Annotated in this window: 46 protein-coding genes (1 of these 46 cut by a window edge); 15 read left to right on the top strand and 31 right to left on the bottom strand. The window is 49.4% G+C overall.

Annotated features, from left to right (window positions below):
- Positions 1 to 347: 347 nt before the first annotated feature.
- Positions 348 to 1,574, bottom strand: a complete 1,227-nt coding sequence (pepT, locus tag M977_RS18900; protein ID WP_064517976.1) for a peptidase T — start codon at positions 1,572 to 1,574, stop codon at positions 348 to 350.
- A gap of 291 nt (positions 1,575 to 1,865) precedes the next feature.
- On the opposite strand from pepT, the gene potA reads away from it, so the two are divergent.
- From potA to M977_RS18875, 5 genes are all read left to right on the top strand, one after another.
- Positions 1,866 to 3,002, top strand: coding sequence for a spermidine/putrescine ABC transporter ATP-binding protein PotA (gene potA / locus M977_RS18895; RefSeq protein WP_064517999.1), 1,137 nt, complete (start codon positions 1,866 to 1,868; stop codon positions 3,000 to 3,002).
- Positions 2,986 to 3,843, top strand: a complete 858-nt coding sequence (gene potB / locus M977_RS18890) for a spermidine/putrescine ABC transporter permease PotB (protein ID WP_064517974.1) — start codon at positions 2,986 to 2,988, stop codon at positions 3,841 to 3,843. Before potA ends, potB begins: the two co-directional genes overlap by 17 nt.
- Positions 3,840 to 4,625: a spermidine/putrescine ABC transporter permease PotC gene (potC, locus tag M977_RS18885; RefSeq protein ID WP_064517972.1), complete on the top strand. Its 786-nt coding sequence runs from the start codon at positions 3,840 to 3,842 to the stop codon at positions 4,623 to 4,625. The genes potB and potC overlap by 4 nt, the downstream gene beginning before the upstream one ends.
- Positions 4,622 to 5,668: a spermidine/putrescine ABC transporter substrate-binding protein PotD gene (gene potD, locus M977_RS18880; RefSeq protein ID WP_064517970.1), complete on the top strand. Its 1,047-nt coding sequence runs from the start codon at positions 4,622 to 4,624 to the stop codon at positions 5,666 to 5,668. Before potC ends, potD begins: the two co-directional genes overlap by 4 nt.
- Before the next feature lie 150 nt (positions 5,669 to 5,818).
- Entirely contained in the window at positions 5,819 to 6,331 is a 513-nt protein-coding gene (locus tag M977_RS18875; protein ID WP_064517969.1) for a methyltransferase, read from the top strand.
- Between the two features lie 45 nt (positions 6,332 to 6,376).
- Here M977_RS18875 and cobB read toward each other — a convergent pair whose 3' ends face one another.
- The 5 genes from cobB to lolC all read right to left on the bottom strand — a co-directional run bounded on the left by cobB (position 6,377) and on the right by lolC (position 11,345).
- Complete coding sequence (cobB, locus tag M977_RS18870) at positions 6,377 to 7,198, bottom strand: Sir2 family NAD+-dependent deacetylase (protein WP_064517967.1); 822 nt, start codon at positions 7,196 to 7,198, stop codon at positions 6,377 to 6,379.
- Positions 7,199 to 7,201: 3 nt separating this feature from the next.
- Positions 7,202 to 8,113: an N-acetylglucosamine kinase gene (nagK, locus tag M977_RS18865; RefSeq protein WP_064517965.1), complete on the bottom strand. Its 912-nt coding sequence runs from the start codon at positions 8,111 to 8,113 to the stop codon at positions 7,202 to 7,204.
- Positions 8,114 to 8,204: 91 nt separating this feature from the next.
- The gene (lolE, locus tag M977_RS18860) at positions 8,205 to 9,449 is read right to left on the bottom strand and encodes a lipoprotein-releasing ABC transporter permease subunit LolE (protein WP_064517963.1); all 1,245 of its coding nucleotides are present in this window, start codon (positions 9,447 to 9,449) and stop codon (positions 8,205 to 8,207) included.
- Positions 9,449 to 10,153 (bottom strand): lipoprotein-releasing ABC transporter ATP-binding protein LolD, encoded by a 705-nt coding sequence (lolD, locus tag M977_RS18855; protein WP_064517961.1) that lies wholly within the window; start codon positions 10,151 to 10,153, stop codon positions 9,449 to 9,451. Before lolD ends, lolE begins: the two co-directional genes overlap by 1 nt.
- The gene (gene lolC, locus M977_RS18850; protein ID WP_064517959.1) at positions 10,146 to 11,345 is read right to left on the bottom strand and encodes a lipoprotein-releasing ABC transporter permease subunit LolC; all 1,200 of its coding nucleotides are present in this window, start codon (positions 11,343 to 11,345) and stop codon (positions 10,146 to 10,148) included. Before lolC ends, lolD begins: the two co-directional genes overlap by 8 nt.
- Positions 11,346 to 11,645: 300 nt before the next feature.
- On the opposite strand from lolC, the gene M977_RS18845 reads away from it, so the two are divergent.
- The 3 genes from M977_RS18845 to ldtC all read left to right on the top strand — a co-directional run bounded on the left by M977_RS18845 (position 11,646) and on the right by ldtC (position 17,466).
- A complete protein-coding gene (locus tag M977_RS18845; RefSeq protein WP_064517957.1) occupies positions 11,646 to 12,719 on the top strand; it encodes an acyltransferase family protein in 1,074 nt (357 codons plus the stop codon).
- 151 nt (positions 12,720 to 12,870) lie between these two features.
- On the top strand, positions 12,871 to 16,317 hold the full coding sequence (gene mfd, locus M977_RS18840; RefSeq protein ID WP_064517997.1) for a transcription-repair coupling factor: 3,447 nt from the start codon (positions 12,871 to 12,873) through the stop codon (positions 16,315 to 16,317).
- 207 nt (positions 16,318 to 16,524) lie between these two features.
- A complete protein-coding gene (gene ldtC / locus M977_RS18835; RefSeq protein WP_064517955.1) occupies positions 16,525 to 17,466 on the top strand; it encodes a L,D-transpeptidase LdtC in 942 nt (313 codons plus the stop codon).
- A 106-nt stretch (positions 17,467 to 17,572) separates the two neighbouring features.
- Here the strand turns inward: ldtC and bhsA are convergent, their stop codons facing one another.
- Entirely contained in the window at positions 17,573 to 17,830 is a 258-nt protein-coding gene (gene bhsA / locus M977_RS18830) for a multiple stress resistance protein BhsA (protein ID WP_064517952.1), read from the bottom strand.
- A 247-nt stretch (positions 17,831 to 18,077) separates the two neighbouring features.
- Between bhsA and M977_RS18825 the strand changes: the two genes are divergently transcribed.
- Positions 18,078 to 18,710: a TetR/AcrR family transcriptional regulator gene (locus M977_RS18825; protein WP_064517950.1), complete on the top strand. Its 633-nt coding sequence runs from the start codon at positions 18,078 to 18,080 to the stop codon at positions 18,708 to 18,710.
- Positions 18,711 to 18,739: 29 nt separating this feature from the next.
- Here M977_RS18825 and M977_RS18820 read toward each other — a convergent pair whose 3' ends face one another.
- Positions 18,740 to 19,633 carry a siderophore-interacting protein gene (locus M977_RS18820; RefSeq protein ID WP_064517948.1) on the bottom strand — a complete coding sequence of 298 codons (894 nt, stop codon included), beginning with the start codon at positions 19,631 to 19,633 and terminating at the stop codon, positions 18,740 to 18,742.
- Positions 19,634 to 19,826: 193 nt separating this feature from the next.
- Here M977_RS18820 and M977_RS18815 point away from each other — a divergent pair, with 193 nt between their 5' ends.
- The 4 genes from M977_RS18815 to M977_RS18800 all read left to right on the top strand — a co-directional run bounded on the left by M977_RS18815 (position 19,827) and on the right by M977_RS18800 (position 25,154).
- Positions 19,827 to 22,016: a TonB-dependent siderophore receptor gene (locus M977_RS18815; protein ID WP_064517995.1), complete on the top strand. Its 2,190-nt coding sequence runs from the start codon at positions 19,827 to 19,829 to the stop codon at positions 22,014 to 22,016.
- Between the two features lie 140 nt (positions 22,017 to 22,156).
- A complete protein-coding gene (locus M977_RS18810; RefSeq protein WP_064517946.1) occupies positions 22,157 to 23,185 on the top strand; it encodes a Gfo/Idh/MocA family oxidoreductase in 1,029 nt (342 codons plus the stop codon).
- A 133-nt stretch (positions 23,186 to 23,318) separates the two neighbouring features.
- On the top strand, positions 23,319 to 23,921 hold the full coding sequence (locus M977_RS18805; RefSeq protein WP_064517944.1) for a TetR/AcrR family transcriptional regulator: 603 nt from the start codon (positions 23,319 to 23,321) through the stop codon (positions 23,919 to 23,921).
- Positions 23,922 to 23,999: 78 nt separating this feature from the next.
- The gene (locus tag M977_RS18800) at positions 24,000 to 25,154 is read left to right on the top strand and encodes an MFS transporter (RefSeq protein WP_064517942.1); all 1,155 of its coding nucleotides are present in this window, start codon (positions 24,000 to 24,002) and stop codon (positions 25,152 to 25,154) included.
- A gap of 69 nt (positions 25,155 to 25,223) precedes the next feature.
- Here M977_RS18800 and M977_RS18795 read toward each other — a convergent pair whose 3' ends face one another.
- The 8 genes from M977_RS18795 to hinT form a co-directional block, all read right to left on the bottom strand.
- Positions 25,224 to 25,760 carry a glycine zipper 2TM domain-containing protein gene (locus M977_RS18795; RefSeq protein WP_064517940.1) on the bottom strand — a complete coding sequence of 179 codons (537 nt, stop codon included), beginning with the start codon at positions 25,758 to 25,760 and terminating at the stop codon, positions 25,224 to 25,226.
- Positions 25,761 to 25,974: 214 nt separating this feature from the next.
- Complete coding sequence (locus M977_RS18790) at positions 25,975 to 27,279, bottom strand: NAD(P)/FAD-dependent oxidoreductase (protein WP_064517938.1); 1,305 nt, start codon at positions 27,277 to 27,279, stop codon at positions 25,975 to 25,977.
- A 225-nt stretch (positions 27,280 to 27,504) separates the two neighbouring features.
- The gene (ycfP, locus tag M977_RS18785) at positions 27,505 to 28,047 is read right to left on the bottom strand and encodes an alpha/beta hydrolase YcfP (protein ID WP_064517936.1); all 543 of its coding nucleotides are present in this window, start codon (positions 28,045 to 28,047) and stop codon (positions 27,505 to 27,507) included.
- Positions 28,048 to 28,089: 42 nt separating this feature from the next.
- Positions 28,090 to 29,115: a beta-N-acetylhexosaminidase gene (gene nagZ / locus M977_RS18780; protein ID WP_064517934.1), complete on the bottom strand. Its 1,026-nt coding sequence runs from the start codon at positions 29,113 to 29,115 to the stop codon at positions 28,090 to 28,092.
- A 21-nt stretch (positions 29,116 to 29,136) separates the two neighbouring features.
- Positions 29,137 to 29,961 (bottom strand): thiamine kinase, encoded by an 825-nt coding sequence (gene thiK, locus M977_RS18775; RefSeq protein ID WP_074392065.1) that lies wholly within the window; start codon positions 29,959 to 29,961, stop codon positions 29,137 to 29,139.
- Positions 29,939 to 30,535: a penicillin-binding protein activator LpoB gene (lpoB, locus tag M977_RS18770; protein ID WP_245163518.1), complete on the bottom strand. Its 597-nt coding sequence runs from the start codon at positions 30,533 to 30,535 to the stop codon at positions 29,939 to 29,941. The genes thiK and lpoB overlap by 23 nt, the downstream gene beginning before the upstream one ends.
- A 55-nt stretch (positions 30,536 to 30,590) precedes the next feature.
- Positions 30,591 to 30,965 carry a YcfL family putative periplasmic lipoprotein gene (locus tag M977_RS18765; RefSeq protein WP_064517930.1) on the bottom strand — a complete coding sequence of 125 codons (375 nt, stop codon included), beginning with the start codon at positions 30,963 to 30,965 and terminating at the stop codon, positions 30,591 to 30,593.
- Between the two features lie 4 nt (positions 30,966 to 30,969).
- Positions 30,970 to 31,326 carry a purine nucleoside phosphoramidase gene (hinT, locus tag M977_RS18760; protein ID WP_064517928.1) on the bottom strand — a complete coding sequence of 119 codons (357 nt, stop codon included), beginning with the start codon at positions 31,324 to 31,326 and terminating at the stop codon, positions 30,970 to 30,972.
- Between the two features lie 366 nt (positions 31,327 to 31,692).
- Here hinT and fhuE point away from each other — a divergent pair, with 366 nt between their 5' ends.
- Positions 31,693 to 33,882 (top strand): ferric-rhodotorulic acid/ferric-coprogen receptor FhuE, encoded by a 2,190-nt coding sequence (gene fhuE / locus M977_RS18755; protein ID WP_064517926.1) that lies wholly within the window; start codon positions 31,693 to 31,695, stop codon positions 33,880 to 33,882.
- A gap of 238 nt (positions 33,883 to 34,120) precedes the next feature.
- On the opposite strand, the gene ptsG is transcribed toward fhuE, so the two are convergent.
- From ptsG to yceD, 14 genes are all read right to left on the bottom strand, one after another.
- A complete protein-coding gene (ptsG, locus tag M977_RS18750) occupies positions 34,121 to 35,554 on the bottom strand; it encodes a PTS glucose transporter subunit IIBC (RefSeq protein WP_064517924.1) in 1,434 nt (477 codons plus the stop codon).
- 300 nt (positions 35,555 to 35,854) lie between these two features.
- Positions 35,855 to 36,649, bottom strand: coding sequence for a metal-dependent hydrolase (locus M977_RS18745; protein WP_064517922.1), 795 nt, complete (start codon positions 36,647 to 36,649; stop codon positions 35,855 to 35,857).
- A gap of 11 nt (positions 36,650 to 36,660) precedes the next feature.
- Positions 36,661 to 37,668 carry a DNA polymerase III subunit delta' gene (gene holB, locus M977_RS18740; protein ID WP_064517920.1) on the bottom strand — a complete coding sequence of 336 codons (1,008 nt, stop codon included), beginning with the start codon at positions 37,666 to 37,668 and terminating at the stop codon, positions 36,661 to 36,663.
- Positions 37,668 to 38,306 carry a dTMP kinase gene (gene tmk / locus M977_RS18735; RefSeq protein WP_064517919.1) on the bottom strand — a complete coding sequence of 213 codons (639 nt, stop codon included), beginning with the start codon at positions 38,304 to 38,306 and terminating at the stop codon, positions 37,668 to 37,670. The genes holB and tmk overlap by 1 nt, the downstream gene beginning before the upstream one ends.
- Entirely contained in the window at positions 38,296 to 39,318 is a 1,023-nt protein-coding gene (yceG, locus tag M977_RS18730; protein WP_064517917.1) for a cell division protein YceG, read from the bottom strand. Before yceG ends, tmk begins: the two co-directional genes overlap by 11 nt.
- Before the next feature lie 10 nt (positions 39,319 to 39,328).
- On the bottom strand, positions 39,329 to 40,129 hold the full coding sequence (pabC, locus tag M977_RS18725) for an aminodeoxychorismate lyase (RefSeq protein ID WP_064517915.1): 801 nt from the start codon (positions 40,127 to 40,129) through the stop codon (positions 39,329 to 39,331).
- 112 nt (positions 40,130 to 40,241) lie between these two features.
- Positions 40,242 to 41,483: a beta-ketoacyl-ACP synthase II gene (fabF, locus tag M977_RS18720; RefSeq protein WP_064517913.1), complete on the bottom strand. Its 1,242-nt coding sequence runs from the start codon at positions 41,481 to 41,483 to the stop codon at positions 40,242 to 40,244.
- Positions 41,484 to 41,570: 87 nt separating this feature from the next.
- Positions 41,571 to 41,807, bottom strand: a complete 237-nt coding sequence (acpP, locus tag M977_RS18715) for an acyl carrier protein (protein WP_034456161.1) — start codon at positions 41,805 to 41,807, stop codon at positions 41,571 to 41,573.
- A 155-nt stretch (positions 41,808 to 41,962) separates the two neighbouring features.
- The gene (gene fabG, locus M977_RS18710; RefSeq protein ID WP_064517911.1) at positions 41,963 to 42,697 is read right to left on the bottom strand and encodes a 3-oxoacyl-ACP reductase FabG; all 735 of its coding nucleotides are present in this window, start codon (positions 42,695 to 42,697) and stop codon (positions 41,963 to 41,965) included.
- Between the two features lie 13 nt (positions 42,698 to 42,710).
- Entirely contained in the window at positions 42,711 to 43,640 is a 930-nt protein-coding gene (gene fabD / locus M977_RS18705) for an ACP S-malonyltransferase (protein ID WP_064517909.1), read from the bottom strand.
- A gap of 17 nt (positions 43,641 to 43,657) precedes the next feature.
- A complete protein-coding gene (locus tag M977_RS18700; protein ID WP_064517907.1) occupies positions 43,658 to 44,611 on the bottom strand; it encodes a beta-ketoacyl-ACP synthase III in 954 nt (317 codons plus the stop codon).
- A 5-nt stretch (positions 44,612 to 44,616) separates the two neighbouring features.
- Positions 44,617 to 45,651, bottom strand: coding sequence for a phosphate acyltransferase PlsX (plsX, locus tag M977_RS18695; RefSeq protein ID WP_134183454.1), 1,035 nt, complete (start codon positions 45,649 to 45,651; stop codon positions 44,617 to 44,619).
- Between the two features lie 11 nt (positions 45,652 to 45,662).
- Entirely contained in the window at positions 45,663 to 45,833 is a 171-nt protein-coding gene (gene rpmF, locus M977_RS18690) for a 50S ribosomal protein L32 (protein ID WP_034456167.1), read from the bottom strand.
- A gap of 16 nt (positions 45,834 to 45,849) precedes the next feature.
- Positions 45,850 to 46,371 carry a 23S rRNA accumulation protein YceD gene (gene yceD, locus M977_RS18685; protein WP_064517903.1) on the bottom strand — a complete coding sequence of 174 codons (522 nt, stop codon included), beginning with the start codon at positions 46,369 to 46,371 and terminating at the stop codon, positions 45,850 to 45,852.
- 140 nt (positions 46,372 to 46,511) lie between these two features.
- Between yceD and M977_RS18680 the strand changes: the two genes are divergently transcribed.
- Positions 46,512 to 47,096, top strand: coding sequence for a Maf family protein (locus M977_RS18680; protein WP_064517901.1), 585 nt, complete (start codon positions 46,512 to 46,514; stop codon positions 47,094 to 47,096).
- Positions 47,097 to 47,174: 78 nt separating this feature from the next.
- On the opposite strand, the gene rluC is transcribed toward M977_RS18680, so the two are convergent.
- Positions 47,175 to 48,018 carry the 3' portion of a 23S rRNA pseudouridine(955/2504/2580) synthase RluC gene (gene rluC, locus M977_RS18675; RefSeq protein WP_166671951.1) on the bottom strand. 110 nt of this gene lie beyond the right edge of the window, so only the last 844 of its 954 coding nucleotides appear in the window; the start codon falls outside the window, past its right edge; the stop codon is at positions 47,175 to 47,177.

The following is a 48,018-nucleotide window of genomic DNA, read 5'->3' as shown; positions in this document are numbered from 1 at the left end:
CCCCCCCCCCCCCTCCCATTGACTCTTTAGCTCTTTCCGAAGGCAACTGATAATTCTCGTTTTTGTTATCAGCAGGATGAGCAAATTCAGTAAACCACTACACATCCGATAACTGAGAGGCTGATTTGATTCTTTCGTCAGTGAAAGAGTAATGAATAAGAAATTTGTGCGGTTTACAGTGTCCACAAATCAGGTAGGAAAAGCCAATACCAGCGTGGTGTTATAGCTCTGCGCAAGTGGCACAGGTCCGCTCCTGGCACTAAACAGACTGTCATATTACTCATAAGCTAATAATAAAGGGGCTTCCGCCCCTTTATTATCGACTGCCCCACCAGCAATTGGTTATATCAACCCTGCTTCGCCGTCAGCTCCGCAATTCTCACAATCACCGCTACCGCTTTTTCCATTCCTTCCAGCGTCACAAACTCGTGTTTGCCGTGGTAGTTGTAGCCGCCAGTGAACAGGTTCGGGCATGGCAAACCTTTAAACGACAGTTGCGCGCCATCGGTGCCACCGCGAATCGGTTTCATGATGGGTTCGATGTCGCAGTCACGCATCGCCTGCTGCGCCACTTCAATAATGTAAGGATGCTCGGCCACTTTCTCGCGCATGTTGTAATAGCTGTCATCGATCACCAGCTCGATATAGCAATCCGGGTGCAGGCCTTTGCCGACTTTCTTGGCGATATCCATCATTTTGCGCTTACGAGCTTCAAATTGTTCGCGGTCAAAATCACGAATGATGTAGTGCATCTCCGCTTTATCGACCGAGCCTTTAATTCCGTGCAAATGATAGAAACCTTCGTAGCCTGCGGTACATTCCGGGCTTTCATCGGCAGGCACTTCAGCGTGAATACGCGCGGCAATCGAAAGTGCGTTGACCATCACCCCTTTAGCAGAACCCGGGTGAACATTGTTGCCAACAATTTTGATAGTGACCGATGCGGCATTGAAGTTTTCACACTCCAACTCGCCAACACCACCGCCATCTACGGTATAGGCCCAGCGCGCATCGAATGCTTCAACGTCAAAATGCTTAGCACCTTTGCCCACTTCTTCATCCGGCGTGAAAGCAATACGAATGTCACCGTGCGGGATCTTCTTCTCTTGCAGAACAGCCAGAGCCGTCATGATTTCAGCAATACCGGCTTTATCATCCGCGCCGAGCAGCGTTTTGCCATCGGTGGTAATCAGCGTTTGCCCAAGTAAATGGTGTAGTACGGGGAACATCACTGGAGACAGCACTTCATCGCCAATTCCGAGTGCGATGTCACCACCACGATAATTTTCGACAATCTGCGGGTTGACGTTCTTGCCCGAAAAATCAGGCGCGGTATCCACATGAGAGATAAAACCAATAGCCGGGACTTTTTTAGCGACGGTAGACGGAAGTGTTCCCATGACTGTGCCATGCTCAGCAATAGTCACATTCACTAAACCCATATCTTCCATTTGTTCTTTTAGCAATCGCAACAACTTCCACTGGCCTTCAGTGCTGGGAACTTGTTTTACGCCGGATTTGGACTGCGTATCCAAAGAGACATAATGTAAGAAACGTTCAAGTAATTTATCCATGTCGCGCTACCCTCAATTTTTGTGACTTCATTATCAGTAAGCCACAGATGCAAATATTGCGTTAGGTCACTTTTAGCCTGGTAGTGTTGAAAATAGTCACGAATGTAATGCAATGCGAGAGGATTTGGTGTTTGCTGCTTTAAACATCTTCATAATCAATCCCCAGGAAAGCATCAAGGATTGGCGATTTCAATGCTTTGCCGTAGAATGCCTGCCCTTACTTAAACGTGCAGAAACCGCAAGGTGGTTAATCACAAACCCCGCATCAGCCCGCAATTTGATGCGTCTTATATGGGACAGCGTAAAAAATTGAATAAACAGCAATGTTCGCTCTCTCCGCTGGTAGAACTGGTGGGAGTAAGAAAGAGCTTTGATGGCAAAACCGTTATTTCTGATTTATCTCTCACCATTAATGATGGTGAATTTCTGACACTCCTTGGCCCTTCCGGCTGTGGCAAAACCACTGTGCTGCGCTTAATTGCAGGGCTGGAAAGCGTTGATTCCGGGACTATCTGTCTTGAGGACCTGGACATTACGCGGGTTGCGGCTGAGCATCGCCACGTCAACACCGTCTTCCAGAGCTACGCTCTCTTCCCTCATATGACCGTTTTTGAAAACGTGGCATTCGGCTTAAGAATGCAGAAAACACCTGCCGCCGAAATACCTCCGCGCGTGAATGACGCGTTGAAAATGGTGCAGCTTGAGGAATTTGCGCAGCGTTTACCGCATCAGCTTTCTGGCGGCCAGCAACAGCGCGTGGCGATTGCGCGTGCGGTAGTCAACAAACCCCGTTTGTTGCTGCTTGATGAGTCACTTTCCGCGCTCGATTACAAATTACGCAAGCAGATGCAGAACGAATTAAAGGCGTTGCAGCGTAAACTCGGTATCACCTTTGTCTTCGTCACTCATGACCAGGAAGAAGCATTAACCATGTCCGACCGGATTGTGGTGATGCGCGATGGTCACATTGAGCAAGACGGCACGCCGCGTGAAATCTACGAAGAGCCGAAAAACCTGTTTGTGGCGAGTTTCATCGGTGAAATCAATATCTTCGATGCCATCGTCATTGAGCGCGTAGATGAACAGCGCGTGCTGGCGAACGTCGAAGGCCGCGAATGCCATATTTACGTAACGATGCCCGTCACCGCAGGCCAACGATTAAAAGTGCTGCTGCGCCCGGAAGATCTGCGTGTTGAAGAGATCAACGATACCCACGTTGCCGATGGCTTGATTGGCTATGTGCGTGAACGAAACTATAAAGGCATGACGCTGGAATCTAACGTTGAGTTGGAAAACGGCAAAATGGTGATGGTCAGCGAATTCTTCAATGAAGACGACCCTGATTTTGACCATACACTTGATCAAAAGATGGCTGTGAATTGGGTTGAAAGCTGGGAGGTAGTGCTGGCAGATGAAGAGCTCACGTAAGTTCCAGAATCTGGTGATCGCCACCATCGTCGGTTGGCTGCTGCTGTTTGTATTCTTGCCCAATCTGATGATCATCGGGACAAGTTTCCTGACGCGTGATGATGCTAATTTCGTCAGCATGGTTTTCACGCTGGATAACTACACCCGGCTTGCCGATCCGCTGTATGCGCAAGTGCTGCTTCACTCGCTAAATATGGCGGTGATAGCCACCCTCGCCTGCCTGGTGCTGGGCTATCCGTTTGCCTGGTTCCTTGCTCGCCTGCCAGAACGCGTGCGCCCGCTGCTGCTGTTTTTGCTGATTGTTCCCTTCTGGACTAACTCGCTGATTCGTATTTATGGGCTGAAGATTTTCCTCAGCACCAAAGGCTATATGAATGCATTCCTGCTGTGGCTCGGCGTGATTGATACCCCGATTCGAATCATGTACACCGAAAGCGCGGTCATCCTCGGCCTGGTTTATATCCTGCTGCCGTTTATGGTGATGCCGCTCTACTCCAGCATCGAAAAGCTCGACAAACCGCTACTGGAAGCGGCGCGTGATTTGGGTGCCAGCAAACTACAGACCTTTATCCGGATTATTATTCCGCTCACGATGCCGGGAATTATTGCCGGTTGCCTGCTGGTCATGCTGCCTGCAATGGGGCTGTTTTACGTTTCAGACCTGATGGGTGGCGCGAAAAACCTGCTGATTGGCAACGTCATTAAGAGCCAATTCCTGAATATTCGTGACTGGCCGTTTGGCGCGGCCACCAGCATTACACTGACACTTGTGATGGGTCTGATGCTGCTGATTTACTGGCGTGCCGCCAGATTGCTGAATAAAAAGGTGGAATTAGAATGATGGGTCGCCTGCTCCGTGGCGGCTTTATGACCGCCATTTACGCGTATCTGTACATTCCGATTATCATTTTGATCGTAAACTCATTTAACAGTTCGCGTTTCGGTATCAACTGGCAAGGCTTTACCGGCAAGTGGTATAGCCTGCTGCTGAACAATGACAGCCTGCTGCAAGCTGCTCAACACTCGCTGACTATGGCGGTGTTTTCTGCCACTGCGGCGACGTTAATTGGCTCGTTAACGGCGGTGGCGTTATACCGCTACCGTTTTCGCGGCAAGCCTTTCGTCAGCGGTATGCTGTTTGTAGTGATGATGTCGCCCGATATCGTGATGGCGATTTCACTGCTGGTGCTGTTTATGCTGCTGGGCGTTTCGCTCGGCTTCTGGTCGCTGTTGTTCTCGCACATCACCTTTTGCCTGCCGTTTGTGGTGGTGACCGTCTATTCCCGCTTGAAAGGGTTTGATGTACGCATGTTAGAAGCGGCGAAAGACTTAGGTGCCAGCGAGCTGACGATTCTGCGCAAGATCCTCTTGCCACTCGCGATGCCTGCCGTTGCCGCAGGCTGGTTACTCAGTTTTACGCTCTCGATGGACGATGTAGTGGTTTCGTCGTTCGTCACCGGGCCAAGTTATGAAATTTTACCGTTGAAGATTTACTCAATGGTGAAGGTCGGTGTTTCACCCGAGGTGAATGCACTTGCTACCATTCTGTTGGTACTCTCGCTGGTCCTGGTCGTTGCCAGTCAGCTTATTCTTCGTGATAAAACTCAGGGGACGTTAAAATGACTAAATGGCCACGCCACCTGCTCGCTGCGGGCGCTCTGGTACTGGGTATGGGCGCTGCACATGCCGACGATAGCAAGACGATCTACTTCTATAACTGGACCGAGTATGTGCCGCCAGGCCTGCTTGAGCAGTTCACTAAAGAAACCGGTATTAAGGTGATTTATTCGACTTACGAGTCGAATGAAACCATGTACGCCAAGCTGAAAACCTATAAAGAAGGTGCCTACGATTTAGTAGTACCATCGACCTACTTTGTCGCGAAAATGCGCAATGAAGGCATGATCCAGAAGATCGACAAAAGCAAACTGAGCAACTTCAAGAATCTCGATCCGGAGATGCTCAACAAGCCGTTTGACCCGAATAACGACTACTCCATCCCTTATATCTGGGGTGCGACGGCCATTGGCGTAAATAGTGATGCCATTGACCCGAAAACCATCACTAGTTGGGCCGATTTATGGAAACCAGAATATAAGCAAAGCCTGTTGATGACTGATGATGCACGTGAAGTGTTCCAGGTTGCGCTGCGTAAACTGGGGTATTCCGGCAATACCACCAATCCAAAAGAGATTGAGGCGGCTTACCACGAGCTGCAAAAACTGATGCCAAACGTGGCGGCATTTAACTCAGATAACCCAGCCAATCCGTTTATGGAAGGCGAAGTGAATCTCGGTATGGTGTGGAACGGTTCTGCGTATGTCGCACGCCAGGCAGGTACGCCACTGGAAATTGTCTGGCCAAAAGAAGGCGGGATTTTCTGGATGGATAACCTATCTATTCCGGCAAATGCTAAAAACGTCGACGGTGCGCTGAAACTGATTAACTTCCTGCTGCGCCCGGACGTGGCAAAACAGGTGGCTGAAACCATAGGCTACCCGACGCCAAATCTTGAAGCACGCAAACTGCTGCCGAAAGAAGTCTCTGGTGATAAGACGCTCTACCCGGATGAAGCGGTGCTGAAAAATGGTGAGTGGCAAAACGATGTTGGTGATGCCAGCACGATTTATGAGAATTACTATCAGAAGTTGAAGGCGGGACGTTAATTTTTATACCTGGCGGGGCCGTCGTCCCGCCTTTTAATTCATCCTTTCGTCTTATGGCATCGCTTCCCTCTCTTTCTAAGCTTGAATGAGCGCCTGACTATTGCCGTCATCTCACTACCCCCGCTCATTGCAGACTGAGTGAAAATCGTGATGAATACATTCTTTATACTGGCCCAACTACTCAACCTTGGTATTTTCACCGCGTTTATTCTCGCGAGGAAAGATAAGCCTGAGGCTAAACCACTGATTGATATCAGAGCGATACAACTCTTACGGCTGACTTATTTACTACCAATAATCGCCTTCGCCTGGAGCCTTTTCTTTGTGGAATACGTTACGCCGCTGGATTGGGTTTGTTTGCTGATAGCAATTGCAGGAACCGTTCTGGTGGTGAAAGGAAAAATCGATTTAGGGGCACATCATACTTGGGCGGGATACTACCTTCCGCAAGCACCGCGTATACACAGCGGGATCTTTTCGTGGATAGCTCACCCGATGTACGCTGGAATCATTATGGTGATCCTCTCTTGCAGCGCAGTGTATGTCACCCGATTGCCCTGGTTTATCAGTGCATTGGCATTACTTTGCTGCGCGTATATTTCGCTATTTTTGATAATAGTGGCTTTGCGGGAAGAGAAGTTATTTGTCGCGGCGAGAGCGTAATTTTTTGACATTAATAGGCGGGCAGTATCGGCTACCCGCTATTTGTTATAGACCTTTCAACAAGCGGTCGACATACTCCGGCACCACTTCACTGGCTAAGCCGTAGAATTTTTCCTCGAACTCACTGCCAACCTGGCTCGGTTCAAGGTTCAGCTCAACAGTATGCGCGCCTTGTAAACGGGCTTCGTGTACGAACCCGGCAGCTGGGTACACATGGCCCGAGGTGCCGATAGCAATAAAGTAATCAGCTGTAGCAATAGCCTGATAAATCTCATCCATACCCAGTGGCATTTCGCCAAACCACACCACATGTGGGCGCAGCGGTGCAGAAAGCTGGCAGCAATGGCAGCGGTCTTCGCGGGTAATATCCCCTTTCCACTCCAGCACTTGCCCACTGCGCGCACAGCGAACTTTCAGCAGTTCACCATGCATATGGATGATGTTTTTATTGCCAGCTCGTTCATGGAGGTTATCAATATTCTGCGTCACCAACAGGAAGTGATCACCCAGTTCTTCTTCCAGACGAGCCAGTGCCAGATGGGCAGCATTCGGTTTAATTTCCGACTGCTGAAGTTGCTGGCGGCGAGCGTTATAAAACGCCTGTACCAATTCAGGGTCGCGAGCGAAGCCTTCAGGCGTCGCAACATCTTCAACCCTATGCTCTTCCCACAAACCATCAGTGGCACGGAAAGTTCGAATGCCTGACTCAGCAGAAATTCCCGCGCCGGTCAGAACCACAACTCTGGGTTTTTCCATCGCTTCGGGTCCAGGTATATCTCTGAAAAAAGCACGCTGACGTAAACGCTGACGGAGCAGACGCTTAGTTTTGCGAAACCGGCTTAGCCGATGTTGACGACGCGATAGCATAATTTACTCCGTGAGATGGAGGAATGCCGCACCACGCATACCACCGGCATCACCATGTCGCGCAGGTTCAATACGCGGTACTTTTGCCACAGGCAGAAGATACTTAGGTAGACGCTCAGGCAGTTGCTGGTACATCTCAGTAAAGTTAGACAACCCACCGCCAATCACGACCAGATGCGCATCAATTGCCGTTAACAGGCTGCCAAGACAGCAGGCCAGCAGCTCAACGAAGCGATCGACATGGGCTACAGCCTTTTCATCACCTGCGCGATAGCGGGCAACAATTTCTTTAGAGTCCAGTGGTTCAGAGTAGAAGTGCTGATAAACCCACGCAAATCCACGGCCAGAAAGATAGTTTTCAATACAGCCATGTTGCCCGCAACCGCAGCGCGTGAGGGGAATATCACGGCCCAGCACATTCAGTGCATCAACTGGCAGGCGGGTATGACCAAACTCGCCGGTAATATAGTTGCGCCCGGTAATGGATTTACCGTTGACGATGATGCCACCACCAACACCCGTGCCGAGAATCAGGCCCATGACCACCGGGTAATCACGAAACTCATCGTCCCAGGCCTCAGAGAGCGCAAAACAGTTCGCATCGTTGTCCATGCGTACTTCACGCCCGAGCATCGCGCTCAGATCGGCCTGTACCGGTTTCCCGCTGGCTGCAGGGACATTCGCCGCGTATAACGTGCCATCATCTGTGACGGGCATTCCGGGGATACCAATACCCACCGAGCCTTGAATACCAAAACGGCTATCGGCTTCCTGTACCATGGAAGCGATAGCCGCTAAAAAGTTCTCATAACTGTCATGCGGGGTGGGAACACGTTTTTCCCATTGCAAACGACGCTCACTGTCGTAGACCCCAAGAGCCATCTTACTGCCACCAATGTCAAATCCGTAATACATCGTTTCTCCCTATATCCGTCATACTTCAAGCTCCAGGGGTGCAGCCTACCTGCAACTTGAAGTACTCAGGGTATATATTTTGGTGAAGAATTTATTGTCCGCTTAATACTCGCGCCGGATCGATATTACTGGCTCGGCGCGCCGGATACCAACTGGCAAGTAAACTCAGTAGCAATGCTGTGATCAGGACATAAAATACATCCAGCCAATGCAGTTCAGATGGCAAGAAATCAATGAAGTAGATATCGCCTGACAAGAACTGGTGACCGATTAATTTTTCAATCACGTGGATAATATTGGTCAATTGCCAGGAGGCCAGCACCCCAACAATCACACCACTTACACTACCCAGCAACCCCGCCAGCAGACCGTACCAGACGAAAATGGCGCGAATCAGACCATCTTTTGCCCCAAGGGTACGCAATACAGCAATGTCGCTGCTCTTGTCTTTAACCGCCATGACAAGCGTGGAAACGATGTTAAAACAGGCAACGCCGATAACCAGCACCATCGCCAGATACATGATGGCGCGAATCATTTGAATATCGCGATACATATAGCCGTAGGTGCCAATCCAGCTTTTGATATAGACGTAAGCGTTGGTAACTTCGCCGGCATCGCGCACAAGCTTATTGGCATTGAAGACGTCATTGACCTTGATAGCGATACCGGTAACGCTATCGCCCATATCCAGATAGCTCTGCGCATCAGCCATTGGCACCATTGCCAGGCTGTGGTCAAGCTGACCACTTAGAGCCAGGATTCCAGTGACATGCAGGCGAACACGTTTGGGTTGCAGAAGTTTAGTGCCACCATCACTGTTCGGAATCATGATGGAGACCCAGTCGCCCTGCTTCACCTTCAGCGCATCGGCAACACCTTTACCAATAATGATTTGCTGCTGACCCGCTTTAAAGTCCTTCCAGCCATTGTTCTGCACATATTCAGGCAACGCGCTCAGGTGAGTTTCCTGTTCTGGATCGACGCCTTTTACCACGATGGCGCGCAGGTTAGCACCGCTTTCCACCAGGCCAGTGAAGTTGATGTATGGTGCGGCAGCGATGATGCCTTTAACCTTCTCGACACGTTGCAACACACCTTTCCAGTCGTGGAATGGCTGATTAACCGGCTCGATTTCACCATGTGGCACAACCGCAAGCACGCGATTATTCAGCTCGCGCTCGAAACCGTTCATCGCACTCAAACCCACAATCAGGACCGCTACACCCAATGCGATACCTAACGTGGAAATAATTGAGATAAGAGACACCATGCCGCTGCGACGACGCCCGCGGCTAAAACGTAAACCAATCAGCAGTGACAGTGGCGAAGCCATTAATCGGCTCCCATCAAAGTCAGCTCATGAGTCAGCCGACCATCTTGCATTTCTAACTGGCGAGACATGCGTTTGGCCAGTTTGAGGTCGTGAGTCACCACCAAAAATGCGGTTCCCTGACGCACATTCAGCTCGCCAAGCAGTTCGAAAATGCTATCTGCATTACGTGCATCGAGGTTCCCGGTCGGTTCATCGGCCAACACAAGGCGCGGGTTATTTACCAGCGCACGAGCTATCGCCACACGCTGGCGTTCGCCACCGGACAACTCTGACGGACGGTGATTACTGCGGTGATCAAGCCCTACCGCTTTTAGCATATCCAGCGCACGTTGCTTTGTTTCATCGGTATTCTTTTTGCCGATGAGCAGTGGCATGGCGACGTTTTCCATCGCGGTAAAATCAGGCAGCAAATGGTGGAACTGATAAATAAACCCCAGCTCCCGGTTGCGCAGCTCGGCTTTCGCAGAAGAGGACATTGAGCTCATTGCTTTGCCGTTAAAAATGACATCGCCTGACGTTGGCGTATCCAGGCCACCCAATAGGTGCAGCAAGGTACTTTTACCAGAACCGGAGCTGCCGACAATCGCCATTAACTCGCCTGTGTTGATGCTGAAGCTGACATCATGCAACACGTCCGTTTGCACTTTGCCTTCCTGATAGCGTTTGCACAGTTTGTCACACTGCAACAGGACAGAATTACTCATAACGTAAAGCCTCAGCGGGAAGTGTCGCGGCGGCACGCCACGATGGATAAAGCGTGGATAACAAAGCGACAGCCATAGCAATAATCGCAATCACAATAACTTGTACAGGGTCGATAGCGACCGGCAGCGCAGCACCATCGAGCAACGCGCCAATAATCGGCATCAAGTTGTTCAACTGGCTGGCAAGTAGCGCGCCTAACAGCGCACCGAGCAGCGCACCAATAACTCCCGCACTCGCCCCCTGCACCATAAACACTGCCATGATTTGGCGACGCGTCAGCCCCTGAGTCTGGAGAATGGCAACTTCGCCTTGTTTCTCCATCACCAGCAAACCGAGCGAGGTAATGATGTTAAATGCAGCAACGGCCACAATCAGGCTCAGCAGCAGCCCCATCATATTTTTTTCCATGCGCACAGCCTGGAACAGCTCACCTTTACGCTCGCGCCAGTCTTTCCACTCGGTACCCGCAGGCAAGGTTTGTTGGCTCAGGACATCCACCTTGAGTGGTTCAGCCAGCCATAAGCGCCAGCCGGTAATATTACCTAACGGATAACGCATCAGGCGTGATGCATCTTGCTGGTTCACCAGCATTTGATAACCATCGACTTCGCTATTAGCCGCGAAGGTACCAATCACATTAAACAAACGCTGACTTGGCAAACGACCCATAGGCGTAAACTGACTGGCAGAAGGCACCATTACACGGATGCTATCGCCACGCTTAATGCCCAATTGCCCGGCAAGTTGTTCACCAAGAATAATGTTGTACTGCCCAGCGACCAGGTCTGTTTGCTTCACGTTGACCAGGAACGGCGAAAGCGGATCTTTTTCTTCCGGGTTAACCCCTAGCATGACACCCACTGCAACGCTGCGCGCACTCTGCAGTACTACGTCACCCGTAGTAATCGGTGCAATGCGCGTAACACCTTCGAGTTTTAGGTCTTTCGCAGGAAGTGTTTCGGGGTTAATAGAGCCGCTGGTTGAGGTGATTACAGCTTGTGGCATCAAGCCAAGAATGTTGTTTTGCAGCTCACGTTCAAAGCCGTTCATCACGGAAAGCACCGTGACCAGCGCCATTACGCCAAGCGTAATGCCAATAGTCGACAGCCAGGAGACGAAGCGACCGAAGCGGTCAGCTGCTCGCCCACGCATGTAGCGCAGGCCTATAAATAACGCGACAGGTTGATACATGTATTCCGTCTTGTGGCAGTTGCGGATGCAAAGTTGGCAAGAAGTATATAAGCGATACCGCATCAAGTAAATGAAACGTAACGTTTTTTTGATATTTCAGAACATGTGAAATACCAATTAAATCAAACTCATAACATCTTGTTTTCGCTGTAAAGCCGCATCAATTCGGTTATTAATTAATCATGCGGAATTTCTGAAATGTGCCTGATTCTTACAAAAACAGACAAATCAGGTAAAAAATTGCCCGGCGATCTTCCACCCTGAAAGCAAATACCGGCCAACAGAAGATTAAGCCCGCGCATGAAAAATAAACAACTGTGGATCAACCATATCAAGGGGCTATGTATCTGCCTTGTCGTTATCTATCACTCGGTGATCACCTTTTACCCGCATTTGACGCAACTTGAAGCTGGTCTGCCTGAATACATTGCGAAAAGCTGGATCTACCTGAATCTCTATCTGGCACCTTTTCGTATGCCAGTGTTCTTCTTTATTTCTGGCTTTTTAATCACCCGCTATATCGAGTCGGTGAAATGGCGTGACTGCGTGGATAAGCGCATCTGGAATATTTTCTATGTCCTGGTGCTGTGGGGTGTTTTGCAATGGTTGGGAATTTCGCTTATCAATCAGTGGCTAGCCCCCGACCTGGTACGTAACCCCACGTCTAATGCCGCGTACTCGGAAACCCTGTTGCAATTTGCCACCAGCATGGCAAAAGCCAGCACCAGTCTTTGGTATCTCTATGCGCTAATAATCTATTTCGCGATATTCAAAAGTCTGCGTCGCTATAAAGTTCCGGTAATCATCATGCTGCTTGGAGTAAACGTGGCAATCAGCTTTATGCCGTTGCCGTGGTGGGGCATGAACAGCGTGGTGCGCAATATGTGTTATTACGGTTTGGGCGCATGGTTTGGCCCACAATTGATGACGTGGATGAAAACGACCCATTTCCGCCAACATCCGCTGCTTTGTACTGCAGGCGCTCTGCTCTCCGTAGCGCTGTATCTGGTGAATGTCCCAGTAGTGATTTCCGTGGTGTCGATTTTTGTCATCATGAAGCTGTTTTACATTCTGGATAGTTGGCGCGAGAGCCGTTCCGATGCATTTCTGAATATCGTTGGTTCTAACACCATTGCCATTTACACCACCCACCGCATCATCATCGAAGCGTTGAGTTTGTTTATGATCGGGCAAATTAATGCAGACAGAATCTCCGATAACCTGCTGATCGCCGTTTTACTGGTTTATCCGTTTGTCAGCCTGGCAACGTGCACTCTAATAGGTTTGGGATTCAGGAAATTATCGCGTGCGCTATTGGGCGATATGCTTTTTACCCCTCCCACCAAAATGGTGTTCGCGACTGACATCCGCTAAACGTTCTTTCTCAGGAGGCGTTGCGATTGGGTTGCTAATACAAAACGATCGCGGATAATAAACAACATTGTTTTCGAGTGCTTATCAATACCCTGCAGCTTGATAGATGAAGGGTAAACACGGCGCAACCTGAGAGATGCTGACGTCCACCATGTCTGAAAATTATCGCTATTCCTTACCTGTTAAAGCTGGCGATCAGCGCCAGCTTGGAGAACTCACCGGTTCAGCTTGTGCGACCGAAGTTGCCGAGATCGTCGAGCGCCATAGTGGGCCGGTGGTGCTGATTGCTCCTGATATGCAGAATGCTCTACGCCTGCATGACGAAATTAGCCAGTTTACGGAAAGCCTGGTGGTGAATCTTGCTGACTGGGAAACGCTGCCGTACGACAGTTTTTCACCGCATCAGGAAATCATCTCTTCGCGTTTATCCACGCTGTATCAATTGCCAACCATGCAGCGCGGCGTACTGATATTGCCAGTCAACACTTTGATGCAACGCGTCTGCCCGCATAGTTATTTGCATGGCCACGCGCTGGTGATGAAAAAAGGTCAACGTTTATCGCGTGATAACCTGCGTAGCCAATTAGAACAGGCAGGTTATCGCAGCGTTGATCAAGTTATGGAACACGGTGAATTTGCTACCCGTGGCGCATTACTAGATTTGTACCCGATGGGCAGTGAGCAGCCTTATCGCATCGACTTTTTTGATGATGAAATCGACAGCCTGCGTGTGTTTGATGTCGATACTCAGCGCACACTTCAGGAAGTTGATGCCATCAACTTACTCCCCGCTCACGAATTCCCGACCGATAAAACGGCTATTGAATTGTTCCGTAGCCAGTGGCGCGACAAGTTTGACGTGAAGCGCGAACCTGAACATATCTATCAGCAAGTCAGTAAAGGCATGCTGCCGGCCGGGATTGAATACTGGCAGCCGTTATTCTTTAGCGAACCATTACCGCCGCTGTTCAGCTATTTCCCAAAAAATACCTTGCTGATAAACACCGGCGATATTGAAACCAGCGCCGAGCGCTTCTGGCAGGATACGTTCGCCCGCTTCGAAAACCGTGGTGTTGATCCAATGCGCCCTCTGCTGCCACCAGAAAGTCTGTGGCTGCGCGTGGATGAACTCTTCAGTGAGCTAAAAGCCTGGCCGCGAATCCAGTTAAAAACCGAATCTCTGGCCGACAAAGCCGCGTTTACCAATCTGGGTTATCGCGTATTACCCGACCTTTCGGTTCAGGCGCAACAGAAAGCACCGCTCGATAATTTGCGTAAATTCCTTGAGTCTTTCGCCGGCCCGGTAGTGTTTTCCGTAGAAAGTGAAGGCCGCCGCGAAGCGTTGGGCGAGCTATTGTCACGCATTAAAGTGGCGCCAAAACGCATCTATCGTCTTGATGACGCGGTAGATAAAGGCCGATACCTGATGTTGGGTTCGAGCGAACACGGCTTTATCGACACCCTGCGTAACCGGGCATTAATTTGCGAAAGCGACTTGTTGGGCGAGCGCGTTAGTCGTCGACGTCAGGACAGCCGTCGCACCATTAACCCAGATACCCTGATTCGTAACCTCGCAGAGCTGCGTACCGGGCAACCGGTCGTGCATCTTGAACATGGCGTTGGGCGTTATGCCGGTTTAACCACCCTGGAAGCGGGCGGCATCACCGCTGAATATTTGATGCTGACCTATCATGGCGATGCAAAACTGTACGTGCCGGTTTCGTCTCTCCATTTGATTAGCCGCTATGCGGGCGGTGCCGAAGAAAACGCGCCACTGCATAAACTCGGCAGCGATGCGTGGTCCCGTGCACGCCAGAAAGCGGCAGAAAAAGTGCGAGATGTTGCTGCTGAATTGCTGGATATTTACGCGCAACGCGCAGCCAAAGAGGGCTTTGCCTTTAAGCATGACCGCGAGCAGTATCAGTTGTTCTGCGACGCCTTCCCATTTGAAACTACGCCGGATCAGGCACAAGCCATTAACGCGGTATTAAGCGATATGTGCCGGCCGCTGGCGATGGACCGGCTGGTATGTGGTGACGTGGGCTTTGGTAAAACCGAAGTTGCGATGCGCGCCGCATTCCTTGCGGTTGAAAACCACAAACAAGTTGCGGTGCTGGTGCCAACCACCCTGCTTGCGCAGCAGCACCTGGATAACTTCCGCGACCGTTTCGCCAACTGGCCAGTGCGCATCGAAATGCTGTCACGTTTCCGTACGGCTAAAGAGCAGGCGCAAATTCTCGAAGAAGCACGAGAAGGGAAAGTCGATATTCTGATCGGTACGCATAAGCTATTACAGAATGACGTGAAGATGAAAGATCTCGGCCTGCTGATTGTCGACGAAGAACACCGCTTCGGCGTGCGTCATAAAGAGCGCATTAAAGCCATGCGTGCCGATGTCGATATCCTGACGCTAACTGCCACACCAATTCCACGTACGCTGAATATGGCAATGAGCGGAATGCGCGATTTGTCGATTATCGCAACGCCTCCGGCACGCCGAATGGCAGTTAAAACATTCGTTCGCGAGTACGACAGCCTGGTGGTTCGCGAAGCAATCTTGCGTGAAGTGCTGCGTGGTGGCCAGGTCTACTATCTCTATAACGATGTAGAAAACATTCAGAAAGCAGCCGATCGCCTCGCCGAGCTTGTACCGGAAGCGCGTATTACTATCGGCCATGGCCAAATGCGTGAGCGTGAGCTGGAACGAGTGATGAACGACTTCCACCACCAGCGTTTTAACGTGCTGGTGTGTACCACGATCATCGAAACGGGTATCGATATTCCGACTGCCAATACCATTATTATTGAACGTGCAGACCATTTCGGCCTTGCACAGTTACACCAGTTGCGTGGCCGCGTGGGGCGTTCGCATCACCAGGCTTATGCATGGCTTCTGACGCCACATCCGAAAGCAATGACCACCGATGCGCAGAAACGCCTGGAAGCTATTGCGTCGTTAGAAGACCTGGGTGCGGGCTTTGCGCTGGCGACTCACGATCTTGAAATTCGCGGTGCGGGTGAATTACTTGGTGAAGGCCAGAGTGGTTCGATGGAAACTATCGGTTTCTCGCTGTACATGGAGATGCTGGAAAACGCCGTCGATGCGCTCAAAGAGGGCCGCGAGCCGTCGCTTGAAGATTTGACCAGTAGCCAAACCGAAGTTGAACTGCGTATGCCCGCGTTGTTACCAGATGATTTCATCCCGGACGTCAACACCCGCCTGTCGTTCTATAAACGCATTGCCAGTGCCAAAACGGCACATGAGCTTGATGAATTAAAAGTGGAATTGATTGACCGCTTTGGCCTGCTGCCGGATGCCGCTCGCAATCTGCTGGATATTGCGGCATTGCGTCAGCAGGCGCAAAAACTTGGCGTGCGTAAGATTGAAGGTCATGACAAAGGTGGTGTGATTGAGTTTGCTGAGAAAAACCACGTTAACCCAGTTTGGTTGATTGGTTTGCTGCAAAAACAGCCGCAACATTACCGTCTGGATGGGCCAACGCGACTCAAATTTATTGAAGACCTCGCAGATCGTAAAGCGCGTATGGAATGGGTACGTAACTTTATGCATCAGTTGGCGCAGAACGCTATAGCGTAGTTCTCATGGTGGCGGGTGGCGCATGCGCTTACCCGTCCTCCTCCATTTCATCGTAACATTTACACATCCTTTCAATCCGCCAGGATTTCCCGACATCTCCCCCTGCCATAATCATCGATTAACTTTTTTATAACATTAACCATAATACTTATAGGGTTTATCGTGATTACCTCTTTGAGCGTTTTATCATCTCGCAAGGCACGCGCTATGCGGTGGCTGGCGTCGATTATGCTGGTTAGCGCAGCACTCACCGCTTTTAACGCGAATGCCAACTCTTATCCTCTACCAGCAGAAGGCAGCCGTCTTATCGGTCAGAATTTTTTCCATGAGGTAAAAGATGACGGTGGTTCACTTGAGGCTATCGCCAAAAAATACAATGTGGGCTTCCTTGCTTTATTACAGGCCAACCCTGGCGTCGATCCCTATGTTCCCCGTGCGGGCAGTGTTTTGACCATTCCACGTCAGATGATACTGCCGGATGCCCCACGTGAAGGGCTGGTTCTCAATCTTGCCGAGCTACGCGTTTACTATTATCCCAAAGGAAAGAACAGCGTGACGGTTTACCCGATTGGTATCGGCCAGCTTGGTGGTGATACGGTAACGCCAACGATGGTGACCAGTGTTTCAGATAAACGGGCCAATCCAACCTGGACCCCAACCGCAAATATTCGCGCTCGTTACCTGGCAAATGGCATCAAGCTGCCAGCTGTTGTTCCTGCCGGGCCTGAGAACCCAATGGGCCATCATGCGATTCGTCTCGCAGCCTTTGGCGGAGTTTATCTACTGCACGGAACTAACGCAGATTTCGGCATCGGCATGCGTGTCAGCTCAGGCTGTATTCGTCTGCGTGATGGCGATATCAAAGCGCTGTACAAAGATATGCCTGTCGGAACGCCAGTTCGCATTATTAATACCGCGATTAAAACGTCCATCGAGCCAGATGGCAGACGTTTAGTTGAGGTGCATCAGCCACTGTCGAAAAATATTAATGATGATCCTCAAGTGCTGCCGATTACGCTGACTGAACAAATGAAACAGTTCCAGGCCGCCCCTGAAACTGACGCGACAGTTATGGAACAGGCGATGCTGCACCGCTCTGGCATGCCAATTGAAGTCAACGCGCATACTGTAGCGACCAACGAAATCTGATTATCGCGCTAGTTCGGATAGAAAAAAGGCCCTGTTTTTCAACAGGGCCTTTTTTATTGAATGGGCGCGACCAACACCGCTGCAACTTGAAGTATGAAGGGTATGCTTATTTATAAATTACCGCAGTACCGTGCAAAGTGTTCGGGCCGGTAACTGAAGTAATACGGAATGAGCTGGCACCCATTTGTTCGGCTTTCTCAGCCAGTTGATCTTCCAGCGAACCCAGGTTTGTCCCAGCTGTTGCGGTGATTGTGCCGACTTTCTGTTGACCGGTTGGCGTTGCCTGCACTTCAACAGCGGCAAAGCTTGCGAAAGAGAGTGAACTAAGAACAGCAGCAGCGATAAGAGTTTTTACGTTTTTCATGTTATTTACCTTGAGCAGATGATTTAGTAGGCCGTTAAGTTCTTTACTTAACGATCGATAACTAAATCATAGATGTGATCTGCATCACGCGTCAAACTATTTTTATAACGCTCGTTAATTATTTTATAAACGCACTATTTTTCATAAGCATAGGATTAAATTATTTTTAATAATCAACCTCTGGCTTACGCGTGTTATTATTTTTATAATGATCGTTCACTAAACAGACAAAGGTTAAACGGTTCCCATGTCCACTGACACTAGTTGCATTAAAAAAAGCCGTGGCCGACCGAAGGTGTTTGATAGGGAAGCTGCACTTGACAAGGCCATGGCTTTGTTCTGGAAACACGGCTACGAAGCCACTTCTATGGCACATTTAGTTGAAGCAACAGGTGCAAAAGCGCCAACGCTTTATGCAGAGTTCACCAACAAAGAAGGTATGTTCAAGGCAGTATTAGATCGCTATATCGCACGAGTAACGCAGCAGCGTGAGGCTTGCCTTTATTGCGAAGATCGTACTCTGGAACAGACCCTGGAAGATTATCTCTCTTTGCTGGCAGAGATGTTTACTGACAAAGAGACACCATCAGGCTGCTTTATGATATGTACCTCTGCGGTGTTGGCCGTCTCTTCGGAAGATATCTCCGCGATGATAAAAATGCGTCAGTCGATGCAGGAAGCGACTCTGGTTCACTTCCTGGAGCAGCGACAGCAAAAAGGTGAAATTCCGGCAACCACAAGCGTACGCAATCTGGCGAAATATCTCTGTTGTATCATTCAGGGGATGTCGATCAGCGCAATCGAAAATGCCAGCTATGAAGAGCTGATGCAGATCGTGAAAACCACACTACGATTGTTACCGGAACTAAAGAAAAACTAACCATGGGCGGCTTTACCGCCCTTTTTGTATTAACGCTCTCGCCCTTTGCTCCAGTAGGCCATAAAGTTGATGGCGTCATGGCTCACACCGCATTCTCCAATTAAGTAACGGCGCAGCATTTTCACAACCGATGATTCCGCCGCAACCCAGCCGTAAAAAGCGTTACTGGCCGTTGTGGCTTTATCCCACAACAGTTCACCTTCAGCCTCTTCATTAACTGTTTCTGTGATCCCCGCAGCTTTAGGGAGTTGGGCACATTCACTTACCGCCTTGAGTAAGCACTCCCCATGCCTTGCGTTGACAGCCTTTCGCGGCAACCAATGAATTTTCGCAAAACCAAATTCACTTAAATCCACGCAATCCCCCTGCTCCGGGACTTCAAAAAACGCCTGAATTTTTGGAGGATTTTGCAGTTTCGATAGCAGTTCAAGTATGCCTCGCGCCGCAGGCAATGCAGTTTCATCCGCAACAATTAATCCCTGGCGCAAATCCGCAGGTGGCGTCCATTCATAACCGCCGCTGTCTGCCGGGTAATCGGCATTCGGCGCGACAATTTGTATTTTATCACCGGATTGCGAGCTAATTGCCCATGCGGAGGCAGGCCCTTCCGTGCCGTGACTGACGAATTCAACAGTCACCTGCTGACGCTCGCAGTCAACGTGCCGCAAGGTATAAGTGCGCACAATCGGCCGCTTTTCTTTGGGTAATTCTTGCAACAACGAATACCACTGCCCATGTTCTGGCAAGTTCGGAATTGAGCCATCTTCAGACGGGAACAACATTTTGATTCGCTGGTCGGGCGAATCACATTTCATGTTTGCCACATCCGGACCGCCAAATACCAGACTCAACAGCGAAGGTGAAACGTGTGATTTATGCATTAGCTGCACATTAAACAATCTGTAGCTTTGTACCTCTGCCATTTCAGCTCCTTTGCCTTGTCTTGCCATCGCCAAAAAAATTACCCACAGAAATCATATGATTATTCATAAGATTAATTTGAGAAATACTATCAATTGAGATTGATAATGAGAACCGTTATCGGCAGAATTCAGCTCGTTCTTATTTCAAAACATTTTAAAATGTTAATATTTTCCCATCCAAGGAATGATGATGATGCATAAAAACGCACGCTGGGTGCTTAACCCGTTGCTTCTGGCGATGATGGCTCCGGCTTTCGCGCAGCAAACTTCCGAAGAAAATATTCTGGTTTCTGCGAACCGTATGCATCGTACGGTGGCTGAAATGGCGCAGACCACTTGGATTATTGAAGGCACCGAGCTTGAGCAACAGATTCAGGGAGGCAAGGAGCTGAAAGACGCACTTGCACAGTTAATTCCCGGTCTGGATGTCAGTAGCCAAAGCCGTACCAACTACGGCATGAACATGCGCGGCCGTTCTATCGTGGTTTTAGTGGATGGCGTTCGTCTGAACTCTTCACGTACCGATAGCCGTCAGCTCGACTCTATTGACCCTTTCAACATTGAACACATCGAAGTTATCTCTGGCGCAACTTCGCTGTATGGCGGTGGTAGTACTGGCGGTCTGATTAATATCGTGACGAAAAAGGGCCAGCCTGACACTCAGGCCGAATTTGAAACCGGGATTAAGTCTGGTTTTAACAGCAGTAAAGATCATGATGAACGTGTCGCCAGCTCCATTTCTGGCGGTAACGATAATGCCTCTGGCCGTTTATCTGTGGCTTATCAGAAATTTGGTGGCTGGTTTGATGGCAATGGCGACCAGACTTTGCTCGATAACACGCAAACCGGTTTACAGTATTCCGACCGTCTGGATGTCATGGGTACCGGCACGATAAATATTGATGAAACCCAGCAACTGCAGGTGGTGACTCAATATTATAAAAGCCAGGGAGACGGTGATTACGGGCTGAATCTGGGTGAAAATTTCTCCGCAGTGACCGGTAATGGCAAAGCGTTTGTCAGTGACAATCTTAATTCTGACCGCATTCCTGGTACCGAGCGCCATCTGATTAGCCTGCAATACTCCAACAGCGACTTCCTCGGCCAGGAAGTGGTTGGGCAGATTTACTATCGTGATGAGTCTCTGACCTTCTATCCTTTCCCGACGCTCACGCGTGGAGCCGTAACCAGTTTCTCGGCCTCCCAGCAGGATACCGATCAGTACGGGGCGAAACTGGCTCTTACCAGCCAACCGCTGGATGGCTGGCAGATTACCTATGGCGTCGATGCCGATCACGAGAGCTTTACCTCGAACCAAATGTTCTTTGATCTCGCAAAAGCCAATGCTTCAGGTGGTCTGAATAATCAGAGCATTTACACCACTGGCCGCTATCCAGGTTACACCATCACTAACCTCGCTCCGTTCCTGCAAAGCAGTTATGACATCAACGATCTGTTTACCCTGAGCGGCGGCGTGCGTTACCAATGGACTGAGAACAAAGTCGATGATTTTGTTGGCTTTACTCAGCAACAAGGTATTGCAAACGGTATCGCTCAGTCTGCGGACGCAATCCCTGGCGGCAGCACGGATTACGACAACGCGTTATTCAATGCTGGTCTGTTAATGCATATTACTGACCGCCAGCAAGCGTGGTTTAACTTCTCACAAGGTGTAGAGCTTCCTGATCCAGGCAAATACTACGGTAATGGCACTTACCGACTGGTGAATGGCCATTACCAACTGGTAAATAGCGTGAACGTCGGGCAGTCAAAACTTCAGGGGATCAAAGTCGATTCTTATGAGTTGGGTTGGCGTTATACCGGTGATAGCCTGCGCAGCCAAATTGCGGCGTACTACTCGTTGTCTGACAAGTCGATCTCCATCAACCGCGCAGATATGACCATCAATGTGGAAGATGACAAGCGTCGTATTTACGGTGTTGAAGGTGCTGTGGATTACTTTATTCCAGACTCGAACTGGAGCACCGGCTTTAACTTTAACGTGCTTAAGTCCGAAACTAAAGTGGATGGCAAATGGCAGAAATGGGACGTGATTTACGCAAGCCCTTCAAAAGCCACCGCGTATGTTGGCTGGGCACCAGACCCGTGGAGCCTGCGAGTTCAAAGCCAGCAGACCTTTGATTTAACCGATGCCAGCGACAATAAGATTAATGGTTATAACACCGTCGACTTTATTGGAAGCTACGCTCTACCACTAGGCAAGCTGAGCTTCAACATCGAAAACCTGCTTGATAAAGACTACACCACCGTGTGGGGCCAGCGCGCACCATTGCTTTACAGTCCAACGTACGGCAGCCCTTCGCTGTACGAATATAAAGGGCGTGGGCGCACTTACGGTGTGAATTACTCCCTGCAATTCTAAATTGATCACAGCAGGCTGGCTAAAAACCAGCCTGCTTTTTTACTCTCATACACAAAATCCTTCTCGACCAAAACCCAGTAGTCATTTAAAACATAGGGACTCTAATGATAGGTACGGCTTATATTTGGTAGGATTAGCTTATGTTGGCAGGTTTAATCGGTTTAGGTTCAGTCATCGAAACAGCATATCTCCCGGCGCTACGCCGCATCTCTACTCCCTTGCTCAAATGTTACGGTTATGACGCTGACCCGGCGCGTGAGATTGACGGCATTACCCGTTGTGATTCCCTGGATGCACTTTTAGCAATGCCGCTCGACGTGGTGCTTATCACGACATCGTCTCTTCATCACCTTCCCGTTCTTGAGCGAGTCTTGCAAAGTGATGTGCCTGCGATTGTGGTAGAAAAACCGGTTGCTGCCACACTTGCACAACTTGAGACACTTAAAACACTGCTCGCGCAACCACAAAATGCCGTGCGTGTTCTGGCTTTGGATCACTGGATGATTCGTACTCAAGCCTGTAATCACATTCACAACATCAATGAGATAAAGTGCATCGAAGGTTTTTTAATGGAGCCAAGTGGTTTTAATGCCGCAGGTGAGCCGATTGCCCTGAACTTTGCAACGGGTGAAGCGGACACCCGCCAGTTGCGTCATCCTGACGGTGTAATTGTCGATATCGGTACTCATACTCTCGCCATGATGCGTGAAACTGTCCATCAGTTAGGTGGCAATGACCAGCTCACCGTGGAACTCAGTTACGCACGCGACCACCTGGGGAATGCAATTGCGGCGGGTGACTTCACTACCGCGGAAGGTGAAGCGCTGTTAACCGGAACGATGAGCGGCATTCCCTTTACGCTCCATCTCAATAAATATGCCGGGCCTGCTGGCGGCCAAAAAGGGATGCGAATTCATCTTCATAACGGGCAAATTATCAATATCGATCGTCAAGGTTTGAATGAGGTAGTTGAACGGATTTCTGAACAGGGAACCGAGTGCAGCACCTTGGCGGGGCCGCTTTACGACCGTTGTTTACATGATGTTGTCTTTGGCGAGCAAAGGTTGTTCTTGCGCACACCTGAAGAAATACCAGCCTACACTCAGCGCCGGATAGCAGAAGTTACTGCCTTGCTGGAGTTGCAACAGCAGTTACGCGGCCCACATTGATGGGATTTTCACGGCACAAAATAACAACTTTATGGATTGCCAGAGAACGGCCATTTGTTTGTGGAAAATATTTGACTGATCGTTCCATAATCAATACTATGCCGCTTCAACTCATTTCGAGTCACCCTTCCCTATGAGTGTCGAAAAACCAACTTATCCTGGTCGTCCAAGAACGTTCGAAGACAAGGATGTCATTGATGCCGCTGTAGCTGTTTTTAGTACTCATGGTTACGCGGGCACCTCTGCGCAAGATTTATGCAATGGCACCGGATTAGGGCGGGGAAGCTTATATAATGCCTTTGGTAGCAAGCAGGCTCTGTATGAGCAAGCTTTGTTGCGTAGCCATGAGCAAACAATGTCGGCACAGCTAGCAATTCTTACACAATCTGGTCCGGTGAAAGAACGATTACATACCCTTCTGCTCTGGGGTATTACCGAAGATCTCTCGCAACCAGAACAACATGATGCAATGGTCCTTTTTTCTGCTCTGGAGCAAGGCAGTAAAGACGGAACAGTTGCCAACCTGAACAGGGAATATCGCCAGCGTTTAGAACAAACTTTGGTATTGGTATTTTCCGAGGGTCAACAGAATGGTGAACTAAGCAATAAAGCTTCAGCTATAGAAATGGCAAGAGGTTTTATGGCGGGTTACTATGGTTTACGTGTTCTAAGCAAAAATATTTCAGATAGAAAAACCCTCGAAGATGTCGTCGTTGGCCTGTTAATCAACTTGTAATTTCCATCTAAAAATCTCATCTATTTTTGCCTTTCATTTTGTAACGATCATTCCAATACATGGAGAAAATTAAAAATTATGCCGTTAGTTGTTTATATTTTAGGGTTGGCTATTTTTTCGCTTGGCACTGCTGAATTAATGGTAGCGGGTATGATGTCTACCCTATCAGACGCATTCGATATTACGGTGGGTGAAGTCGGGCATCTCATCTCTTATTATGCTTTTGGCGTGATGTTGGGCGGCCCAGTATTAACCTATGTTTTTCTAAAATTTAAAGCTCCCTATAGAACAACATTATTATGGCTATTAGGGCTGTATGTTATTGTTCAAGGATTTAGTGCGTTTGTCTCGGATTACAATGTTCTGGTCGCAATCCGAATTGTGACGGGTATTTTGTGCGCGGGTTGTTTGAGTCTGTCTTTAGCAACAAGCATGGCACTCGTGCCTGTGGAGAGTCGTCCACGCGCGGCTTCAATCGTCATCGCTGGCTTTATGGTATCTAACGTTTTTGGTGTCCCGCTTGCGACTATCATCGATCAGCAATGGGGCTGGCGAATGAGCTTTGGATTGGTCGCCATTCTTGTCTTCATATGCCTGTGCGCATTAGTGCGTCTATTACCGCCTATGGCTGGCGGTAGTGCCATCAAAATGGCTGAAGAAATAAAAGCATTCAAAAACAAAGCTTACTGGAAAGCCTGTGCTACAAGCTGCTTAATTTTAGGTGCCAGTTTTGCCGCCTTTAGTTATTTCGTACCCGTATTGGTTGATGTAGCTGATTTTAATATGCAGACAGTCCCCTTTATTTTGATGCTCTATGGCCTGGCGAACATTGTGGGTAATATGATAACCGGAAGGCTGGCATATCGTCATAGCTTAGCCATTATGGTTGTCGGGTTAATTGTTCTAATCATTTCATTATTAGGCATGGCCTTATTTACACAATATCAATCGATCGCAATTCTGGCAGTCATATTTATCGGTTTATCTGGCGTTCCTATGAATCCAGCAATGATGGCACGTATTGTTAGTGTGGCTCATCCAGGTCCGATGGTAAATGCGGTTCATACTTCGGTAATTAATATTGGTTTGGGTGGCGGTTCTTATTTAGGTGGAATGGCTATTTCATCCGGGTATGGATTACGATCGGCCTTATGGATTGGTCTGATATTAGCTATTCTGGCTTTATTGTCTGTTTTACCTTATGCACGCCGTGGAAAACAGGGATGGAATTAATCTACTGAATCGTAACTAAAACGCCCGAGTCATCGATGATCCGGGCGTTTAGCGATCAATTTAAAACCGTTAGATTTTGTTTAAAACTAACTGGCCATTGTCATTGAGCGGAATCTGCGTGCCAGGGTCTTTATCCATACGGATTTTGCCCTGCTGATCGCCAATGCGATAAGTTACGTCATAACCGATCATTTTCTCTGATTTGTCATAGACGGTTTTGCATTTCTGCTGGCTAGTGGTGTAGGTGTCGCGGTCTTGCATTGCGCCCTGAGCCTGGTTACCTGCGTAACCACCACCTAATGCACCGGCAACCGTTGCAACATCTTTACCACGCCCACCACCAAACTGATGGCCAATAACACCACCTGCAACAGCTCCCAGCGCAGAACCAAGAATGCGGTTCTCATCCTGGACAGGACGGCGGTGAGTTACCGTTACGTTGCGGCACTCCTGGCGTGGCGTTTTTACTGTTTCCTTAATGGGTGTCGCTGACACTACCTGTGCGTACTGAGGGCCACGGTCAAAAACATTCATGCTGGCAACCGCTGCCACACCCAGTGCTGCGGCCACACCGATACCTATACCCGCTAACATTGATTTATTCACAGGACATCCTCCTGATTGTGCAATTGCTTACAATTTTGCAGCCAAAGGAGGCTTTCCACAAATCAGACAACGGATGAAAAATGCGGATTCATAGGCTGAAACTATATGTTTGAGAGAAATCCTAAGCATGAAATGTTCATTTATGGATTTTTATGCTGCCATGTATAAAAAAACCCGGCTCAAGGCCGGGTTTGAATATCAATCTTAATCGCGATTAGTGCAGTTTCAGGCGCGGACGAATCACGCGGTTAATACTACCCACCAACATCATCAAGCCAGTTTTGAAGTAGCCATGCAGTGCGAACTGGTGCATGCGGTAAAGAGAGATATAGACGAAACGTGCCATACGCCCTTCTACCATCATCGAACCGCGCATCAGGTTACCCATCAGGCTGCCAACAGTTGAAAACTTAGACAGCGACACCAGTGAACCGTGATCCTTATAAACATAGGACTTCAGCGGTTTATCTTTCATCTGCGCCAGAATATTGGTCAGAACCAATGAGGCCATCTGGTGTGCCGCTTGTGCACGTGGAGGCACAAAGCCGCCTTCAGGACGTGCACAGGATGCACAGTCACCAATCGCGAAAATATCAGGGTCGCGGGTGGTTTGCAGCGTAGGCTCAGTCACCAGTTGGTTGATACGGTTAGTCTCAAGACCACCGATATCTTTCATAAAGTCTGGTGCTTTGATACCTGCAGCCCAAACCATCAGATCTGCTGCGATATATTCGCCATCTTTGGTATTGAGTCCACCAGCATCCGCAGAAGTCACCATGGTTTGCGTCAGAACACGCACGCCAAGTTTAGTCAGCTCGCTGTGAGCCGCTGCTGAAATACGTGGTGGCAGCGCAGGCAGAATGCGTTCACCGGCTTCCACCAGCGTTACATTTAGCGCTTCGTTCGTCAGGCCTTTGTAGCCGTAGCTGTGCAGCTGTTTCACCGCATTGTGCAGTTCCGCAGACAGCTCAACACCGGTAGCCCCGCCACCAACGATAGCAATATTCACTTTGCCGCTGGCACCCAGATTTGCAGAATACTTGAGGAACAGATTCAGCATTTCGGAGTGGAAACGACGCGCCTGATGCGGGTTATCGAGGAAGATACAGTTATCTTTCACACCCGGCGTGTTGAAGTCGTTGGAAGTACTACCCAGCGCCATCACCAGCGTGTCGTAAGGGATTTTGCGTTCAGGAACCAGCAGCTCGCCTTTATCGTCACGCAGTTCTGACAGCGTCAGCGTTTTGCTTTCGCGGTTGATATCAACCACTGAACCAAGCTGGAACTGGAAGTGATGGTTACGGGCATGAGCCAGGTAGCTCAGCGCATCCACACCTTCATCCAGTGAACCGGTTGCGACTTCATGCAACAGCGGTTTCCACAAATGACTATGGTTACGATCGATAAGCGTAACTTTCGCTTTTTTACCACGGCCTAGTTTTTTACCGAGCTGAGTGGCCAGTTCAAGTCCGCCAGCACCACCACCGACAATGACAATCTTTCTTAATGGCGTAGTCAAAGTGACCCCCTTAAAATATTAACCAATTGTTAATTAAAGGTTATGTAAATAGCATTTAATTAACAACAAGTTACCTAAACAAACTCACTAATGTGACCAAAGAATAACATGGATGGTGTATTGGTCATACCAAAATTGATGTGCGTCAAATTTTTATGCCGAAAAGATAAACAAAAAGGGCCAGCACATAGCTGACCCTTTCACTTTTACGTCTTTAAGCCCCGGCTAGCCGAGGGTTTTGAACGCTTTTATACGTTGCAAATGTGGTGAGATATTTTTGAATTTATGGGTCTGTTCCTGATCCCATACGATTTCATAGTAATGATGCAGCAATTCTGCAGCACGGGTGTTATCGAGCGCTTCATCATTACGCGACAAAATCGCCAGGCAACGATCGCGGTTTTTCTCGCGGAAGTTTTGCACACACTTGGTCGAAATATCGCTGTACTCTTCAGGGCGATCGATTTTCCCTTCCATGTTCTCTTGCGGGAACAAATTCGGGTTAAAGATCACCTGACGAATATCGCACAAGAAACCGATACGTTCGGCCCAAAAGCCTCCAAGCCCAACGCCACAAATCAGTGGGCGTTCATCGTCACTGAGTTGCAGCATCTTGTCGACTTCTTTGAGCAGATGCTGCATGTCGTGTTTCGGATGCCGCGTGCTGTAACTGATAAGCCGCACGTCCGGGTCGATAAACTGGAGTTGCAGCACCTTTTCATGGTTACCAGGACTGTTAGAGTCGAAACCGTGTAAATAGATAATCATTGCATCCTCACCACACGAATTCAGGCCTTCTGGCCTGAGGAGTTAAAGACCCGCCTTGTGGGCTTGCCACTGCTCATGCAGCGCCTCAAGTTGCTGGCTTGCTGCCTTCCAGCGCGCTGATGACCTCAGCTCCTGACGGGTAAATGAACCTTTATGATACAAACCTGTAACACGTTCTGCTTTGACCGGAGACAGGTTATCTAACACGCTCACCGCACCATTACGATTATTGCAGACCAGGATCATATCGCAACCTGCATTCAGTGACGCCTGGCCACGTTCCGCATAGCTGCCCATAATCGCCGCCCCTTCCATCGACAAGTCGTCAGAGAAGATAACGCCGTTAAAACCAAGCTCACCACGTAACACGGTTTTCAGCCAGTGCGGGGAACCACTCGCCGGAAGTGGGTCAACGTCAGTGTAGATAACGTGCGCAGGCATAATGGCATCAAGTTTGTTATCGGTGATAAGCGTACGGAAAATCTGCATATCGTGTTCGCGGATAAGCACTTCATCACGCGGGTCACGCGGCGTTTCTTTGTGCGAATCTGCTGTTACCGCACCATGCCCCGGGAAGTGTTTGCCGGTAGTTTTCATGCCAGCAGCATGCATACCGTCGATAAAGCGTGTCGCCATAGCCAACGCTTTGTGCGGATCTTCATGATATGAACGCTCGCCAATGGCTGCGCTGATATGGCCAATATCCAGCACTGGCGCGAAGCTGATGTCGATATCCATGGCAATCATTTCGCTCGCCATCAACCAGCCCGCTTCCTGAGCCAGTTTGCCGCCCTGCTTAAGCCCATGTAACGCAGCAAATGATTGGGCCGCCGGTAGAAGGGTAAAACCCTCACGGAACCGCTGAACGCGTCCGCCTTCTTGATCAACGGCAACCACCAGACGGTTGCGGGAAGCCTCGCGGATTTGACGCACCAGTTCACGCAGTTGCTCGGGATCGTGATAGTTGCGGGTAAACAGAATCAGCCCACCAACCAGTGGATGTTTTAGTATTTCACGCTCTTCGGCATCCAGCTCAAAGCCTGCCACATCTAACATTACCGGACCCACATCAACCTCTCTTTATCAATTCTAATCCCGCAACTGGCTCCAGGCCTCGTCTGCAAGAGTTATAAATGTTCTATCCTGCGTTTGCGACCAACGACATTCATACCAGGATGCCATCAGCATAATGACCCAAGGTTGCCAACACGCGACCTGTCGGGCTAACGCTTCTGGCGGAATATGACTTAACTGCGCGTAAGCATGAACTAACTGCTCACTATCAACGTTACTAGCCAGCGCGATTGCCGCCAACTCCAGCACCACATCCCCATCACCGGCATATTCCCAGTCGATAAGCTTGATACCGTCTGGCTGATTTACCAGGTTTCCGGCATGAACATCCATATGCAGTGGTGCCAGACGCAGTGGCTTAGGTTCACCCTGCCGCTTCATTTGTTTCAGCAACCGCAACCAGAGCAAACTTCTTCGTTGTGATGCGGCGTTTTGCCAATAATGCTCAAGCAATGGCAACAGACTGATTCGCCAGCCAAAACAGTGTTGACGATGCAAATCATACAGCAACGAAGTGAGCGTTTGCAGTGAGGGGAGTTCCGATTTCACCTCCCCATTCAGCCATTCAACGATAAGCCAGCCTTCTGCCAGACAAACGGGCCGAGGCCCTATTCCGGTAGGAAGGTGTCTCAGTGCCCGATATTGTCTACTGAGAGAAACCCCAGGCATTTGCGCTGCAAGCTGATGCCGCGCAACATACTCTTGCCCACCAAGGTTGAAATGCAGGCTGCCGCCGCTTAATCCCTGAAGATGAGAAAAGCAACCGGCGGCCTGAGCCGCCGGAAGATATTTCTCAATCACACGTTGCAGTGTCGAATTATTGAGTTTGTTGTACAGCACCGCTTCCTGACCAGATAATTTCGCCAGTTTGTACCAACATCAACTGCATTTTCAGCGTCGGTGCATTCACATTACCGCTGGCGTTGCTGTAGAGCACATATTGCGCGCCAACATTACGGGCAATGCCAATCGCTTTACTGCGCGATCCAAGACTGTCTTGCGGTGATAACCCTAATTGCTGTTTCGCCAGCGAAAGCTGCTGTGCTGAAACAAGGGTAAATTTGGCATTGTTCTCCAGCGCACCACGTAGTGCTTCTGTCGCTTTGCCGGTTTGCAGTGAACCATTAGTGTGGTTATTTACGCTGTCCACCAGCAATACGCCACCGGCTGTTACACCTTCGGCCTGAAGCATTTTGCCAACCATTGGCTGCATGGTGCTACCCCAATCGTAACTGCGCACTTTTGGTGTCGCAGGAATGGTTGGTTGTGGCTGTTCAATCGGGCCTGGCTGAGTGGGTACAGTTGGCACTGTTGGAACAGTTGGTTGCGGCTCTACTGGTTGCTGCGGAACAGGTTTTACTTCTTCCACAGGTGCAGGCGCTTCACCACGGTTAATACACCCGGATAAAATCATCGCCGCAGCGAGAATAACCAGATAACGATAGATTCCCTTAATCAAAATTCACCCCTTACAAAGAGAGAGAAAGACGTACTTTACGTGCGTCTGGATAACTGGCTATGGATGACACCGAAACGCTTGATTTCGCTGGTAACGTAATCGTGCGTTGCTGCTCGAGAGGATGAATCTCAAGACCCTTTTCGTCATACCAATAGAAACGATAGTTGATGATGACTGGGTTAGACTGTTCATTATATAGCTGGCTGCGAGAAACAGTGGCGCCCTTGTCAGTTGAAATTTCAGGCTTTTCAGCACTGACTCCCGCCGCCAACACAGATGCCTCCATGACCAGCGTTTGCCCATCATTAACAGGGATAGCAGGTTTGGAGCTACACCCTGCCATGACAATGACGGCCAATAGCATTAAAAGCGGGTTATTTTTCATCAACTTATCCTTTATGCGTCAGCATCGGACCCAGCACGCGACCGCCCAACAGATGCATGTGGATATGATAGACTTCCTGCCCGCCATGACGATTGCAATTCATGATCAGACGATAGCCATCCTCAGCAATCCCTTCTTGCTCAGCAATTTTTGCAGCAACGGTCAACATGCGCCCCAACGCCAGTTCATGCTCAGCGGTGACATCGTTAACTGTTGGGATCAGGATATTAGGGATAATAAGGATGTGGGTAGGTGCCTGCGGCGATATGTCACGGAATGCAGTAACTAACTCATCTTGATAAACGATATCTGCCGGAATTTCGCGGCGAATAATTTTACTGAAAATAGTTTCTTCGGCCATGACGTTACCTTTATTCATTAATTGCTGGCTATTTGCTCGTTTAAGTCGCTGCGCGCACAGGCTTAAAGGCATAACGTAAGAGTATGAGCGAGTTACTCGTGCTCTTTCAACCTTAACCCATTATTTCTTTATCACTCTTTGGGCAACCTGCTTCTCAGATCTTTCGTAAACCCTGCACTTCTCGTGATTAAAACCATATTTCACTTGAGCTGTAACATATGTTTACAGCTTATCAATGAATGAGTATATTTCTCATTTGCATTTTCATTCGTGTGTCACAAATAAAATCGCAAACAATCAATGTACTCTGTGACCGGACTCCTTTGGCACTGAGACACAACCTCCAATAATTCATAAGGGTTTAAGATGTCTTTAACCATTTCTACCAGGGATGGGCAACGCGCACCTGCCAGCGCTATTTCTATGCTGGCATCCTGTATTGCTTTCGCACTCGTTCCTTCAACCGCTTTCTCCGCCACTCAAAATGCAGAAGAAACGCTGGTTGTCGAAAACTCGGTATCTAATACATCCGATGCAGAAGAGAGCGATTACAGTGTTAAAACCACCACCAGCGGTACGAAAATGTTGCTGGTGCCGCGTGATATTCCGCAATCCGTTAGCATCATCAGCGAGCAGCGCATGCAGGACCAGAATCTTGAGTCACTGGGCGATGTCCTGAAAAACACCACGGGTATATCTGAAAGTGTTGCCGACTCCGACCGCAGCAACTTCTACTCGCGTGGTTTTTTAATAGACAACTATATGGTCGATGGCATCCCAACGCTGTTTGAATCGCGCTGGAACCTGGGCGATGCCTTGACCGATACTGCGATGTATCAGCAGATTGAAGTTGTCCGTGGTGCTAATGGCCTGATGACTGGTTCCGGTAACCCTTCAGCCGCCGTCAATATGGTGCGCAAACATGCCGATAGCCGTGAATTCCAGACCAACGTTTCGGCAGAGTATGGGAGCTGGAATAAACAACGCTATGTTGCTGATATGTCTACGCCACTGACCGACAATGGTAATGTTCGCGGCCGCATGGTTGCAGGTTATCAGGATAACGACAGCTGGCTTGACCGCTACAACCAGAAGAAAAAATTCTTCTATGGTGTGCTCGATGCGGATTTGACCGAGGCCACCAGTTTCTCAGTCGGTTATGACTATCAGGAAACCAACGTGAATAGCCCGACCTGGGGCGGTATTCCACGTTGGTACACCGATGGCAGCAAAACTGACCCGGACCGCAGCTACAGCACGGCCCCTGACTGGGCTTACAACGACAAAGAATCGCAGCGTACTTTCGTCACTCTGAAGCAAAAACTGGGCAATGACTGGCAGCTCACGGTTAACGGCACGCACACGGAAATGGACCTCGAGAGTAAGCAACTTTACCTGGATGGACTGGTAGATAAAAACAGCGGCATGATGGTTAGCCCATATGGCGCATCCTACCCATATGTAGGTGGCACGGGTTATAACACCGGTAAGCGCAAAGTGGATGCTCTCGATACCTTTGCCAATGGCTCTTATGAACTCTTCGGCCAGCAGCATGAACTCATGGTTGGAACCAGCTACACCAAACAGAACAATACTTATTACAGCTCGTGGGAAAACATCAGCGATACCCAGTTAGGCAATTACAATGACTATGACGGCAACTTCCCGGAAACCAACTGGACGCCATTGAGTCTCGCTCAGGAAGATACGGTTCGCCAGAAGTCTGCTTATATGGCGACTCGTATTACTCTAGCCGACCCTTTGCACGTCATCGTGGGTGCGCGTTACACCAAATACAATCTGCATACGCTAACCCAGGAGCTTGAGAAAAATAACACGTCGCCTTATGCCGGCGTGGTGTTTGATATCAATGATGACTGGTCAACATATGCAAGTTATACCTCCGTCTTTAAGCCGCAAACCGAGCGTGACGAGCAAGGGAATTACCTTACCCCAATCACAGGTAACAACTATGAAGCAGGCGTGAAATCAGACTGGATGAATAGCCGTCTGACCACGTCTCTTGCCATCTTTCGTATTGAGCAAGATAACCTCGCGCAATCGACCGGCATGGTAATTCCAGACAGCAACGGTGAAACGGCCTACCGTGAAGCTGATGGTACCGTGAGTAAGGGTGTGGAGTTTGAGATTAACGGCGCGTTGACTGATGACTGGCAGATGACATTTGGTGCAACACGTTATATTGCAGAAGACAGCGACGGTAAAGCTGTTAACCCTAATCTGCCTCGCACTTCAGTTAAATTGTTCACCAGTTACCGCATCCCAACACTGCGCGAGCTAACAGTGGGTGGCGGTGTTAACTGGCAAGATCATGTATGGGCGGATGTTCCAGTACCGGGTGGTACTTTCCGTGCGGAACAAGGCAGTTATGCGTTGGTTGATTTGTTTGCCCGTTATCAGGTTACGAAAGCGTTCTCGTTACAGGCGAACATCGATAACTTGTTCGACAAAACTTACGACAGCAACATCGACAGCCGTTCCATCGTCTACGGCGCACCGCGCAACTACTCTGTCAGCGCTAATTACGCTTTCTAATCGTCTTAATGGTGGATGGCGCAAGATTATTCACCATGCAAAATTGGTTTCAAATCATAGCCTAAATAGTTCAAGTTGCAGGTAGGCGGCAAATGAGCGAATCCCCAGGAGCTTCCTAAAGTAAGTGACTGGGGTGAGCGAGTGCAGCCAACACCCCTGCAACTTGAAATATGACGGCTATGGGGTGGCAATAAAAAAGGGAGGCCAATGGCCTCCCTCAGTTCTCCCCAACGACTTCTTAGCTGTTACGGATCCACTCATCCATTTCAGTTTTCAGGTTATCGGATTTAGTACCGAAGATTGCCTGAACGCCTGAACCAGCTACTACTACACCTGCCGCACCCAATTTCTTCAGGCCAGCCTGGTCGACTTTAGAAATGTCGGCCACGCTAACACGCAGACGGGTAATACACGCATCCAGGTTAGTGATGTTTTCTTTACCGCCGAAAGCGCTAACCAGAGCCGGTGCCATTTCGCTTGTGGAAGTGGTACTGGTTTCGGTTGTTGCATCTTCACGACCTGGAGTTTTCAGGTCCAGCGCTTTAATCAGCACACGGAACACGGTGTAGTAAATCGCCGCGTAGCACAGGCCAACAATTGGGAACAACCACAGTTTGCTGCTGTTTCCGCTCAGCACGATGAAGTCAATCAGACCGTGAGAGAAGGAAGTACCGTCACGCATACCCAGAAGGATACAGATTGGGAACGCCAGTCCTGCCAACACCGCGTGGATGATGTACAGGATTGGAGCAACGAACATGAAGGAGAACTCGATTGGCTCGGTAATACCGGTCAGGAACGAGGTCAGTGCAGCGGAGATCATGATACCGCCGACTTTTGCACGGTTCTCAGGTTTAGCTGAGTGCCAGATTGCGATAGCAGCAGCAGGCAGACCATACATTTTAAACAGGAAGCCACCAGACAGTTTGCCCGCAGTTGGGTCACCTGCCATGTAACGTGGGATATCGCCGTGGAATACCTGACCTGCAGCATTGGTGTATTCACCAATTTGCATCTGGAATGGAACGTTCCAGATGTGGTGCAGACCGAATGGTACCAGGCAGCGCTCTACGAAACCGTAGATACCGAATGCCACAACCGGGTTCTGGTAAGCAGCCCACTGAGAGAAGGTCTGGATAGCCGTACCGATTGGAGGCCAGATGAAGGACAGCACAACGCCCATGAAGATCGCAGCCAGACCAGAGATGATCGGTACGAAACGTTTACCGGCGAAGAAGCCCAGGTATTCTGGAAGCTTGATGCGGTAGAAACGGTTAAACATGTAGGCTGCGATTGCACCCGAGATAATACCGCCCAGAACACCGGTATCAGCCAGGTGCTTTGACGCGATCTCTTCTGCAGGGATATGCAGTACCAATGGCGCAACAACTGCCATGGTTTTAACCATGATGCCGTATGCAACCACAGAGGCTAATGCAGAAACGCCATCGTTATTTGTGAAGCCTAATGCCACACCGATAGCAAAAATCAGCGGCATGTTGGCGAATACTGAACCGCCCGCTTCCGCCATAACATGAGAAACCACTGCTGGCAGCCAACTGAAGTTTGCAGAACCGACGCCCAGCAGGATACCTGCGATAGGCAGTACGGATACTGGCAGCATCAGCGATTTACCCACCTTTTGCAGGTTAGCAAATGCATTCTTAAACATAATTGAGAGTGCTCCTGAGTATTTGTGCTTTTTTTACGCGTTATGCGCATCGGACTGGGGGGAGATCCGGTCCATAAACAGGCATCTAAGTGCCTTTTGATTTATTACGCAGAGTAAAATAAATCGAAGAAAGTTTGTTTGACGGCTATCACGTTTCTCAAACAGCCCAGTGAAAAACTTTCATAAGTTTACATTATGCGTATCTGAATGTTACAAAAACAGCCTTCACCGCCATTTTTATGGCGGTGAACTTTACTCGCTTAGATAATTAATTACGAGCTTTAAAATAAGTCAGATTTATCAGGCGGATTGCAAGCGGGAGTCAGGAATATGGAACAATGTAGCGAAGTTTTTTGTCGTCGCAACGGCCAATTCCTCAAGTGAAACACCTTTCAGTACCGCCATATATTCCGCCACATCGCGCGTCATTGCCGGTTGGTTTTCCTTACCACGATGCGGCACTGGCGCAAGGTAAGGTGAATCAGTTTCCACCAGTATGCGATCCAGTGGCACATAACGCGCCGCATCCCTGAGTTGTTCAGCATTGCGGAAGGTCACAATGCCGGAGAAAGAGATATAAAAGCCCATGTCGAGCAATTTTCCAGCAGTTTCTCTGTCTTCCGTAAAACAGTGTAGTACCCCACCGCAGTCTGTCACTTTCTCTTCGTGCAGAATGGTCAGGGTATCGGCACGAGCATCACGGGTATGAACAATGACCGGTTTGTTGAGCTCGCGGCCAATCTGAATGTGATGACGGAATGATTCCTGCTGGCGTGGTTTGGTTTCTGGGGTATAGAAATAATCCAGACCCGTTTCACCCATTGCCACAACGCCAGGATCAGCAGCCAGACGGCGAAGTTCCTCGACATCATAAGCTTCGGCCTGGTTTAGCGGGTGCACACCACATGAATAAGCAACGTTCTGGCGTTCGCCTACCAACTGACGCATATCGCGATAACCTTCAAGCGTCGTCGCAACTGCAAGGCAAAACTTCACATCGCGCGCGGCAGCTTTTTCCAGAACATCATCAACACTTTTATGAAGAGATTGATAATCGAGGCCATCGAGATGGCAATGTGAGTCAACCAGGAACATACAAATACTCTTTAAAGATGGAAGGTAGGAAGGACTGCACCCGGTTGCATTAAACGCTCCCAAGTGAGCAATTGTTCAGTCAGCATTAATTCTCGGTTCACGCCCACAACACTTAACAGTGTTTCACGACATGAAAACCAACTATGCAGTATAGCTTGTAGCATCGCGGGTGTTGCGCTGGAGGCAAGGTTTGCTACCAATGCGTGTTGGTCATCATTGGTCAACCACGGTGTAGCCCCTTGTTGCCATTTTAGTGCATCAACCAAAAGAGAGCATAACCAGTGGACACGGACAGCTGCATCATCACTATTCAACGCAGGCAATAACACCAGCATATTTTTAGTCGCACAGGCTTCATTAAGTTTGTCGCATAGCAACTGGCGGTGTTTCCACTGTTCTGGCTGCAAAAGAGCCAGAGCCCCTGCAGGTGCGCCTGAACTCAAACGCAATGCGGCACGCAGTTGTTCATTATCAAGCGTGATTTCCCGTGCCAGCCAGGCAAGGGCAAAATTCTCGTCAGGTGGAGTCAAATACCAGTACAGGCAGCGGCTTCTGAGCGTGGCGGGTAAACGAGCCGGTTCGCGGCTACCCAGGAAAAACCAGGTGTTCGCGGGCGGCTCTTCAAGCGTTTTTAACAGCGCATTGGCGGCCGCTTCAGTAAGCAGCCCGGCATCTTCAAGCCAGACGACTTTTGCCCCACCCTGCTGAGCATGGCTGTAGAGCTTCTCAGTAATTTCGCGGATGGCATCAATGCCAAGGCTTGATTTGCCCTTTTCAGGCGCAACGACATAGCTATCCGGATGTGTACCGGCCTGCATCAACTGGCAACTGCGACACTGGCCGCAGCTTTTACTCCCTTGCGGTTTCTGGCACATCAACCAGCGGGTGAGCGCGTAAATTAACGCGTCGTCACCCATACCGGCTAATGAATGAAGCAGTAATGCATGGTGCCCACGCCCGGCCTGATACTGGCTGAGGATTTGCTCAAAAGGCGCGCGTAACCATGGATACCATTTCATTACGCCAGCCCCTTAGCCCACTCAAGTACGGCGTTACGCACGTCTTGCGACACATCATCCAACGATTGTGTTGCATCAATCGTATGAATACGGCTGTCGGCTGCGGCGAGCTCAAGGTAACGCGCACGGGTGCGGTTAAAGAAGTCGACAGACTCTTGTTCGATGCGGTCTAGCTCACCACGCGCACGCGCACGTGTCAGGCCCACTTCTGGCGTGACATCGAGATAAATGGTCAGGTCCGGGTAAAAATCACCAAGCACTGTATTACGCAGCGCCATGAGTAATTCCTGATCGATGCAGCGACCACCGCCCTGATAAGCCTGTGTAGAGAGATCATGCCGATCGCCTATCACCCATGCGCCACGTGATAGCGCCGGTTTGATAACTGTTTCAACTAACTGCACGCGTGCTGCGTAGAACATGAGCACTTCAGCTTTATCAGTAACGATTTCGTCACCGATACCTTTGTTGTTCAGCGTCAGCTCGCGCAATCTTTCCGCAAGAGGTGTGCCGCCGGGTTCACGCGTGAACACCAGATCGGTTACACCCAGCTCTTTTAAAGTCGCAACGACCACGTTATGCGCGTTAGTTTTCCCTGCTCCTTCGAGCCCTTCAATGACGATAAATTTACTGACCATTCTTATCCTTCAGCGCTTTGATATACACCTGCACAGCCTGGTTATGACCTGCAAGGTTGGTATTGAATGTGTGGCCGCCCTTTCCATCCGCGACAAAATAGAGATACGGTGTTTTCGCCGGGTGAGCCGCAGCCTGTAGCGAGGCGTTGCCAGGGATCGCAATCGGTCCAGGCGGCATACCGCTAATCACGTAGGTATTATACGGCGTAGGCGTTTCGAGGTCTTTACGTGACAGTTTACCATTATAGCTTTCACCCATACCGTAAATTACCGTCGGGTCAGTTTGTAAACGCATGCCGATACGCAGACGGTTGATGAATACCGATGCGACCTGATCGCGCTCTGCTGCGACAGCCGTTTCTTTCTCAATGATCGAGGCCATCGTCACCAAATCATTTTGAGTTTTATACGGCAGCCCTTCTTTTTTGCCATCCCACGCAGCCTGAACCGCTTTGACCATCCGCTCATGAGCACGTTTTAGCAGTGCGATATCTGTCGTATTTGCGGTGTATAGCCAAGTGTCAGGGAAGAACCAGCCCTCGACCCATTCAGGGTGTTCAAATTTTAAGGCTTCGGCGACCGTGGCGTAGCTATCATCTTTAAGCGTGTGCTGAATGTATGGCGCTTCGCGCAATTGTTTCAGCCAGTCGCTCAGGCGAGTCCCTTCCACAAAGCGAATCGGGAATTGCGCTTCTTTGCCGCTTGCTAACAGTTTGAGCATCTCACGCACTGTCATTTGCGGCGTGAAGCGGTAGGTACCCGCTTTGAAATTAGCTAGATCGGGCTCAACTTTCAGCAGCCACTGGAATACGCGTGGGCGATTAAGCAATTTTTCGTCATACAATTGTTTACCCAAAGCCAGGCGACCGGTGCCAGGTTTAAGGGTGAAAATGGTTTCTTGCGCAATGGTCAGGTGACTGTTAGCGAGCTGGCGGACTTTGTATAAGCCAACGCCTGCCGCCACGCCAAATACAACCAACAGCAGCAGAAAGAAACGTAGCATCTTTTTCATCGTTAATCGGTTACTCACAAAGTGGTGCTAAAAATTGATAAAGCTCGCGAGATTCAAATCGCCATAATTCAGCCTGGTTCACAGGGACAACCGGCATCAATGCATTGCAAATGAGTAACTCGTCGGCTTGAGCCAGACTTTCAGGACGCTCCCGCACTTGCGTTACTTGCCAGGGTGAGTCTGCAAGACAAGCAATAATATGCTGGCGCATCGTGCCGTTTACACCAGATTTATCCATATAAGGGGTAAAGACCTGAGATCCTTTACGCCAGAATAAATTAGCGGCACAGCATTCCGTAAGCCACCCATCACTGTCAAGAACCAGTGCTTCCTGGGCTTGCGTCTGTTCAAGATGCGTACGAATCAGCACTTGCTCAAGTCGATTCAGGTGTTTAATTCCGGCAAGATACGGGTTGATGCCCAATCGAATGTGGCTTAATGCCAGGGTAATCCCCTGCTCACGCCATTGTGGATAAAACGAAGGGTAAGCTGAAACGCTGAGTAGCCGTGTCGGATGTTGGCAATTTGCTGCACTGTAACCGCGCCCACCACTACCACGAGTGATCAACACTTTTAGTACGGCTTGTGATTGTGACAATGCAAGCTGCTGCATTTCACTTTCAAGCAGTGACCATTCGACAAACGGGATAAGGAGTTTTTCACAGGCTTGTTTTAAACGGTCAAGATGCTGCGCCAAAAAGCGCACACTACTGTCTTTGACCCTTGCCGTTGTGAAACAGCCATCACCAAACTGCACGCCGCGATCGTTTGCCGGAAGATTTGCCGTCAACTCACCATTGATTAAATACATCATCGTTCCTCAATGTTCCGTGAATTAAGAGTGCCAGTGAGAATGGTGCAGCAAAAGAGGGATATTTAAGATGTATAAAGGGCTCGCAAGCGAGCCCTTTATTATCAGCCAATCAGACCTTTTTAAAGATCAACGAGCCGTTTGTACCACCAAACCCGAAGGAGTTACACAGTGTGTACTCCATTCCTTTTACCTGACGTGCAACATGAGGAACAAAGTCCAAATCGCAACCTTCGTCAGGATTATCGAGGTTAATGGTTGGTGGAACCACTTGATCACGCAGTGCAAGGATAGAGTAGATTGACTCTACAGCCCCTGCAGCACCTAATAAGTGACCGGTCATAGACTTGGTTGAGCTCACCAGAACACGGTAGGCATCTTCACCAAAAATAGTCTTAACCGCTTGTGTTTCGGCTTTGTCACCAGCTGGCGTTGAAGTGCCATGTGCATTGACATAGCCCACCATGCCTGGAGTAATACCTGCATCACGCAGAGCATTTTCCATAGCCAGTGCAGCACCTGCCCCTGTTTCTGGTGGAGAAGTCATGTGATAAGCATCGCTGCTCATACCAAAACCAACGACTTCTGCGTAGATCTTCGCGCCACGTTTCTTAGCATGTTCGTACTCTTCGAGTACCATCATGCCCGCACCATCACCCAACACAAAACCATCACGGTCTTTATCCCACGGGCGGCTTGCCGCTTGCGGATTGTCATTACGGGTAGAAAGTGCACGTGCGGCACCAAAGCCACCCACGCCCAACGGAGTACTGGCTTTTTCTGCACCACCTGCAAGCATTGCGTCTGCATCGCCATAAGCGATGATACGCGCTGCCTGACCGATGTTATGCACACCAGAAGTACACGCTGTAGCGATGGAAATGCTAGGACCACGTAGGCCAAACATAATGGTCAGGTGACCTGCCACCATATTCACAATAGTAGACGGTACAAAGAATGGGCTGATCTTACGCGGGCCACCCTTAACGAGCGCGGCGTGGTTCTCTTCGATAAGACCCAGACCACCAATACCAGAACCGATTGCGGCACCGATACGGATTGCATTCTCTTCCGTTACTTCCAGACCAGAATCCAGCATGGCCTGGTGGCCAGCAACAATTCCATATTGTATGAAGGCATCCATTTTGCGCTGTTCTTTACGCGAAATGATGTCGTCACAGTTAAAATCCTTTACTAAGCCAGCAAATTTCGTTGCATAGGCGGTAGTATCGAAATGGTCGATTAGGCTGATGCCACTCTGACCGGCAAGGAGAGCTTTCCAGGTAGACTCTACGGTATTGCCGACAGGAGACAACATGCCCAGTCCGGTCACAACTACACGACGCTTAGACACGTTTGTCCTCCAGGGAGGGAAAAAATAATACTAGTGGGACACTTAGATAAAACTCAGGCGGTCGAATGACCGCCTGGAGATGTTCACTTACGCTTGGTGACCGTTGATGTAATCAATGGCAGCCTGAACGGTGGTGATTTTCTCAGCTTCTTCGTCCGGAATCTCAGTATCAAACTCTTCTTCCAGAGCCATTACCAGCTCAACGGTGTCAAGAGAATCAGCACCCAGGTCCTCTACGAAGGAAGCGGAGTTGATAACTTCTTCCTGCTTAACGCCCAGTTGTTCGCCGATAATTTTCTTAACGCGTTCTTCGATAGTGCTCATACTCTTAAATTTCCTATCAAAACTCGCTTTCGCGATGGTTTTCGTAGTGTATAAAATGTTGAAAAAGATGCAACTAAATCCCGGCAGGTCATACCACGATTTTACGCTATTTTGCGGGCATTCGCCCAAATAACGCAAATAGTTTTATCTTGCGGTTAAACCATGTACATTCCGCCATTGACGTGCAGGGTCTCACCAGAGATGTAACCCGCCTCGTCAGAGGCTAAAAATGCAACAGCACTGGCGATTTCTTTTGCGTCGCCTAAACGACCCGCTGGAACTTCCGCCAGTATACCCGCACGCTGGTCTTCCGACAGCGCACGCGTCATGTCCGTTTCAATAAAGCCCGGAGCAACAACGTTTACAGTAATACCTCGTGACGCAACTTCACGTGCCAGAGATTTACTGAAACCGATCAGACCCGCTTTCGCCGCAGCGTAGTTAGCCTGACCAGCATTTCCCATGGTACCAACCACAGAACCAATAGTGATAATACGACCATGACGCTTTTTCATCATAGCGCGCATTACCGCTTTTGACAGACGGAAAACTGATGACAGATTGGTTTCGATGATATCGTTCCATTCGTCATCTTTCATGCGCATTAACAGGTTATCACGAGTGATACCGGCATTATTAACCAGAATGTCGACTTCGCCAAATTCTGCGCGAATATTTCCTAAAACAGCTTCGATAGAAGCTGGATCGGTGACATTCAGCATATAACCCTTGCCGTTATCGCCCAGATAATCACTGATCGCCTGCGCACCGCTTTCACTGGTAGCAGTACCGATAACTTTCGCACCACGGGCCACTAAGGTTTCCGCGATTGCGCGGCCAATACCGCGGCTTGCGCCGGTTACCAGCGCAATTTTTCCTTCAAAACTCATGGTTTTCCTCGTCTTATTGCTCGAGCGCTGCTGACATCGCTACCGGCTCGTTAATGGCCGATGCAGTCAGTGTGTCAACAATACGTTTTGTTAGGCCAGTCAATACCTTACCTGGCCCTACTTCCAGCAACTGGGCTACACCCTGCGCTGCCATAAATTCTACTGATTTAGTCCACTGTACCGGGCTGTAGAGCTGGCGTACCAGAGCACTACGAATAGCTTCCGCAGAGGTTTCACATTTCACGTCGACGTTGTTCACAACAGGAACAACAGGCGCATTGAAAGTGATATTTTCCAGCGCTATAGCAAGTTTATCAGCCGCGGGTTTCATCAATGCACAGTGAGATGGCACGCTAACGGGCAGTGGCAGAGCGCGTTTTGCACCGGCGGCTTTACAAGCTGCACCAGCACGCTCTACGGCGTCTTTGTTACCCGCAATCACAACCTGGCCTGGTGAGTTAAAGTTCACCGGAGAAACCACTTCGCCTTGGGCTGCTTCTTCACAGGCTTTTGCAATAGACGCATCATCAAGTCCGATGATGGCATACATTGCGCCGGTTCCAGCAGGGACCGCTTCTTGCATCAATTTACCGCGTAACTCAACCAGACGCACTGCATCTGCGAAATCAATGACGCCAGCACAAACCAGAGCGGAGTACTCACCCAGGCTGTGCCCTGCCATCATTGCAGGGGTTTTGCCACCCTTCTGCTCCCAGACACGCCACAATGCGACAGAGGCTGCCAGCAGTGCTGGCTGAGTTTGCCAGGTCTTGTTTAGTTCTTCAACTGGACCTTGTTGAGTCAGAGCCCACAAATCATAGCCCAGCACATCAGAAGCTTCACGGAAGGTTGCTTCAACAACAGGATTAGCTGCTGCGATTTCTGCCAGCATACCAACTGCTTGCGAACCTTGCCCTGGAAAAACAAAAGCAAATTGAGTCATGGTTAAATCCCTAATAATCAAAAACGAACCAGTGCTGAACCCCAGGTAAAGCCGCCGCCGAAGGCTTCGAGCAATACTAGTTGGCCACGTTTAATCCGCCCGTCGCGTACCGCTTCATCCAGCGCTGCCGGAACAGAAGCCGCTGAGGTATTACCGTGACGATCAAGAGTAACGACTACATTATCGAGTGACATGCCAAGTTTTTTCGCAGTCGCGCTGATAATGCGCAGGTTAGCCTGATGCGGGACCAACCAATCAAGATCGGAACGATCCAGATTATTAGCCTCAAGGGTTTCATCAACAATGTGTGCAAGCTCTGTAACTGCAACTTTAAAGACTTCATTACCGGCCATCGACAGGTGAATCGAATTTTCAGGATTCACGCGATCGACATTCGGTAGCGTCAGCAGTTCACCATAGCTACCATCAGCATGCAGGTGGGTTGAAATGATACCAGGCTCTTCAGATGCACTCAGTACAACCGCCCCTGCACCATCACCAAAAATAATAATTGTGCCGCGGTCGGTAGGATCGCAAGTACGTGCCAGCACGTCAGAACCAATAACCAACGCATGTTTTACTGCGCCGGACTTCACATATTGATCTGCCACGCTTAGTGCGTAGGTAAAACCTGCGCAAGCGGCTGCAACATCAAATGCAGGGCAGCCTTTAATCCCTAACATTGCCTGTACCTGGCAGGCAGCACTTGGGAAAGCGTGAGTTGAAGAAGTTGTGGCAACGATAATCAGCCCAATTTCAGACTTATCGATTTCTGCCATTTCAAGCGCACGCGTAGCCGCAGCAAAAGCCATTGTTGCGACGGTTTCATCTGGTCCAGCAATTCGACGTTCACGAATACCTGTGCGGGTGACAATCCACTCGTCAGAAGTATCCACCATTTTTTCCAGGTCGGCGTTGGTACGCACGTGTTCTGGCAGATAGCTACCAGTACCAATAATCTTCGTATACATGTACGTCAGTCACTCTTGGGTAATACAGATTCCAGGCGGGCAGCAATCCGTGTAGGGACTTGCCGCACCACCGCCTGCACTGCCTGTTCTATCGCGACAACAAACGCTCGCTGATTGGCCGCTCCGTGACTCTTAATCACTGTGCCGCGCAATCCTAACAGACAGGCGCCATTATACTGGTCGGGGTTGAGGTGACTGAATCGCCTTGTCAGGCTTTTTTGTAACCAATGCTTCAATATAATTAGCCACCACGACCTTTTTTTCCCTTCGCCCTGTGATTTCAAAAGCGAGAGGAACATCCTTGCAACCCCTTCCATCGTCTTGAGGGTGACGTTACCGACAAAACCATCGCAGACCAGCACGTCGGTTTTTCCCGTCAACAACTCGTTCGCTTCAAGATAACCAATATAGTTGATAGAAGGCATTGTTTTTAATAAAGCTGAAGCATCGCGAATGCTATCAAGACCTTTAGTCTCTTCTTCACCGATGTTCAGCAATGCGACACGTGGAGAGTTGATGCCGAGAAGTTCCTCAGCCATCACTGATCCCATTATCGCAAATTGCACCAGCATATTACTGTCACAATCCACATTCGCGCCAAGATCCAGCACGACGGTTTTACCTTTTTGCTGATGCGGCAATACCGTCATCAACGCCGGTCGCTCAATCCCTTCAATGGGTTTGAGTAATAATTTCGCCAGGCCCATCAGTGCACCAGTATTTCCTGCACTGACGCAAGCTTCTGCTCGCCCTTCTTTTACTAACTCAAGCGCCACTCGCATCGAGGATCCGCGACTATTTCGGATCGCATGTGAAGGTCTTGCATCACTGGCAATAACCGACTCCGCAGGAACTATCTGCGCACGTGAGCGTTTTTCAAAATCAGCTTTGGCAAGTAATGGCGTGATGGCGTCGGGGTCGCCGACTAATAGAAGGTTTAGCTGAGAGTTAGAGTCCAGTGCCTGCAATGCTGCAGGCACTGTCACGGAAGGACCGAAGTCCCCACCCATGGCATCTAACGCAAGGGTTAGACGTCTCAAGGTATCGCCAATTACTTAGCGATAACCTTGCGACCGCGGTAGAAACCGTCGGCGGTGATGTGGTGACGCAGATGAGTTTCGCCAGAAACTTTGTCCACGGACACTGCTGCTGTGGTCAGCGCGTCATGGGAACGACGCATGCCACGTTTAGAACGGGTTGGTTTATTCTGTTGTACGGCCATGGACCTTACTCCTTAATTACTTATGCTTTAAACTGGCTAATACGGCAAATGGGTTTGGTTTCTCCGCCTCGGAAGGAAGTTTGCCAAAAACCATGTCCGCCTCGGACACTTCACAGTGTTCAGAATCATGCACCGGAACAACTGGCAAGGAGAGGATAATTTCATCTTCAACCAACGCCAGAAGATCGATTTCACCAAATTCGTTGACCTGAACTGGTTCATATCCTTCCGGGAGTGCTTCAGCCTGCTCGTCTTTGACGATCGGGCTAAAACAATACTGTGTGTAAACCTGATGGGCAAATGGCTTTCCGCAACGCTGACACGCCAATGTTACCGAAACTTTCGCATCACCAGTAATAACTGCGAGGCGTTGGTTATCGATGGCAAATGACATATCGCATTCCACATCACTGTCTACACTGACTACAAACTCGGCGACACGCTCCACCTGAATAGGGGTGTAAACACCCGTGTAATCAAGGCGTTTTTGAGCCGTACGAACCGGATCGAGAGTCAGGGGTAATTTTACTTTTTGCATAGGGCGCGCATATTAACTTTGTAACGTCATAGAGTCAAAGAAAAAGCCTGTAAACAGTGCCTTTTCTACTTATTCGCACACATTGCGGTGGCATAGTTTAAAATGCCTTTTCTCGGATCGCTATCATTAATGAAAAAAATATGACGCAAATTGTTCTGGCCTCAACTTCGCCATACCGTCGAGAGCTGCTTGAAAAGCTCGGCATGCCCTTTATCACCGCGGCTCCACTGGTCGATGAAACGCCAATTCCCGGTGAGGATGCCCGCCAGCTCGTCATGCGACTGGCACAAGCCAAAGCACAGGCATTGAGCAAGGAATATCCAAATCATTTGATTATTGGCTCGGATCAGGTCTGCGTATTAGACGCAAAGATCGTCGGCAAGCCGCACACAGAAGAGAAAGCAGTCGAACAATTGCTGATTGCGAGCAACAGTATTGTTACTTTTTATACCGGCCTTGCACTTTATAATTCTTCCGTGGGCAATTTACAGGTGATTTGCGAACCCTTTGATGTGCATTTTCGTCATCTGAGTGAGCAAGAAATCCGCAATTACGTGCATAAAGAGCAACCTTTACAGTGCGCGGGAAGCTTTAAAAGTGAGGGTTTGGGGATCACATTATTCGAACGCTTGTCTGGAAAAGATCCGAATACGTTAGTAGGACTACCGCTGATTAGCTTGTGCGAAATGCTGCGTAATGAAGGGTGTAGCCCATTACTGATGTGAAAAAAGGGTGGAAAAGCGACAGCTTGATCCACCCTTCTTTATTTCGTCAACCGCAATGCTTAGCCAGTAGACAACAAACTAGCGTGCGTTACGCAACACATTAAGGCAACGTTTTAGCTTCTCATCCAGCGGTGCTTCAACTCGCATAATTTCACCGGTGCCTGGATGGGTAAAGCGCAAGGCCGCAGCGTGCAAGAACAAGCGATTCAGCCCCGTTCCTGCGAGTTGCTTATCAAACTCACGATCGCCATAACGATCGTCAAACGCAATCGGGTGGCCAGCGTGCAGCGTGTGGACACGAATCTGGTGAGTACGCCCGGTAATCGGGCTACAACGCACAAGAGTGGCAAATTCGTAACGTTCTTCCACTTTAAAACGCGTCTCTGAAGGTTTCCCCTCGCTATTTACGCGCACAATGCGCTCACCGCTTTGCAAAATATTCTTAAGCAACGGAGCCTGCACTGCTTTCACATGCGATTGCCATTGGCCACGAACAAGCGCCAGGTAGTCCTTCTGCATTCCTTTTTCACGCAATTGCTCGTGTAACGAACGTAATGCAGAACGTTTCTTCGCAACCAGCAAAATCCCGGAAGTATCACGGTCCAAACGGTGAACCAGTTCAAGGAAACGCGCTTCAGGGCGTAACGCACGTAAACCTTCAATCACACCAAAGCTTAAACCGGAGCCGCCGTGAACGGCTGTACCCGATGGCTTATTTAGCACCAGAATGTGGTCGTCTTCATAGAGAATCGCATCAGTCAATGCCGCCACTTTTTGCAGATGCGGGGAAACCGCCTCTTCTTCACGTTCAGCAACGCGAACTGGTGGGATACGAATTTCGTCACCATCCTGAATTTTATATTCAGGCTTGATGCGTTTTTTATTCACGCGCACTTCGCCTTTACGCAAAATGCGATAAATC

The organism is Buttiauxella gaviniae ATCC 51604 (assembly GCF_001654835.1).
Lineage (GTDB): Bacteria > Pseudomonadota > Gammaproteobacteria > Enterobacterales > Enterobacteriaceae > Buttiauxella > Buttiauxella gaviniae.
Note: the sequence above shows the minus strand (reverse complement) of the source record. Positions and strands in the feature narration are given on the sequence as shown.

Coding starts and splice junctions, on each gene's coding strand:
- M977_RS18805 (WP_064517944.1), top strand. CDS start 23,319: ATGAGTGTCGAAAAACCAACTTATCCTGGTCGTCCAAGAACGTTCGAA.
- lpoB (WP_245163518.1), bottom strand. CDS start 30,535: ATGATTTTATCCGGGTGTATTAACCGTGGTGAAGCGCCTGCACCTGTG.
- M977_RS18875 (WP_064517969.1), top strand. CDS start 5,819: ATGAATACATTCTTTATACTGGCCCAACTACTCAACCTTGGTATTTTC.
- ycfP (WP_064517936.1), bottom strand. CDS start 28,047: ATGATTATCTATTTACACGGTTTCGACTCTAACAGTCCTGGTAACCAT.
- M977_RS18765 (WP_064517930.1), bottom strand. CDS start 30,965: ATGAAAAATAACCCGCTTTTAATGCTATTGGCCGTCATTGTCATGGCA.
- yceD (WP_064517903.1), bottom strand. CDS start 46,371: ATGCAAAAAGTAAAATTACCCCTGACTCTCGATCCGGTTCGTACGGCT.
- bhsA (WP_064517952.1), bottom strand. CDS start 17,830: ATGAAAAACGTAAAAACTCTTATCGCTGCTGCTGTTCTTAGTTCACTC.
- M977_RS18700 (WP_064517907.1), bottom strand. CDS start 44,611: ATGTATACGAAGATTATTGGTACTGGTAGCTATCTGCCAGAACACGTG.
- potD (WP_064517970.1), top strand. CDS start 4,622: ATGACTAAATGGCCACGCCACCTGCTCGCTGCGGGCGCTCTGGTACTG.
- pabC (WP_064517915.1), bottom strand. CDS start 40,129: ATGTATTTAATCAATGGTGAGTTGACGGCAAATCTTCCGGCAAACGAT.
- lolE (WP_064517963.1), bottom strand. CDS start 9,449: ATGGCTTCGCCACTGTCACTGCTGATTGGTTTACGTTTTAGCCGCGGG.
- fabG (WP_064517911.1), bottom strand. CDS start 42,697: ATGAGTTTTGAAGGAAAAATTGCGCTGGTAACCGGCGCAAGCCGCGGT.
- fhuE (WP_064517926.1), top strand. CDS start 31,693: ATGTCTTTAACCATTTCTACCAGGGATGGGCAACGCGCACCTGCCAGC.
- rpmF (WP_034456167.1), bottom strand. CDS start 45,833: ATGGCCGTACAACAGAATAAACCAACCCGTTCTAAACGTGGCATGCGT.
- pepT (WP_064517976.1), bottom strand. CDS start 1,574: ATGGATAAATTACTTGAACGTTTCTTACATTATGTCTCTTTGGATACG.
- M977_RS18820 (WP_064517948.1), bottom strand. CDS start 19,633: ATGGCAGAGGTACAAAGCTACAGATTGTTTAATGTGCAGCTAATGCAT.
- M977_RS18800 (WP_064517942.1), top strand. CDS start 24,000: ATGCCGTTAGTTGTTTATATTTTAGGGTTGGCTATTTTTTCGCTTGGC.
- M977_RS18815 (WP_064517995.1), top strand. CDS start 19,827: ATGCATAAAAACGCACGCTGGGTGCTTAACCCGTTGCTTCTGGCGATG.
- M977_RS18825 (WP_064517950.1), top strand. CDS start 18,078: ATGTCCACTGACACTAGTTGCATTAAAAAAAGCCGTGGCCGACCGAAG.
- holB (WP_064517920.1), bottom strand. CDS start 37,668: ATGAAATGGTATCCATGGTTACGCGCGCCTTTTGAGCAAATCCTCAGC.
- tmk (WP_064517919.1), bottom strand. CDS start 38,306: ATGGTCAGTAAATTTATCGTCATTGAAGGGCTCGAAGGAGCAGGGAAA.
- nagK (WP_064517965.1), bottom strand. CDS start 8,113: ATGTATTACGGATTTGACATTGGTGGCAGTAAGATGGCTCTTGGGGTC.
- potB (WP_064517974.1), top strand. CDS start 2,986: ATGAAGAGCTCACGTAAGTTCCAGAATCTGGTGATCGCCACCATCGTC.
- potA (WP_064517999.1), top strand. CDS start 1,866: ATGGGACAGCGTAAAAAATTGAATAAACAGCAATGTTCGCTCTCTCCG.
- acpP (WP_034456161.1), bottom strand. CDS start 41,807: ATGAGCACTATCGAAGAACGCGTTAAGAAAATTATCGGCGAACAACTG.
- lolD (WP_064517961.1), bottom strand. CDS start 10,153: ATGAGTAATTCTGTCCTGTTGCAGTGTGACAAACTGTGCAAACGCTAT.
- ldtC (WP_064517955.1), top strand. CDS start 16,525: ATGCGGTGGCTGGCGTCGATTATGCTGGTTAGCGCAGCACTCACCGCT.
- hinT (WP_064517928.1), bottom strand. CDS start 31,326: ATGGCCGAAGAAACTATTTTCAGTAAAATTATTCGCCGCGAAATTCCG.
- M977_RS18810 (WP_064517946.1), top strand. CDS start 22,157: ATGTTGGCAGGTTTAATCGGTTTAGGTTCAGTCATCGAAACAGCATAT.
- M977_RS18845 (WP_064517957.1), top strand. CDS start 11,646: ATGAAAAATAAACAACTGTGGATCAACCATATCAAGGGGCTATGTATC.
- fabD (WP_064517909.1), bottom strand. CDS start 43,640: ATGACTCAATTTGCTTTTGTTTTTCCAGGGCAAGGTTCGCAAGCAGTT.
- mfd (WP_064517997.1), top strand. CDS start 12,871: ATGTCTGAAAATTATCGCTATTCCTTACCTGTTAAAGCTGGCGATCAG.
- lolC (WP_064517959.1), bottom strand. CDS start 11,345: ATGTATCAACCTGTCGCGTTATTTATAGGCCTGCGCTACATGCGTGGG.
- potC (WP_064517972.1), top strand. CDS start 3,840: ATGATGGGTCGCCTGCTCCGTGGCGGCTTTATGACCGCCATTTACGCG.
- M977_RS18680 (WP_064517901.1), top strand. CDS start 46,512: ATGACGCAAATTGTTCTGGCCTCAACTTCGCCATACCGTCGAGAGCTG.
- ptsG (WP_064517924.1), bottom strand. CDS start 35,554: ATGTTTAAGAATGCATTTGCTAACCTGCAAAAGGTGGGTAAATCGCTG.
- yceG (WP_064517917.1), bottom strand. CDS start 39,318: ATGAAAAAGATGCTACGTTTCTTTCTGCTGCTGTTGGTTGTATTTGGC.
- M977_RS18745 (WP_064517922.1), bottom strand. CDS start 36,649: ATGTTCCTGGTTGACTCACATTGCCATCTCGATGGCCTCGATTATCAA.
- cobB (WP_064517967.1), bottom strand. CDS start 7,198: ATGCTATCGCGTCGTCAACATCGGCTAAGCCGGTTTCGCAAAACTAAG.